Origin of the sequence: Thalassobaculum sp. (assembly GCF_040219615.1) — a bacterium.
GTDB lineage: Bacteria > Pseudomonadota > Alphaproteobacteria > Thalassobaculales > Thalassobaculaceae > Thalassobaculum_A.
Window position 1 is genome coordinate 332,551 of sequence record NZ_JAVJSE010000041.1, and the last position, 56,956, is coordinate 389,506.

Below are 56,956 nucleotides of genomic sequence, written 5' to 3' on the forward strand. Positions count from 1 at the left end.
CTTGCGCGACAGGGCGCCCCTCGGGGCGCCCTATTTCGTCTTGATGCTGGAACAGGCGGCCGCCAGCGCAGCCTGCTCGGGATCGGTCAGGTCCTGGCCGTTGTAGGTCAGCTTCCCGGAGGCGATGTCGTACTTGATCGTGCCGACCGAAGCCTCGCCGCTCGGCGACAGCAGCGAGTCGGCCGGCACGCCGTATTGCTGCAGCACGTCGATCGTCAGGTTGATGGTGATCTCGTCCGGGGCGGTGATTCGCGCGGAGCCCGGCAGGTCGGCCGGGGCGACCGGCCTGCCGCTCACGTCGACTCCGGGTTTGTACGCGACGTCGGCGCCCGGCCGATGCTGTACCAGCCGCCGGCAATCCTCCGGTTTGATCTTCACTTCGGAAACGGACCCGCTTTGCGCGAGTGCTCCCGTGGCAATTAGCGCCAACATTGAGGCCAAAGAGAGACAATTCCGGAGCATTGATGCCTCCCCATGCAGGATTTGGGTTACAATGATACCGATCAAGCGGGTCCATTGGACCAAAAATTGTTCGAGGACCGAAAAAGTGGTCGACGGCCTTCGAACGTTATCGTATTGTCGCCTCGAAATAAAAAAAGACCGCACCGGCAACGCCGGCACGGCCCGAGTTTAGGGAGGAAACGCCACCAGGCGTTTGTGATCGGTCACCCGATCAACATAAAGAACGTAGGCGTACAGTTTAGAGGTGGCAAGAGCAAATGCGCTTTTGCCGCTTTCTTTTTTGGCATAATGCCTTTTTACGATGAATCTTTAAGCTGATGCATTCCCCAGAGCAGCAACCTGCTCAAATTTGGAGCAGCAGCTTGCGGTCAACTACCAGTTCCTGATTGCATTCCTGAACGAGTAGAAATCACCCTCGACCAGCAGGAATACCCCGACCCAGAGAACGGCGGCGATTGCGGTGGCCGCGAGTGCCTTGCGTCCGAGATACGGACGCTTCGGCGCGCTGGTGGCGTGGCCCTTCCCGACCTCGGACTCGTCCGGGACCTGCACGCCGACCGGCAGCGCCATGAAGAACACCAGCCACCACAGCAGGATGTAGACGACCACAGCCGACGCGATGTCCATGTCCCCGCTCCTCAGGCCTGCTCGAGCTCGACCAGCGTGCCGCAGAAGTCGCGGGGATGGAGGAACAGCACCGGCTTGCCATGCGCGCCGATCCTCGGCTCCCCGTCGCCGAGCACGCGGGCGCCGGCTGCCACCAGCCGGTCGCGCGCCGCCGCGATGTCGTCGACCTCGTAGCACACGTGGTGGATGCCGCCGGACGGCGACTTCGCGAGGAATCCGGCGATCGGCGAGCCGTCGCCGAGCGGATGCAGAAGCTCGATCTTGGTATTGGGAAGCTCGACGAACACCACGGTCACGCCGTGTTCCGGCAGATCCTCGGCCGGCGACACCGCGGCACCGAGCGTGTCGCGGTAGGTGGCGGTGGCGGCCGCCAGGTCGGGAACCGCGATGGCCACGTGGTTGAGTCTGCCGATCATCGCCCTCTCCTCCTGCTGCCCGGTCCGTCCCTGACCGGTCTGACGTCGCCCGGAACGGTCAAAGGCGAACGACATGCACGTCGGTGACCGGGCGCTTGCCATGGTCCGCCCTGACGATCTTCCGCACCATGCGGCGCGCTGCCTCGCGCACCGCCTCGTCGTCGCGGCGGTCGGCGGCCGAGAGCTTGCCCAGGGCCTCGCGGAGGGCGTCGATCGCATCGTCCTCCAGGTCCTCCTCGTCGACACCCTCGGCGACGCCGTGAAAGCTGACCACCGGATCGGCGCGCAGCTTGCCGGCCTTGTCCAGCACCAGGGTCACCGAGGCCGCTCCGTTGTAGAGCATGTGCCGACGGGCCTGGATCTGCGGACTGCCGAGCGGCACCAGACGCCCGCCGTCGACGGTCAGGGCGCCGGTTTCGATATGGCCGACCACGGCCGCGGCCCCGGCGCGCAGCCGGATCATGCTGCCGTTGGACGGCACGACGGCCTCGGGGACCTGGCAGGTGCGGGCCAGCCGGGCATGCTCGCGCAGATGCCGGGCGTCGCCATGCACCGGCACCGCGATGCGCGGCCTGACCAGCTGGTACATGCGGGCGAGGTCGTCGCGCGCCGGGTGGCCGGAGACGTGGACGCCCGGATGGTCCTCGGTGGTGAAGATCTCGACGCCGCGCGCCGCCAGCTTGTTCTGCACCCGGGAGATCGCCCGCTCGTTGCCCGGGATCTGCCGCGACGAGTAGATGCAGACGTCGCCCTCGCCGAGGGTGATGTGCGGGTGGCTGCCGTCGGCGATGCGCGACAGCGCCGCCCGCGGCTCGCCCTGGCTGCCGGTGCAGATCAGGACGATCTTGTCCTCCGGGAAGAAGCCGGCGTCGGACTCCGAGACGAAGCGCGGCGCGTCGGCCAGGTAGCCGTTCTCGCGGGCGGCATCGTGCATGCGCCACAGCGAGCGCCCGATCAGCGCGGTCTGGCGGTCGTTGGCGGCCGCCGCCAGCGCGATGCTCTCCAGCCGGGCGACGTTCGACGCGAAGCAGCTCACCGCGATCCGGCCGTTGTACTGGTCGAAGATCTCGGTCAACGCCATCCGGACCTCGGCCTCGGAGCCGGTGCTGCCCGGCTCGAAGACGTTGGTGGAATCGCCGATCAGGGCCAGCACGCCCTCGTCGCCGACGGCCCGCAGGGCCTCGAAGTCGGTCGGCTCGCCGACGAACGGCGTCGGGTCGAACTTCCAGTCGCCGGTATGCACGACGGTGCCTGCCCCGCAGCGGAGCACGACGGCGCTGGGCTCCGGAATCGAGTGGGTCTGGTTGATCAGCTGGATCTCGAACGGCCCGACCACGAAGTTGGCGCCCAGCGGCACCTCGTGCAGGTCGACCTCGCCCAGCAGCCCGGCATCGTCGAGCTTGCGCCGCACCAGCGAAGCCGTGAACGGCGTGCAGTAGATCGGGCAGCGCAGCCGCGGCCACAGATGCGGGACCGCGCCGATGTGGTCCTCGTGGCCATGGGTCAGCAGCAGCCCGGCCAGACGGTCGCGGTGCTTCGCGATCGGCTCGATGTCCGGGACGATCACGTCCAGGCCCGGCATGCTGTCGTCGGCGAAGGTGATCCCGAGATCGACCATCAGCCACTGCCCGGCATAGCCGTACAGGTTGACGTTCATCCCGATCTCGTCGGACCCGCCGAGCGGCAGGAAGTAGAGGTCGTCGTCGCGCTCGTCGATCGCCAGCATGTCAACCCGAATTGCTTTTGTGAATCATGCGGAGCCCGGCGAGCGTGAGATCGTCGTCGACGATCTCCAGCGCCGGGGTCCACTCCGCGAACAGTGCCGACAGCCCGCCGGTGCCGACGACCCGCATGGGCCGTCCATACTCCGCCCGGATGCGCGCCACCAGCCCCTCGATCATCGCAACATAGCCCCAGAAGATGCCCGAGTGCATCGCCGCGCGCGTGTTCTTGCCGATCACCCGGACCGGATCGTTGTCGCCGGGCTGCCGCTCGGGCGGCCGGATCGCGATCTTCGGCAGCTGGGCCGCCGCCATGTACAGGGCGTCGAGGGAGAGGTTAATGCCCGGCGCGATGATGCCGCCGGCATAGCCGCCGTCCTCGTCGACCACGTCGAAGGTGGTGGCGGTCCCGAAGTCCACGACGATCAGCGGCCCGCCGTAGAGCCGGTGCGCGGCGACGGCGTTGACCACGCGGTCGGCGCCCACCTCTTCCGGCCGATCGATCCGCACCGCGATGCCGAGCTCGACGCCGGGCTCGCCGACCACCATCGGGTCGATCTTGAAGTGCTTGCGGCAAAGGGTGCGCAGGCTGAACAGGCTGGCCGGCACCACCGTCGCCAGGATCACCGCCTCGATACCCTTGGTGTCGAGCCCGTCGAGGGCCATCAGCTGGGTGAGCCAGACCGCGTATTCGTCGGCGGTCCGGGTCGGCACCGTCGAGGTCCGCCACGCGCCCAGAGGCGCCTCCTCGTCCCCGCGATACACCGCGAACACGGTGTTGGTGTTCCCGCAGTCGATGACCAGCAGCATCACCGCCTCCTCATTGCATCACCTCGCCCGAGGCGACCCGGCGGGTCGAGCCGTCGGCAAGGGCCAGCACCAGGGTTCCGTCGGGATCCAGCCCGGCGAACCGTCCGTCGAGACGGCCGGTCCCCGGAGCGCCGCTCCCCTGAGAGCCGCTCCCCTGAGAGATGGTGATCGGGGCGCCGATCGCAGGCCCCCGGGCCAGCCATGCCATGCGAATTCCGGCGAGGCATTCGCGCAGCCACTGCCGGTAGCGCCGGCCGAGTGCCTCGAGCAACGCCGCGAACACAGCTTCGGCATCCGCCGTCTCGATCCGCGCCGTCCGCCGATCCGGGAGATCGGGGCGGCTGGCGACGTTGACGCCGATGCCGATCAGCACCGCCGAAAGCCGGGTGCCCTCGGTGACCGCCTCCAGCAGGATGCCGGAGATCTTTCCCCCCTCCAGCAGCACGTCGTTCGGCCACTTCAGGGTCACCGTCCCGCCGAAACACGCGACCGCGTCGGCGGTCGCCACCGCGGCCACGATCGACAGCTCGGCCGCCCGGGCGGTTGCGACGTCCGGGCGCAGTATGACGGTCGTGTAGACGTTGCCGGGCGGCGAGCTCCAGGACCGGCCGAGGCGGCCGCGGCCGCCGGTCTGCCGGAGCGCCCGGACCACCGTCCCGTCCTCGGCTCCGGACTCCGCCAGCCGGCGCGCCTCGTCCATGGTGCTGGCGACGTCGCCCAGGGTCACGACCCGCCAGCCGCCCCCCGCGTCGCCGACCGGTCGGCCGGCCACGGGAGCGCGCCGCGCCGTCATGTCCGGGACCTCACGCGCCGAGCAGGCTCACGGCGGCCGCGCGCGCCTGGTCGTAGACCGGCGACAGGAACAGCAGGAACAGCAGGGTCACGGCGGCGGAGCCGAACACGATCGCCCGCAGGTCGCCGGCGACGGTGCCGTCCAGCGGCTGGGTGGCATCGTCGAAATACATGATCTTGACGATGCGCAGGTAGTAGAAGGCGCCCACAACGCTGGCCAGCACGCCGATCACCGCCAGCCCGAACAGCCCGGCATTGACCGCCGCCATGAACACGTACCACTTGCCGAAGAAGCCGGCGAGCGGCGGGATGCCGGCCATCGAGAACATGAACACCATGAGGGCGAGCGCCATCATCGGATGCGTCTTCGACAGTCCCGAGAGATCCGACAGGTTCTCGACCAGCCTGCCCTCGCGGCGCATCGACAGGATGATCGCGAAGGTCCCGACATTCATGAAGATGTAGGTGGCGAGGTAGATCATCACGCCGGTGATGCCGGCCTCGTTGCCTGCGGCCACCCCGACCAGGGCGTAGCCCATGTGGCCGATCGAGCTGTAGGCCATCAGCCGCTTGATGTTGGTCTGCACCATGGCGGCAAAGGCGCCGAGCACCATCGAGGCGATCGACACGAAGATCAGGATCTGCTGCCAGGACGCCAGCAGGTCGCCGAACGGCCCGGCCATGACCCGCACGAACAGCGCCAGGGCCGCGACCTTTGGCGCCACGGCGAACAGCGCGGTCACCGGGGTCGGTGCGCCCTCGTACACGTCGGGCGTCCACATGTGGAACGGCACCGCCGAGACCTTGAACGCCAGGCCGCAGATCAGGAACACCAGGCCGACCACCAGTCCGACCGACGAGCCGCCGTCCTTCTGGAACACCTCGGCGAGGCCGACGAAACTGGTGGTGCCGGCGAAGCCGTAGATCAGCGAGCAGCCGTACAGCAGCATGCCGGAGCTGAGCGCGCCCAGGACGAAGTACTTCAGGCCGGCCTCGGTCGAGCGCACGGAATCGCGGCGGATCGAGGCGATGACATAGAGCGCCAGGCTCTGCATCTCGAGCCCCATGTACAGCGCGATCAGGTCGTTCGCCGAGACCATCATCATCATGCCGAGCGTCGAGAACACGATCAGCACCGGGTATTCGAAGCGGCCGCCGCGCTCGCGGTCGAAATAGCCGAAGGACATGATCAGCGCGAACGCCGAGCCGAGCAGGATCAGCACCTTGGCGAAGCGTGCGAAGGCGTCGGTGATGAACAGGCCGTAGAACGCCTCGACCGTGCCGCCCCGCGCCAACACCAGGATGCCGGCGACCAGCAGCGCGACCACCGCCAGCCAGCCGGGCGTGCGCATGCCGCCGGAGCGCCGGAACGCGCCGAACATCAGCAGGGCGACACCGACCAGCGCGAGGAAGATCTCGGCCGTGGCCGGCGCCATGTCGGGAAGGCTCGTCACCGCAGTCATCACAGGTCTCCCGGCGCCGTCAACGAACGGCCACGGTGGTCCCGGCCTGGCCGAGCGCCACCTTGTAGTTGGTGATCAGGTTGTCGACCGAGACCGACATCATGTCGATGAAGGTGGACGGATAGATGCCCATCCAGAACACCAGGACGACCAGCGGGGCGAACACCGCGATCTCGCGCGGGCTGAGGTCGAGCAGCGCCTTCAGGCTGTCCTTGTCGAGCACTCCGAAGATCACCCGGCGGTACAGGTACAGCATGTAGGCGGCACCCAGGATCAGGCCGGTCGCGGTCAGCGCCGCCAGCCAGGTGTTGACCTTGAAGGCGCCGGCCAGGATCAGCAGCTCGCCGACGAAGCCGCTGGTGCCCGGCAGGCCGACCGAGGCCATCATGAAGATCATGAACACCAGGGCGTAGCGCGGCATGTTGTTGGCCAGCCCGCCATAGGCGGCTATCTCGCGGGTGTGCATGCGGTCGTAGACCACGCCGACGCACAGGAACAGCGCGCCCGACACGATGCCGTGCGACAGCATCTGGAAGATCGAGCCCTCGACGCCCTGGGTGGTCATGGTGAACATGCCGATGGTCACGAAGCCCATATGCGCCACCGAGGAGTAGGCGATCAGCTTCTTCATGTCCTCCTGCACCAGCGCCACCAGCGAGGTGTAGATCACCGCCACCACGCTGAGCGCGAACACCAGCGGCGCGAAGTCGGCCGATGCCTCGGGGAACATCGGGATCGAGAACCGCAGGAAGCCGTAGCCGCCCATCTTCAACAGCACCCCGGCCAGGATCACCGAGCCGGCGGTCGGCGCCTCCACATGGGCGTCGGGCAGCCAGGTGTGCACCGGCCACATCGGCACCTTGACCGCGAACGAGGCGAAGAACGCCAGCCACAGCCAGGTCTGCAGGTCCGGCGCGAACTTGAACGCCATCAGGGTCGGGATGTCGGTGGTGCCGGCCTGCCAGTACATCGCCAGGATGGCGATCAGCATCAGCACCGAGCCGAGCAGCGTGTACAGGAAGAACTTGAACGCCGCGTAGACCCGGCGGCCGCCACCCCACACCCCGATGATCAGGAACATCGGGATCAGCACGCCCTCGAAGAAGACGTAGAACACCAGGATGTCGAGGGCGCAGAACATGCCGACCATCAGGGTCTCGAGGACCAGGAAGGCGATCATGTACTCCTTGACCCGGGTCTGGATGGCCTCCCAGCTCGCCAGGATGCAGATCGGCGTCAGCAGGGTCGACAGCAGCACGAACCACATCGAGATGCCGTCGACGCCGACCCGATAGGCTATCGACGAGCCCGGGATCCAGGCGACCTCGTCGATCATCTGGAAGTCGGCGGTCGTCGGGTCGAAGTTCGCCCAGATCAGCAGCGAGATCAGGAATACCACGCCGGACGTCACCAGGGCCTGCCAGCGGCAGTTCGCCGCCACCTGCGCCGGGTCGCTGCCGCGGGTCACCAGGATGAACAGCACCCCGACCAGCGGCAGGAAGATGACGAGGGAGAGAAGCGGCCAGTCGCTCATCATGACGTCAGGCTCCGAAGGCCAGGTACCAGCTCACCAGGGCGACCACCCCGATCAGCATCGCGAATGCGTAGTGATAGACGTACCCGGTCTGCAGCCGTCCGGCCCGCGCCGCCACCAGCCGGGCCACGGCGGAGATGCCGTCGGGGCCGTAGGCGTCGATGATCCCCTGGTCGCCGCCCCGCCAGAACGCCAGGCCGGCCTGCCAGGAGCGCTTCACGAACAGCCAGTCGTAGAGCTCGTCGAAGTACCACTTGTTCAGCAGGAACAGGTAGACCGGCCGGAACCGGGCGGCGAGCATTCCCGGCAGCTCGGTCCGGAACATGTACATCAGGTAGGCGAGACCGATCCCGGCGACGCCGACGACCAGCGGGGCCAGCTTGACCCACAACGGGACGTGGTGCGCCGCCTCGATCGAGTTGTTGGCCTCGAGGATCTTGATCGAGGCGCCCCAGAACTCGGCCATGTGGTGGCCGACGAACAGGTCGTAGGCGACGCCGCCGGCGATCACCGCGCCGAGCGCCAGCACCCCGAGCGGGATGGTCATGACCAGCGGCGACTCGTGGACGTGGTGCAGCACCTCGTCCGACATCCGCGGCTTGCCGTGGAAGGTCATGATGATCAGCCGCCAGCTGTAGAACGCGGTCATGAAGGCGGCGGCGATGCCCATCCAGAAGGCGAACAGCCCGACACCGCTGTGGGCGCCGTAGGCGGCCTCCAGGATCATGTCCTTGGAGTAGTAGCCGGCGAACCACGGGATGCCGGCCAGCGCCAGGCTGCCGATCCACATCATCGCGTAGGTGAACGGGATCTTGCGCCAGATGCCGCCCATGTTGCGCATGTCCTGCTCGTCGGACAGGGCATGGATCACCGAGCCGGCCGACAGGAACAGCAGCGCCTTGAAGAAGGCGTGGGTCATCAGGTGGAAGATCGCCGCCGGATAGGCCGAGACCCCGAGCGCGAAGAACATGTAGCCGAGCTGGCTGCAGGTCGAATAGGCGATCACCCGCTTGATGTCGTTCTGGCACATGCCGACGGTGGCCGCGAAGAACGCGGTCGCCGCACCGACCACCGTCACCACCTGCAGGGCGATCGGCGCGTATTCGAACAGCGGCGACATCCGGGCCACCAGGAACACGCCGGCGGTCACCATGGTGGCGGCATGGATCAGCGCCGACACCGGGGTCGGGCCCTCCATGGCGTCCGGCAGCCAGGTGTGCAGGCCGAGCTGGGCCGATTTGCCCATGGCGCCGATGAACAGCAGGATCGCGATGATCGTCAGCGCGTCGCCCTGCATGCCGAGGAATTCGAGCGGCGTGCCGGCCTTGTCCGGGGCCGCCGCGAAGATCGCGTCGAAGCCGACCGAGTCGAACAGCAGGAAGCAGCCGAAGATCCCGAGCGCGAAGCCGAAGTCGCCGACCCGGTTGACGATGAACGCCTTGATCGCCGCCGCGTTGGCCGACGGCTTGTGGTGCCAGAAGCCGATCAGCAGGTAGGAGGCGACGCCGACCCCTTCCCAGCCGAAGAACAGCTGCACGAGGTTGTCGGAGGTCACCAGCATCAGCATGGCGAAGGTGAAGATCGACAGATACGCCATGAACCGCGGGATCGAGTGGTCGTGGCTCATGTAGCCGACCGAGTAGATGTGGACCATGGTCGACACCACGGTCACTACCAGCACCATGACCGCCGTCAGGGTGTCCCAGCGCAGCGCCCAGTTGGCCTCGAAGCTGCCGGACGCCACCCAGGTCAGCACGTCGACCGTGAAGGTCCGGCCGCCGATGGCGACCTCCCAGAACGCCAGGACGCCGAGCACGGCGGAGACGACCATGGCGCCGCAGGTGACGATCTGCGCGCCCCGGTCGCCGATGATCCGGCCGCCGAAGCCGGCGATGATGGCGCCGACCAGCGGCAGGAAGACGATCGCGGAGTACATCCCTCAGCCCTTCATCAGGTTGATGTCCTCGACCGCGATCGAACCGCGGTTGCGGAAGTAGACCACCAGGATGGCGAGGCCGATGGCCGCCTCGGCCGCAGCCACCGTCAGCACGAACAGCGCGAACACCTGCCCGACCAGGTCGCCGAGATGGGTGGAGAACGCAACGAGGTTGATGTTGACGGCGAGCAGCATCAGCTCGACCGACATCAGGATGATGATGACGTTCTTGCGGTTCAGGAAGATGCCGAAGATCCCGAGCGTGAACAGGATCGCCGCCACGGTCAGGTAATGGCCGAGACCGATATCCATGTCAGACCCCTCCCCCTCGGGTCACCTTCATGACTTCCACCACGTCCTCCGGCCGGCGCGCGTTCTGGACCTCGATCGACTGCCGCTTCACCCCTTCGCGGGTCCGCAGGGTCAGCACGATGGCGCCGATCATCGCGATCAGCAGGATCAGGCCGGCGGCCTGGAACAGGTAGACGTAGCGGGTGTACAGCAGCCCACCGAGCGCGTGGGTGTTGGTCGTCTCGCCGACCGGCGGGATCGGCGCGGAGAACCCGCTCGAGACGCTCGGGGCGAAGGTCCAGGCCCCGGTGATCAGCACCAGCTCCGCCAGCAGGACGAGGCCGATGGCGGCGCCGACCGGCAGGTAGCGGATGAAACCCTGGCGCAGCTCGACGAAGTTGATGTCGAGCATCATCACCACGAACAGGAACAGCACGGCGACCGCGCCGACATAGACGACGACCAGGATCATCGCCAGGAACTCGGCGCCCATGAGCACGAACAGCCCGGCGGCGTTGAAGAAGGCCAGGATCAGGAACAGGACGGAATGCACCGGGTTGCGCGACGATATCACCATCGCGCCCGACGCCACCGCGACCGCGGCGAACAGGTAGAAGACCAGGGCCTGAACGACCATCCCGTTTCCTTCCCCGGGCAGCGCCCGGTCTGTCTCGACACCGAATTAACCAGGTTCGGCAGCCGGTTACTCTTCTTACTTAATCCCTGACACGAACCGTCAGCGATACGGTGCGTCGGCCGTCAGGCTCTGCGCGATCTCGACTTCCCAGCGGTCGCCGTTCGCGAGCAGCTTCTCCTTGTTGTAGAAGAGCTCCTCGCGGGTCTCGGTCGCGAACTCGAAGTTCGGGCCCTCGACGATGGCGTCGACCGGGCAGGCCTCCTGGCAGAACCCGCAGTAGATGCACTTCGTCATGTCGATGTCGTAGCGCGTGGTCCGGCGCGACCCGTCGGTCCGCGGCTCGGCCTCGATGGTGATCGCCTGGGCCGGGCAGATCGCCTCGCACAGCTTGCAGGCGATGCAGCGCTCCTCGCCGTTCGGATACCGGCGCAGCGCGTGCTCGCCGCGGAAGCGCGGGCTGATCGGCCCCTTCTCGTAGGGGTAGTTGATCGTGACCTTGGGCCGGAAGAAGTACTTCAGCGTCAGGCTCATGCCCGACAGCAGCTCCGCCAGCAGAAGGCTCTTGGGTCGGAATCCCACGGAAGCCATGGTCGTTACCTCACTCCTCGGCCGCTCACGGCACCCAGTCGAAGGCCACCAGCACGCCGGCCGTCACCACCACCCACAGCAGCGACAGCGGCAGGAACACCTTCCAGCCGAGACGCATGAGCTGGTCGTAGCGGTAGCGCGGGAAGGTCGCCCGGACCCACAGGAAGAAGAACAGGACGAAGGCGATCTTCAGGGCGAACCAGATCGGGCCGGGAATCCAGTTGAACGGCGCGATGTCGAACGGCGGCAGCCATCCGCCCAGGAACAGGACGGCGGTCATGCCGCTCATCAGGATCATGTTCGCGTACTCGCCGAGGAAGAACAGCGCGAAGCTCATCGACGAGTATTCGACGAAATAGCCGGCCACCAGCTCCGACTCGCCTTCCGGCAGGTCGAACGGCGCCCGGTTGGTCTCGGCCAGGGCCGAGATGAAGAACACCACGAACATCGGCAGCAGCGGGATGGCGAACCAGACGGTGCGCTGCGCCTCGACGATGTCGCTGAGGTTGAGCGAACCGACGCACAGCAGGACCGTGATGATCACGAAGCCGATCGAGACCTCGTAGGACACCATCTGCGCGGCCGAGCGCAGCGCGCCCAGGAAGGCGTATTTCGAGTTCGAGGCCCAGCCGGCCATGATCACGCCGTACACCCCGAGCGACGAGATCGCGAACAGGTACAGCACGCCGACATTGATGTCGGCCAGCACCATGCCGGCGTCGAACGGGATCACCGCCCAGGCGATCAGGCTGAGGATGAAGGTCAGCATCGGCGCCGCCAGGAAGATCACCTTGTTGGCGCCGGACGGCAGGATGGTCTCCTTGGCCAGCAGCTTCACGCCGTCGGCGAACGGCTGCAGCAGGCCGAACGGGCCGACCACGTTCGGGCCCTTTCGCAGCTGCATGGCCGCGATGACCTTGCGCTCGAAGAAGGTGAGATACGCCACCGCCACCAGCAGCGGCACCACGATCGCGAGGATCTGCGCCACGATGATCGCGGTCGGGAGGACGTATGTGTCGAGGAAGATCATGCTTGCTTCGCCCCGCCGGTCCCTGCCGGATCAGCCGTGAGTGCCGGTTGCGGCCGGCTGGCGGCGGAGTACGAACACCTCCGTGCACTCGGCCATGGTCTTTGACGCCCGGCTGATCGGGTCGGTCATGTAGAAATTCTCGATCGGCGAGGCGAACGGCGCGTCGCCGAGCTTGCCGGCCCTGCCGAACTCGCCCCAGGCCGCCGGCTCGATGGTGTCGATCGCCGCGAAGGTCTCGTGGTCCGCCCGCAGCGCCTGGCGCAGCGTCTCCAGGTCGTCGAACGGCAGCTTGTGGCCGACCGCCTCGGACAGCGCCCGCAGGATCTTCCAGTCCTCGCGCGCCTCGCCGAGCGGAAAGCCGGCGGCATAGCCCTCCTGCACCCGGCCCTCGGTGTTGACGTACAGGCCGTCCTTCTCGGTGTAGGCGGCACCCGGCAGCACCACGTCGGCGCGATGCGCGCCCTTGTCGCCGTGATGGCCCTGGTACACGACGAAGGCGTCGCCCAGCCCGTCGGTGTCGATCTCGTCGGCGGCCAGCAGGTAGACCAGCTTGATCTTGCCGGCCTTGGCACCGGCCAGGATCCCGGCGACGTCGGCCCCGCCCTCGCCCGGCAGGAAGCCCATGTCGAGGCCGGCCACCCGGGCGGCGGCGGTGTGCAGCACGTTGAAGCCGTTCCAGCCCGGCACGGTCTCGCCGTCCTCGTCCTCGGTCGCCGGCTGGATCATGCCGTAGCTTTCGGCGATCGCTCGGGCAGCGGCCAGCACCGCGGCGCCGTCGCCGCCGGTCAGCGCGCCGGTCCCGACCACGATCATCGGCTTCCTGGCGGACTTGAGGACATCGGCGAACCGGTGGCTGCCGTCGGCGACCTCGGCCAGGGTCTGGCTGCCGGCGCCCAGGTGGTCGTAGTCGTAGGTAAGGTCGACCGGCTGGCCGATCAGCCCGACCGGGAAGTTGCCGCGCAGCCAGCGCTTGCGGATGCGGGCGTTGACCAGGGCGGCTTCCCAGCGCGGGTTGGTGCCGATCAGCAGCAGCGCGTCGGCTTCCTCGATCCCGGCGATCGTGGTGTTGAAGATCCAGCCGCCGCGCGGGCCGCCGCCGACCGCCGCACCGTCCTGCCGGCAGTCGATGTTCGGCGAGCCGAGGGCGGTCATCAGGCGCTTCAGCGCGTACATCGATTCGGCGTCGACGGTGTCGCCGGCGATCGCCGCCATCTCGGCGCCCTTCAGGTCCTTCATCCGCCCGGCCACCGCCGCGAACGCCTCCGGCCAGGACGCCGGCTGCAGCTTGCCGTCCCGGCGGACATACGGGCGGTCCAGGCGCTGGCGCTTCAGGCCGTCGCAGGCGTAGCGCGTCTTGTCGGAGATCCACTCTTCGTTGATGTCCTCGTGCAGCCGCGGCAGCACCCGCATCACCTCGCGGCCGCGGGCGTCGATCCGGATGTTCGATCCGACGGCGTCCATCACGTCGACCGATTCGGTCTTCTTCAGCTCCCATGGGCGCGACACGAAGGCGTAGGGCTTGGAGGTCAGCGCGCCGACCGGGCACAGGTCGATGACGTTGGCCGACAGCTCGGAATCCAGCGCCTTCTCGAGATAGGTGGTGATCTCGGCGCTCTCGCCGCGGTTCAGCATCCCCATGTCGGTGACGCCGGCGATCTCGGTCGAGAACCGGACGCAGCGCGTGCAGTGGATGCAGCGGGTCATGATGGTCTTGACCAGCGGGCCCATGTCCTTGTCGGTGACCGCGCGCTTGTTCTCCTCGTAGCGGCTGGAATGCCAGCCATAGGCCATCGCCTGGTCCTGCAGGTCGCACTCGCCGCCCTGGTCACAGATCGGGCAGTCGAGCGGATGGTTGATCAGCAGGAACTCCATCGTGCCCTTCTGGGCCTTGCGCGCGACCTCGGACTTGGTGTGGATCACCATGCCGTCGCCGGCCGGGAACGCGCAGGAAGCCACCGGCTTCGGCGCCTTCTCCATCTCGACCAAGCACATCCGGCAGTTGCCGGCCACCGACAGGCGGTCGTGGTAGCAGAATCGCGGCACCTCGGCGCCGGCGGCCTCGCAGGCCTGCAGCACCGTCGAGCCCGCGGGCACCTCCACCTCGATCCCGTCGACCGTCAGTTTCGGCATGCTGTCCTCTCTCCGTCCCTCTGCCCCGCTCGTCCGGCCGAGCCGGATGCGTCCGTCACTCGGCCGCCTGGGCGGTCGGCATCACCGGCTTGCCGGATTTGCGTGCATTGATCCGACGTTCCATCTCCGGCCGGAAGTGCCGGATCAGGCCCTGGACCGGCCAGGCCGCGGCGTCGCCGAGCGCGCAGATGGTGTGGCCCTCGATCTGCCGGGACACCTCCTCCAGCACGTCGATCTCGTCGACGTCGGCCTCGCCGCGCACCATGCGCTCCATGACCCGCCACATCCAGCCCGCACCCTCGCGGCACGGCGTGCACTGGCCGCAGCTTTCGTGCTTGTAGAAGTAGCTGAGGCGGGCGATCGCCTTCACGATGTCGGTCGACTTGTCCATGACGATCACCGCGGCGGTACCCAGGCCCGACCGCACCTCGCGGAGCGAATCGAAGTCCATCAGGACCTCGTCGCAGATCGCCTTGGGCAGCACCGGCACCGACGAGCCGCCGGGAATCACCGCCAGCAGGTTGTCCCAGCCCCCGATCACCCCGCCGGCATGCTTCTCGATGAGCTCGCGCAGCGGAATGCCGAGCTCCTCCTCGACGTTGCACGGGTTGTTCACGTGTCCGGAGATGCAGAACAGCTTGGTGCCGGAATTCTTCGGCCGCCCCAGGCCGGCGAACCATTCCGGCCCGCGCCGCAGGATGGTCGGGACCACCGCCACCGATTCCACGTTGTTCACGGTGGTCGGGCAGCCGTACAGGCCGACGCCGGCCGGGAACGGCGGCTTCAGGCGCGGCTGGCCCTTCTTGCCCTCCAGCGACTCCAGCAGCGCGGTTTCCTCGCCGCAGATATAGGCGCCGGCACCGCGGTGCAGGTAGACGTCGAAGTCGTAGCCGGATCCGCAGGCGTTCTTGCCGATCAGGCCGGCGTCGTAGGCCTCGTCGATCGCCTTCTGCAGCGCGACCGCCTCGTTGTAGAACTCGCCGCGGATGTAGATGTAGGCGGCCTTGGCGCGCATGGCGTAGCCGCCGATCAGGCAGCCCTCGACCAGCTTGTGCGGCTCATGGCGCAGGATGTCCCGGTCCTTGCAGGTGCCGGGCTCCGACTCGTCGGCGTTGACCACCAGATAGTGCGGCTTCTCCTTCACTTCCTTGGGCATGAAGGACCACTTCAGCCCGGTCGGGAAGCCGGCGCCGCCGCGGCCGCGCAGGCCGGAGGCCTTCACCGCCTCGACGATGTCCTCGGGCGTCCGGCCCAGCAGTTCCTTGGTGTTCGACCAGTCGCCCCGCTTGCGCGCGCCGGCCAGCCCGGCGTCGAACCAGCCGTAGACGTTGGTGAAGATGCGATCCTCGTCCTTCAGCATCAGTCGTCTCCACCCCCGGCGGCGGCCTTGTTCGCGGCGAACCACGACGGGACGCCTTCGGAGTCCTTGAGCGCGGTCAGCGAGGTCGGGCCGGCGATCGACTGCGAGGTCACCCGCCCCTTCATGGATCCGACCGGCGGCTGCTTGCCCCCCTTGAGCGAGTCCAGCAGGGCCGCCGTGGTCTCGTAGTCCATGTCCTCGTAGAAATCGTCGTTGACCTGCAGGATCGGCGCGTTGACGCAGGCCCCGAGGCACTCGACCTCCAGCAGCGAGAACTGTCCGTCCGCGGTCCGGCCGTGGTTGTCCAGCCCGAGCTTGTCCTTGATGCAGCGCATGACCTGATCGGAGCCGCGCAGCCAGCACGGCGTCGTCGTGCAGGCCTGCAGGAACCATTTCCCGACCGGGGCAAGGTTGTACATCGTGTAGAAGGTCGCGACCTCCAGCACCCGGATCCGCGCCATCCCGAGCCGCTCGGCGATCGCGTCGATCGCCGCCAGCGGGATCCAGTTGTCGTGCTGGCGCTGTGCCAGGTCCAGCAGCGGCAGGACCGCGCTGGCCTTCCGGTTTTCCGGATACTTGGCCAGGATCCTGGCGATCTGGGCCTCGCTGTCGGGCGTCCAGGCGAACGCCGCCGGCTGGTCCTTGGTCTCGGCGATATGCTTGCCGCTCAACGGTCGATCTCCCCGAACACGATGTCCAGCGAGCCGATGATCGCCACCGTGTCGGCGAGCATGTGGCCCTTCGTGAGGAAGTCCATGGCCGCCAGGAACGCGAATCCGGGCGCCCGGATCTTGCAGCGGTACGGCTTGTTGGTGCCGTCGGACACCAGGAACACCGCGAACTCGCCCTTCGGCGCCTCGACGGCGGCATAGGTCTCGCCGGCCGGCACGTGATAGCCCTCGGTATAGAGCTTGAAGTGATGGATCAGCGCTTCCATCGAGCGCTTCATCTCGCCCCGCTTCGGCGCGGTGACCTTGCGATCGGCGCTCTTCACCGGCCCGTCCGGCATCCGCTCGATGCACTGGTCGATGATCCGCAGCGACTGCCGCATCTCCTCGACCCGGACCAGGTAGCGGGCGTAGCAGTCGCCGGTCTTGCCGATCGGGACGTCGAACTCCATCTCGTCGTAGGCGTCGTAGGGCTGAGCCACGCGCAGGTCCCACGGCACGCCCGAGCCGCGCAGCACCGGGCCCGAGAAGCCGTGGTCCAGGGCCTCCTCGCGGGTGACCACGCCGATGTCGACGGTGCGCTGCTTGAAGATCCGGTTGCCGGTCAGCAGCGATTCCATGTCGTCGATGAACTTCGGGAACTGGTCGGCCCAGGCCTTGATGTCCTCGAGCAGGCCGGCCGGCAGGTCCTGGTGGACGCCGCCCGGGCGGAAGTACGCGGCATGCAGCCGCGCGCCCGATACCCGCTCGTAGAACGCCATCAGCTTCTCGCGCTCCTCGAAGCCCCAGAGCAGCGGCGTCATGGCGCCGACGTCGAGCGCGAAGGTCGTGAGGTTCAGCAGGTGGTTCAGGATCCGGCCGATCTCGGCGTACAGCACGCGGATGTACTGGCCGCGCTTCGGCACCTCGATCCCCAGCAGCTTCTCCACGCCGAGCGCGTAGGCATGCTCCTGGTTCATCGGCGCGACGTAGTCGAGCCGGTCGAAATACGGCACCGCCTGCAGGTAGGTCTTGTACTCGATCAGCTTTTCGGTGCCACGGTGCAGCAGTCCGATATGCGGGTCGGCACGCTCGACCACCTCGCCGTCCATCTCCAGCACGAGACGGAGCACCCCGTGGGCCGCAGGGTGCTGCGGCCCGAAGTTCATGGTGAGCGGCTTGATCTGGGTCTCGGCCATCAGCCCTGGCCCTCCGGCGCCTTGTCGGCCTTCTCGTCGCCCGGCAGCACCGCCTGGGCGCCCTCCCACGGACTCAGGAAATCGAAGTTGCGGAATTCCTGGGTCAGCTTGACCGGCTCGTACACCACCCGCTTCTGGGCGTCGTCGTAGCGGACCTCGACATAGCCGGTGAGCGGGAAATCCTTGCGCATCGGATGCCCTTCGAAACCGTAGTCCGTCAGCAGCCGCCGCAGGTCCGGGTGGTCGGAGAAGTAGATGCCGTACATGTCCCAGGTCTCGCGCTCGAGCCAGCCGGCCGAGCTGAACAGCACGGTCGCTGACGGCACCGGGGTGTTCTCGTCGGTCGGTACCTTGAGCCGGACGCGCAGGTTCTGGCGGATCGAGAGCAGATTGTAGACCACCTCGAAGCGCTGCTCGCGCTGCGGATAATCGACTCCGCACAGGTCCATCAGCCCCTTGAACAGGCACTGACTGTCGTCGCGCAGGAAGGACAGCACCTTCAGGACCGACGGCGGCCGGCAGCGCAGCGAAAGCTCGCCGCCGGACAGGACGACGTCGTACACGTCCTGCCCCAACTGGCTCTCGATGTAGAGTGCCAGGTCCTTCAGTGCGTTAACGGTATCGGCAGGCATGGCCGTCGCCATTGGGATCGCGTGCCTCCGTGTCAGTGCCCTGCCCGGTCGCGCATCAGCGCGCGATCGTGGCGGTTCGCTTGATCTTCCGCTGCAGCTGAAGCACGCCGTACAGCAGCGCCTCGGCCGTCGGTGGGCAGCCCGGAACGTAGATGTCGACCGGGACGATCCGGTCGCAGCCGCGCACCACCGAGTAGGAATAGTGATAGTAGCCCCCGCCGTTCGCGCAGGATCCCATGGAGATCACCCAGCGCGGCTCGGCCATCTGGTCGTACACTTTGCGCAGGGCCGGCGCCATCTTGTTGGTCAGCGTGCCGGCGACGATCATCACGTCGGACTGCCGCGGGCTCGGCCGGAATACCAGCCCGAACCGGTCGAGGTCGTAGCGGCTGGCCGCCGTGTGCATCATCTCGACCGCGCAGCAGGCCAGACCGAAGGTCATCGGCCACAGCGATCCGCAGCGCGCCCAGTTGAACAGCTTGTCGGCCTGGGCGATCACGAACCCCTTCTCGCGGATCTCGTCGCCGACGGCGCCGAGGATCGCGTCCTGGTCGGCCCCCGCGGGGGTCGGCCGACCGGCGTTCATCACTCCCATTCCAGGGCTCCCTTCTTCCACTCGTATACGAAGCCGATGGTCAGGATCCCGAGGAACACCACCATCGACCAGAATCCGAACAGGCCGATATCGCCCAGCGAGATCGCCCACGGAAACAGGAACGCGACCTCGAGGTCGAAGATGATGAACAGGATGGCCACCAGGTAGAACCGGACGTCGAACTGCCGGCGGGAGTCGTCGAACGCCTCGAAACCGCATTCGTAGGCCGAGAGCTTCTCTGAGTCCGGCCGCTGGGTGCCGACCACGAAGGACGCCACGACCATCGCCAGCGACAATCCGACGGCGATCGCCAGGAAGATCAGGATCGGCAGATACTCGGTCAGCAGTTCGTTCATCGGCGCTCTCCCCGGCGCTCAGGATTCGACGCGGCGCCGAGGCCCCGATCCCCGGCGTTCGCGGCGGCACTATAGTGCGCCGCACACCGGGAGAACAAGGCAAAGCCACAGCCCGGGAATATCCGGGAACCGCGTCGTGCCGCACCCCCGCGGCCCGCTGCGACCCTGCGTCGCGCGGCGTACGATATTCGGATTTTTCGAGAAATGGCGGGAGTGACGGGACTCGAACCCGCGGCCTCTGGCGTGACAGGCCAGCGCTCTAACCGACTGAGCTACACCCCCTCGATGTCGACCCCGGCGAGACCGCCGAGTGCGTCGAGGCGCGTGATGTACTCGCTCCCCAGGGGCCTGTCAAGCGCACCTTCTTCGCGTCGCACGATCCGTCCGCTACACTGGTCCATCACGGCCCGAGAGCCGAAAACGCCCGGAGGATCCGCTCCTTGGATCAGATGACCGCGCAGGACTACGAGCGCTTTCTGAAACTGATGGCGCTGCTGTCCAGCGACCGTGACGGCGAGGTCCTGAACGCCGTGTCGGCGGCCAGTCGCATCCTCAACAGCTACGGGATGGACTGGATCGACGTGGTCCTGCCGCGCAAACTCATGCGGGTGCGTGCCAGTGCCGCCGAGGACCTGGCGGCCGACCCCGACGAGGACGGAGATGGCGAACCGCCGCCGCTCGATCGGGCGAGCCCGGCGGTGATGTACCGGCTCCTGATGGCAAGTGCGAACGTGTCCACGGACATCAAGCGTGACATTCGGCGCCACGCCGAGGCGATTCGCGACGGGCGGGTGACCCCGGCGATCCGCGGTGAACTGCAGACCATGTACAACTACGCGGTACTGCGCGGCCGATCGATCTGACGGTGATTCGGTGCTGAGGGGACCGGGCCCGCAAGGCGGGCTGGTGGGCGGTGACGGGTTCGAACCGCCGACCTAGCGGGTGTAAACCGCTCGCTCTACCAACTGAGCTAACCGCCCGTGCCGGACCGGGGACGTATCGCCGCCGGCCACGGGTCTCTATCCACAGTCTGGGCCCAAAATGCAAGACGCCGGCACCCGAGAGTGCCGGCGTCTGCACAAAACCTTGGGAGAACTCAGTTGACGGAGTCCTTAAGCCCCTTGCCCGGCTTGAACTTCGGCTGCTTGGAGGCCGGAATCTTAATCTTGTCCCCAGTACGCGGGTTGCGACCCTCGCTGGCAGCGCGGGACGCGACGGAGAATGTCCCAAATCCAACGAGGCGAACCTCTCCCCCCTTCTTCAGCTGTCCGGTGATGACGTCGAACACGGCGTCGACGGCCTTACCGGAATCTGCCTTGGAAAGACCGGTCGAATCTGCGACCGCGGCAACGAGCTCGTTCTTGTTCACGTTAGCCCCCCAAATGTGGCGAGAGAGAATATCTGCGCGCATCGATCGAACGACGCAACGCGAAGGACTTTAAATCGCGGCTTTGTCGGCCGTCAATCGCTGACACCATGCTTTTGCGAGGTTTTCTGCGGTTTTCGGCTCATATTTGACGCCCGATACCGACTTAACGGTTGAAAAGCGACGGCCGCACCACAGGAATGGGGCGGCCGTCACACCGATTGATGGCAGTCAACTCGCCTAATGAGTGATGACGCCCTCGACAACCTCGCCCTTCGGGCTCGGCGTGATCGATTCGAGGTCCTTGGCCTTCTCCTCGAGGCTGGTCGGGTCGATCGGGACCGGCTGGCTCGTCAGGGCGTGACCGATCACCTCGTCGACCGTGGAGACCGGGATGATCTTCAGCCCCTTCTTCACGTTGTCCGGGATTTCCGTCAGGTCCTTCTCGTTGTCCTTCGGGATCAGGACCATCTTCAGCCCGCCCCGGAGGGCCGCCAGCAGCTTCTCCTTCAGCCCGCCGATCGGCAGCACCCGACCCCGCAGCGTGACCTCGCCGGTCATCGCGACGTCCCGGCGGACCGGGATACCGGTTAGCACCGAGACGATCGAGGTGACCATGGCCACGCCGGCCGACGGACCGTCCTTCGGCGTCGCGCCCTCCGGCACGTGCACATGGATGTCGCGCCGCTCGAACAGCTTCGGATCGATGCCGAAGGTATAGCAGCGAGACTTCACGAAGGACTCGGCGGCCTGCACCGATTCCCGCATCACGTCCCCGAGCTTGCCGGTGGTGATCACCTTGCCCTTGCCCGGCACGGTCACCGATTCGATCGACAGCAACTCGCCCCCGACCTCGGTCCAGGCCAGACCGGTGGTGACGCCGACCATGTCGATCTCCTCGGCCTCGCCGTAGCGGAACTTCCGCACGCCGGCATAGGTGTCGAGGTTCCGACGGGTGACGGCGACCTTGGTCTTGCCGGTGCTGAGGATCTCCTTGACCGCCTTGCGGGTCAGGTTCGCCAGCTCGCGCTCCAGGTTCCGGACGCCGGCCTCGCGCGTGTAGTACCGGATCAGGTCGCGCAGGGCCTCCTCGGAGATCGACCACTCGCCCGGCTTGAGGCCGTGCTCCTTGACCTGCTTGGGGGTCAGGTGGCGTTGGGCGATCTCGACCTTCTCGTCCTCGGTGTAGCCGGACAGCCGGATGATCTCCATGCGGTCGAGCAGCGGCTGCGGCATCCGCAGGGTGTTGGCCGTGGTCACGAACATCACGTCCGACAGGTCGTAGTCGACCTCCAGGTAGTGGTCCTGGAACGTGTTGTTCTGCTCCGGATCGAGCACCTCGAGCAGGGCCGACGACGGGTCGCCGCGGTAGTCCTGGCCGAGCTTGTCGATCTCGTCGAGCAGGAACAGCGGGTTCGACGTCTTGGCCTTCTTCATGCCCTGGATGACCTTGCCCGGCAGCGCGCCGATATAGGTCCGGCGATGGCCGCGGATCTCGGCCTCGTCCCGCACGCCGCCGAGCGACATCCGCACGAAGTTCCGGCCGGTCGCCCGCGCGATCGACTTGCCCAGCGAGGTCTTGCCGACGCCCGGCGGCCCGACCAGGCACAGGATCGGGCCCTTGAGCTTGCCGATCCGGGTCTGCACCGCGAGGTACTCGACGATCCGCTCCTTGACCTTCTCCAGACCGTAGTGGTCGGCGTTCAGGACCTGCTCGGCGTTGTTCAGGTCCTTCTTGATCTTCGAGCGCTTCTTCCAGGGAATCTGCAGCAGCCAGTCGAGGTAGTTGCGGACCACGGTCGCCTCGGCCGACATCGGGCTCATGTTGCGCAGCTTCTTGAGCTCCTGCTGCGCCTTGTCCCGCGCCTCCTTCGAGAGCTTGGTCTTGGCGATCAGGTCCTCGAGTTCCTGGATGTCGTCGCGGCCGTCCTCGCCCTCGCCCAGCTCCTTCTGGATCGCCTTCATCTGCTCGTTGAGATAGTACTCCCGCTGGGTCTTCTCCATCTGGCGCTTGACCCGGTTGCGGATGCGCTTCTCGACCTGCAGGACGCCGATCTCGCCTTCCATGAAGCCGTAGACCCGCTCCAGCCGGGCGACAACGCCGGCCGTCTCCAGCAGGTCCTGCTTGTCGGCGATCTTGAGTGCCAGATGCGAGGCGATGGTGTCGGCGAGCTTGGCCGGCTCCTCGATCTGGTTGACCGAGACCAGGACCTCCGGCGGGATCTTCTTGTTCAGCTTGATGTACTGCTCGAACTGCGCGATCACCGCACGCGACAGCGCCTCGACCTCCTGGCGGTCGCCCGCGTCCTCCTCGATCTCCTCGGCCTCGGCCTCGAAGAAATTGTCGGTCGCGGTATAGCGCAGGATGCGGGCCCGGCGGCCGCCCTCGACCAGCACCTTGACGGTGCCGTCGGGCAGCTTCAGCAGTTGCAGGACGGTTCCGACCGTGCCGACCTCGAAGATCTCCTCGGCGGCCGGGTCGTCGTCCGCGGCATTCTTCTGGGTGACCAGCAGGATCTGCTTGTCATCCTTCATCACGTCTTCCAGCGCCCGCACCGATTTGTCGCGCCCCACGAACAGGGGAACGATCATGTGCGGGAAGACGACGATATCCCGCAACGGCAGAACCGGAAAAACCTCGGTACCAACTGACACGTGCTTTGGCCTCAACTAAGCGCCTCCCCCGCGATCGAAGTCTCTCGCGTCACGCAGGGCGGGGGATGGGACCCTGCGCACGACCTGTTAGGTGGCGCCCGTCCCGTTGCCAATCAAGGCCGAAACGATCAAGCGCCCGTGCTGACGTCCTCTCGGCGCTCGGCATGGACCATGATGGGCTTGGCCCCCTGGCCGACGACATCCCCGTTGATGATGATCTCCTCGACGCCCTCGAGCGACGGAAGGTCGTACATCGGATCGAGCAGGATGCTTTCCATGATCGAGCGCAGGCCGCGCGCGCCGGTCTTCCGGTCGATCGCCTTGCGGGCGATCGCCCGCAGCGCGTCCTCGCGGAACTCCAGGCGGACATCCTCCATCTCGAACAGCCGCTGGTACTGCTTGACCAGGGCGTTCTTCGGCTTGGTGAGGATGTCGACCAGGGCCTCCTCCTCGAGGTCCTCGAGGGTGGCGAGCACCGGCAGGCGGCCGACGAACTCCGGGATCAGGCCGAATTTCAGCAGGTCCTCGGGCTCGACCTCGCGCAGGATCTCGCCGGTGCGGCGATCGTCCGGCGCCCGGACATCGGCGCCGAAGCCGATCGACGAGCCGCGCGAGCGGTTCGAGATGATCTTCTCGAGCCCGGCGAAGGCGCCGCCGCAGATGAACAGGATGTTGGTGGTGTCGACCTGCAGGAACTCCTGCTGCGGGTGCTTGCGGCCGCCCTGCGGCGGGACGCTGGCGACCGTGCCTTCCATGATCTTCAGCAGGGCCTGCTGGACACCCTCGCCCGACACGTCGCGGGTGATCGAGGGGTTGTCCGACTTGCGGCTGATCTTGTCGACCTCGTCGATGTAGACGATGCCGCGCTGCGCGCGCTCGACGTTGTAGTCGGCGGACTGCAGCAGCTTGAGGATGATGTTCTCGACGTCCTCGCCGACGTAGCCGGCCTCGGTCAGCGTCGTGGCGTCCGCCATCGTGAACGGCACGTCGATGATGCGGGCGAGCGTCTGCGCCAGCAGGGTCTTGCCGCAACCGGTCGGGCCGATCAGCAGGATGTTCGACTTGGCCAGTTCGACGTCGTTGTTCTTCTGGCCGTGCGCGAGCCGCTTGTAATGGTTGTGAACCGCCACCGACAGGATGCGCTTGGCCTTGTACTGGCCGATCACGTAGTCGTCCAGCACCTGGCAGATGTCGCCTGGCGTCGGGACCCCGTCGCGGGACTTCACGAGGGTGGTCTTGTGCTCTTCACGGATGATGTCCATGCAGAGTTCGACACACTCGTCGCAGATAAAGACAGTCGGGCCTGCGATGAGTTTGCGGACCTCGTGCTGGCTCTTCCCGCAGAACGAGCAGTAGAGGGTGTTCTTGGAATCGCCCCCGCTGCCGCTACCGGACTTGCTCATGGTTTCTCGGTCCTGGTCGTCTGATCCACCGGATTTATGTTAGCCGCCCGGTTTCCGGGGCGACAATGCGAAAAAGACCACAATGTCCGGTAAAATTTCCTTAACCGGACAATCGCGGTCGAACCGGCGTGCCGCAACGGCGCGCTCACCCGCCGGTCTTATCGGTCTCGACCGGGGCCGGCCGCTTGTCGATGACCTCGTCGATCAGGCCGAATCCCTTGGCCTCCTCGGCGGTCATGAAGTTGTCGCGGTCCATGCCGCGCTCGATGTCGTCCATCGAGCGGCCGGTATGCTTCACGTAGATCTGGTTGAGGCGTTCCCGCGTGCGGATGATCTCGCGGGCGTGGATCTCGATGTCGGAAGCCTGGCCCTGGAAGCCGCCGGACGGCTGGTGAATCATCACCTTGGAGTTCGGCAGGCAGAAGCGCTTGCCGGCGGCGCCGGCCGCCAACAGCAGCGAGCCCATGGACGCGGCGTGGCCGATGCACACCGTGGAGACCTCCGGACGGATGTACTCCATGGTGTCGTACATCGCCAGGCCGGACGTCACGATGCCGCCCGGCGAGTTGATGTACATCGCGATGTCCTTGGTCGGGTTCTCCGCCTCGAGGAACAGCAGCTGCGCACACACCACGCTGGAGACCGCGTCGTTGATCGGTCCCATCACGAAGATGATCCGCTCCTTCAGGAGGCGGGAGAAGATGTCGTACGCCCGCTCTCCCCGGTTGGTCTGCTCGACCACCATCGGCACGAGCGAGTTCATGGTGATCTCGAACGGGCTGGACATCGATGCCGTACCTTCGTGCTGGTGTCGCGGCCCGCGGACCGGGGCCGGAAGATCAGTTAGCGCAATATGGGGTGTGCCGGCCGTGACCGCCAGCCCATGCAGGTCGTGGCCGAGGATCACTCGGCCGCGCTCCCCTCGTCCTCGTCGGCCTTGGCCTTCGGCTTCTTGGCCTTGGTTGCCTTCGGCTTGCTGGCGGCCGCCTTCTTCGCGGGCTTCTTCTTCTCGCCCGCCTCGCTCTCCGCGCCGGTCTCGTCGTCGTCGTCGGCGAACAGCTGCTCCGGGGTCACCTGCTTCTCGGTCACGGTCGCCATCTCGAGAATGAAGTCGACGACCTTGTCCTCGAACAGCGGCGCACGGACCTGGGCCAGGGCCTCCGGGTTCTTCTGGTAGTACTCGAATACGAACCGCTCCTGGCCGGGGAAGCGGCCTGCCTGGGTCCGGATCGCGTTGGTCACCTCCTCGTCGGTGACCTGGATGTTGTTCATCCGGCCGACCTCGGAGAGCAGCAGCCCCAGGCGCACCCGGCGCTCGGCGATCTGCCGGTACTCGGCCCGCTCCTCCTCCGAGATCTTCTCGTCCTCGGACGGGTGGCCGGAGTGGTCGTGATGATCGTCGCCATGGGCGTGATGATCGTGGTCGTGGTCATGATCGTGGTCATGATCGTGATCGTGATCATGGTCGTGCCCATGATCGTGATCCTGCGCCTGCTCGCGGCCGGAATGCGCCACCACCTGGTGGACGATCCCGCGATACTCCTCCTCGACCATGCCCGGCGGCACGGTGAAGCTGTGCTTGTCGGCCAGCGCGTCGAGCAGCGACCGCTTGGTCTTGGCGCGGGCCGCCTCGGCGAACTCGCCCTGCATCTGCTCGCGGACCGCCTCGCGCAACGCGTCCAGGGTGTCGAGCCCGAAACGCTGGGCGAAGGCATCGTCGATGGTGACCGGCTTGGGGGCACGCAGTTCCTTCACCGTGACGCCGAACACCGCTTCCTTGCCGGCCAGGTGCGAGGCCTGGTAGTCGTCCGGGAAGTTCACGGTGACGTCGCGGCTCTCGCCGACCTTGGCCCCCACCAGCTGCGGCTCGAAGCCCGGAATGAAGGAGTTGGAGCCGAGCTCGAGGTGGTGGTCCTGAGCGGCCCCGCCGTCGAACGGCACGCCGTCGATCTTGCCCTCGAAGTCGATCACGACGACATCGCCCTCGGCGGCGCCGCGCTCCTCGGTGACCGGCTCGCTGTCCTTCTGCTGGCCGGCCATGCGATCGATGGCCTCGCCGACCGCCTTGTCGTCGACCGTCGCGACCGTGCGCTCGACCGACAGCGAGGCGAAGTCGACCGGCTCGATCTCCGGCATCAGCTCGACCGACACCTTGTATTCGAGATCCTTGCCCTTGTCGTAGGAGGTGATCTCGACGCGCGGCTGGACCGCCGGGCGCAGCCCGCGCTCGGTCAGCGCCATCTCGGTGTTGCTGTTGACCGCCTTCTCGAGGATCTCGCCGAGCAGGGAATCGCCGTAGCGGGCCTTCAGCAGGGTCGGCGGAACCTTGCCCGGGCGGAAGCCCGGCAGGCTCATCTGCGGGGCCAGCTCGGCGAGCCGCCCGTTCAGTTCCGCGTCGATCTCCGACGCCGGAACGACGATCGTAAATTCGCGCTTCAGTCCCTCGTTGAGGGTCTCGTTGACTTGCATGGAAAACACCCGGTCGATCAAGGGCCCGCGGTCGCGTTCCGACCGGCGCGAATGGTGCGGGTGGAGGGACTTGAACCCCCATGGCTTGCGCCACTGGAACCTAAATCCAGCGTGTCTACCAGTTCCACCACACCCGCGCCGAGCGTTGCGCGCCCTACGTCAGGAGGCGCACTGCTATATGACCTCGCATCCCGCGTCAACCGCGGCAGGCCCGCGGATCAGGAGCGTGCGAGCGCCCGCATGGCCGAGGACGTGGCGATCTTGGCGCCGTCCGAGTAGGCCTCGTGGTTCTCGTCGATCTCGCTGAGCTTGTAGAGATAGTTGATCATCATCCCGCAGGACTGCCGCAGCCCGTTGGGCGTCGGGTCGCCGAGCCAGTTCAGCCGCTCCATCCTGGCGCCGTTCGACAGGTGGAAATGCGCGACCGGGTCGCGCGCCGTGCCGTTGCTGCGCTTGGCGGAGGTCAGGTAGCGCGCCGCCATCCGCATCATCGGCGCTTTCAGGGCGTCCGTCAGGGCCTCGTCCGACGGCCAGCGGTCGCTGGCCAGGGCCTTGCCGACGAGTTCGGCATCGCCGCTCTCGTCGTCATCGAGACCGAGCGCCTGCAGCAGGCTTCGCCGCTCCGCCGTCGTCAGGGTCGGCCCGTCGCCGGCCGCGACGGTGTCGGCGAACCAGGCGCGGAAACCTGGAATCGGCGACAGCGTCGCGAAGTTCTTCAGGTTCGGGAAGTCGTGCTGCAGGAGGTCGACGACCCGCTTGATCAGGAAATTCCCGAAGCTGATACCCGCCAGGCCGCGCTGGGCGTTGGAGATCGAGTAGAAGATCGCCGAGTTCGCGGTCTTCGGGTCGGTTCGCGGGGCATCCTCGTCGAGCAGTGACAGCACGTCGCCGGAAATGCCGTCGACCAGCGCGACCTCCACGAAGATCAGCGGTTCGTGCGGCATGTTCGGATGGAAGTAGGCGAAGCAGCGGCGATCCGAGTCCAACCGGTTCTTCAGGTCCTCCCAGGAGCGGATCTTGTGGACCGCCTCGTAGGCGATCAGCTTCTCCAGCAAGGCGGCCGGCGCCTCCCAGGTGATCTGGCGAAGTTCCAGCAGCCCGACGTCGAACCAGGCGGCGAGCAGCTCGCGGAGATCGGCGTCGAGATCCGCCAGTTCCGGCGATTCCTTCGCCATCCCGAGCAGCTCGGCCCGCAGGTCGACCAGGAACTTCACACCTTCCGGCAGGGCGTTGAAGCGGGTCAGCAGTCGCCGCCAGCGCGGCACCAGGGCATCACGCAGACGCCGCTCCGCGCGACGGCGCCCCTCCTCGCCCTCGGCTGACTGCAGGGCCTCGACCGCCACGGCGACCTGGGCGCGATCGGGGCCGAATTCCTCGGCGAGCAGCGACAGGAAGCGGTTCCGGCCGGTGGCGTTGAGGGACAGGTAGGAGCGGCCGAGCTCGGCGGCGCGGGCGCGCGCGGAGACCTCCCCGCCCTTGGCCTCCAGGCAGTCCAGCATCTGCTGCCGCATCCTGCCCAGGTCGTCGCCCGACAGGTCCGGCCGCGGCGTGCCGGACAGGTAGTAGCGCGTCGAATCGGACAGGTCGCTCCAGGCGCTTCGAAGGTTCCGGAGCGTGCGGTCGAGCAGGCTCTCGGCGGTCGCTGTGTCGGTCATGGCCGAACTTTGCCGCGCGGCGGTGCCGGCGGCAATCGGGGATTCTGTGACGATCGTGCGACGGCCGGCCCGTCGGTCAGGTCAGCTGTTCCTTGGTCGCGAGAAACCGCAGCTTGGGCCAGGTCTCGGCGGTGTGCTTGAGGTGCCAGGCGTTGCGCGCCAGGAACACCGGGTCGCCGTCGTGGTCCTCCGCCAGGTCGCCCTGGTTGGCGTCGGTGTAGCGCTTCAGCTCGGCCGGGTCGTCGGCCGCAATCCAGCGGGCGGTATGCAGCCCGGCGGTCTCGAAGGTCACCGGCACGTCGTATTCCGTGCGGATGCGGTCGGCCAGCACCTCGAACTGCAGGGCGCCGACCACGCCGACGATCCACTGGCTGCCGAGCCGGGTCTTGAAGGCCTTGGCGGCTCCTTCCTCAGCCAGTTGCTCAACAGCACGCGACAAGTGTTTCATTTTCATAGGATCCGAAGGGCGAACCCGCTGCAGCAGCTCGGGCGCGAAGCTCGGGATGCCGGTGACGTGCAGCTCCTCGCCCTCGGTCAGGGTGTCGCCGATCCGCAGGTTGCCGTGGTTCGGGATGCCGATGATGTCGCCCGGCCAGGCTTCCTCGGCGGTCTCCCGGTCGCGCGCCAGGAACAGCACCGGGGTGTGCATGGTCATGAACTTGCCGCTGCGGATGTGCTTCAGCTTCATGCCGCGCTTGAAATGGCCGGAGCTCAGCCGCACGAAGGCGATGCGGTCGCGGTGCTTGGGATCCATGTTCGCCTGGATCTTGAACACGAAGGCCGAGACCTTGTCCTCGGTCGGAAAGATCTGCCGCTCGACCGCCGGCTGCGGGCGCGGCGGCGGCGAGAACTCGGCCACCCCCTCGAGCAGCTCGCGGACCCCGAAGTTGTTCAGCGCGCTGCCGAAGAACACCGGCGTCATGGTGCCGTGCCGGAACGCCTCCAGGTCGAATTCCGGGCACAGGCCGCGGGCCATCTCGACCTGCTCGCGCAGCTCGCGCACCAGCTCGGCCGGCAGCAGTTCATCGAGCTTGGGGTCGTCCAGCCCACGGCACTGGATGCCTTCGGCCGGGCGGTCGTGGCTGCCGCGCTCCACCAGGATCAGCTGGTCGCGCAGCAGGTCGTAGCAGCCCTTGAAGCGCGAGCCCATGCCGATCGGCCAGCTCGCTGGCGACACGTCGAGCGCCAGGGTCTGCTCGATCTCGTCGAGCAGCTCGAAGGGATCGCGGCTCTCGCGATCCAGCTTGTTCACGAAGGTGACGATCGGCACGTCGCGCAGCCGGCAGACCTCGAACAGCTTGCGGGTCTGCTCCTCGATACCCTTGGCGGCGTCGATTACCATGACCGCCGAGTCGACAGCCGTCAGGGTGCGGTAGGTGTCCTCCGAGAAATCCTCGTGGCCCGGGGTGTCGAGCAGGTTGAAGGTGCGGCCGGCGTAGTCGTAGGTCATGACCGACGACGCCACCGAGATGCCGCGCTCCTGCTCGACCTTCATCCAGTCCGAGCGCGCGCGCCGCGCCGCGCCGCGCGCCTTGACGGCGCCCGCGAGCTGGATGGCGCCGCCGAACAGCAGCAGCTTTTCGGTCAGCGTGGTCTTGCCGGCATCCGGGTGCGAGATGATCGCGAATGTCCGGCGCCGGGCAACCTCCTCGGCGAGCGCGCTCATGGTGTTCGTGTCCCAGGTCAGAGGGCCCGGCTAGATAACGACGCATGGCCACGACATCAAGGGCCGGTCGTCGGGCGTGCGCGGCGATTGTGCAGTGCGAGAGCTGTCGATAACCTTGTCGGATCGGTGTCGTCACCGGGTCACGGGGGAAAACGATGACGTCCTGGCGTTGGATCGGATCGCTTGCACTCGCCGGCCTCGCCGCCGCGCTCGCCGCCCTGCCGGCCGCCGCGCTGGACAAGGTCACCTTCGGAACCAACTGGAAGGCCCAGGCCGAACACGGCGGCTATTACCAGGCCGTGGTCGACGGCACCTACGAGAAATACGGCCTGGACGTCACGATCCGGCAGGGCGGCCCCAACATCAACCATCCGCAGCTGCTGGCCGCCGGCAAGATCGACTTCAACATGGGCGGCAACATGTTCGCCGCTTTCAACTACCTCACCAACGACGTGCCGATGGTGACCGTCGCGGCAGCGTTCCAGAAGGATCCGCAGATCCTGATGGTGCATCCCGACTCGCCCTACAAGTCGCTGGCCGACCTGAAGGGCGTCACCCTGCTGATCGGCAAGGGCGGCCAGATCACCTTCTGGCAGTGGCTGAAGAAGGCCTACGGCTTCAGCGACGAGCAGATCAGGCCCTACACCTTCAACCCGGCGCCGTTCATCGCCAACAAGGACTGGGGCCAGCAGGGCTACGTCACCTCCGAGCCGTTCGCGGTCGAGCGGGTCGGCGGCTTCGTGCCGCGGGTCTTTCTGCTGGCCGACAACGGCTACGCGAGCTACTCGACCACAGTCGAGACCTCGTGGAAGCTGGTCGACGAGAACCCGGACCTGGTGCAGCGCTTCGTCGACGCCACCGCGCTCGGCTGGGTGAACTACCTGTATGGCGACCACCGCGCCGCCGACGAACTGATCAAGCGCGACAACCCCGACATCTCCGACGACCAGCTCGCCTATTCGATCGCCAAGATGAAGCAGTACGGCATCGTCGACTCCGGCGACACAGAGACGCTGGGGATCAACGCCATGACCGACGCGCGATGGCAGTCCTTCTACCGGTTCGCGGTCGATGCCGGCCTGTATCGCGACGGCCTGCCGCTGGCGGAGCGGGGCTACACCCTGCGGTTCGTCAACAAGGGCGTCGGGCTGGACCGCAAGCGCGAGCTGCTCGGCAAGCAATGACCGGGACCGCCGCCCCGCCGGTCATCCGCCTCGGCGGCGTCCGCAAGGAGTTCTCCAACGGCGTGGTCGCGCTCGACGGCCTCGACCTGGAGGTGCGCGAGGGCGAGTTCCTGAGCCTGCTGGGCCCGTCGGGCTGCGGCAAGAGCACGGCGCTGCGGATCGTCGCCGGCCTGATGTCGGCGGACGCCGGCACCGTGCGGGTCTCGGCGTCCGCCGCGACCGGCGATCCCGCCCGGCACGACATCGCCCACCATGACATTGCCTATGTCTTCCAGGAACCGACGCTGATGCCCTGGGCGTCGGCCTTCGACAATGTCTGGCTGCCGCTCCGGCTGGCTGGGATCTCCCGGCGCGGCGCCGGCGACCGGGTCCGCGCGGCGCTGGCCGGGGTCGGGCTCGACGGCTTCGAGGCGGCCTACCCGCGCGAGCTGTCGGGCGGCATGAGGATGCGGGTGTCGATCGCCCGCGCCCTGGTCACCCGGCCGCGACTGCTGCTGATGGACGAGCCGTTCGCCGCCCTCGACGAGATCACCCGGTTCAAGCTGAACGACGACCTCCTGCGCCTGACCGAGGCCCAGGGCTGGACCGTGGTGTTCGTCACCCACAGCGTGTTCGAGAGCGCCTTCCTGGCCTCCCGGATCGCGGTCATGTCGGCCCGGCCCGGCCGGATCGCCGGCGAGATCGCGGTCGACGTCCCCTACCCGCGCAGCGCCGCGTTCCGCACCGACCCGCGCTTCGCCGAGATCTGCCGGGCGACCAGCACGGTGCTGCAGCGCGCCATGGGGGAAGCGGCGTGACCCCGCGCGAGGCGGCAACCGATCTGGCCGCCGAGGCGTCCGACGTCGGCCGGCGGCTGGCGGCCGCGCGGGAGGCCCGGCGGCGCGAGCGCCTGGCCCGGGTCCTGGCCCCCCTGGTGGTCGGCCTGGTCGTGCTGTCCGGCTGGGACATCTTCGTGCGGGTCAACGAGGTCCCGCCCTACATCCTGCCCGGGCCGCTGCTGGTCCTGCGGAGCCTGGTCGACGACTGGGGCACGCTGTGGCCGTCGCTGCTGATCACGGTCGAGATCACGGTGCTGGCGCTGGCGGTCGCGACCTTCGGCGGGCTGCTGCTGGCGGTGCTGTTCGCACAGTCGAAATGGATCGAGCTCAGCTTCTTCCCCTACGCGGTGGTCCTGCAGGTCACGCCGGTGATCGCGATCGCGCCGCTGATCCTGATCTATGTCGACAACGTGCACGCCGCGCTGCTGATCTGCGCCTGGATCGTGGCGTTCTTCCCGATCCTGTCGAACACCACCCTCGGGCTGAACTCGGCCGACCACAACCTGCTGGCGCTGTTCCGGCTGTACGGCGCCACCCGCTGGCAGACCCTGCGCCATCTGCGCCTGCCGTCGGCGATGCCGTATTTCCTGGCCGGGCTGCGGATCGCCGGCGGCCTGTCGCTGATCGGCGCGATCGTCGCCGAGTTCGCCGCCGGCTCGGCCGGCACCGCCTCCGGCCTCGCCTACCGGATCCTGGAATCCGGGTACCGGCTCGAGATCCCGCGGATGTTCGCCGCCCTGCTGTTGATCTCGCTGACCGGCATCGTGATATTCCTCGCCTTCACCCTCCTGCAGCACCTTGTGCTCCGGCGCTGGCACGACAGCGCGATCCGAAGCGAGGAATGATGATCCCTGACGGTGGACGATGGGGCCTGGCCAACGCGGCGGTGCCGAGCGTGCTGCTGGATGCCCCCGATGGCCCCGTCGCCGGCCCCGACGGGATGACGGTCTGCGACCTGGTGGTCGATGCCGGCCGGATCGCAGCGATCGCGTCGCCCGGCACCGTGGCCGGCGACCTGCCGATCGTCGACCGTGAGCGCCGGCAGGTCTGGCCCGGCCTGGTCGACCTGCACACCCATCTCGACAAGGGCCACATCCTGCCGCGCTGCCCGAACCCGACGAACGACTTCGACGGCGCCCTGGCGGCGGTCCCGGTCGACCGCGAGAGCCGCTGGACGGCCGACGACATCAGCCGGCGCATGGATTTCGCCCTGCGCTGCGCCCATGCCCACGGCACGGTGGCGATCCGCACCCACCTGGACACCGCCCAGGACGATCCGGCGCGTTCCTGGCGGGCACTGGCCCCGGTCCGCGAGGCCTGGGCCGGCCGCATCGACCTGCAGCCATCGGCCCTGGTGCCGATCGGGTTCTACGCCGAGCAGGACTATGCCCGCAGGATCGCCGACCTGGTGGCCGAGAACCACGGCGTGCTGGGGGCCGTCACCTACCCGGGCCCGGACAACGACGCATTGCTCGACCGCGTGTTCACGCTCGCCGCCGAGCGCGGCCTGGCGGTCGACATGCATGTCGACGAGAGCCTCGACCCGACGGTCGCGGAGCTGGACCGGGTACTCGACGCGATCGAGCGCACCGGCTATGCGGGACCGGTCACCCTCGGGCACCTGTGCAGCCTGTCGACCCGGCCCGAGGCCGAGGCGGCGCGCAGCATCGCCCGGATGGCCGACCTCGGCGTCGCCGCGGTGTCGCTGCCGATGTGCAACGAGTTTCTGCAGGCCCGGGCGCCCGGCCGCAGCCCACGGCTGCGCGGCGTGGCGCCGATCCTCGACATGGCCGGGCACGGCGTCGCGGTGGCCGTCGCCAGCGACAACACCCGCGACCCGTTCCATGCCTATGGCGACCTGGACCTGCTGGAGGTGTTCCGCAGCGCCGTGCGCCTGGGCCATCTCGACCTTCCGGTCGGTGCCTGGCCGGCCGCGGTGGCATGCACACCGGCCGACGTGATGGGGATCGCCGCGGGCCGGATCGCGGTCGGCCGGCCGGCTGACCTGATCCTGTTCAGTGCGCGGCGCTGGGACGAACTGCTGGCCCGCCCGCAGAGCGACCGGGTCGTGGTCCGGGCCGGCCGTCGGCTCGACGCCGTGCCGCCGGACTTCGCCGAGCTGGACGACCTCGGCTAGTCAGAGGCCGCCGGCCCGCTCGCGCAGCACGAATTTCTGGATCTTGCCGGTCGAGGTCTTCGGCAGCTCGCCGAACACCACGGTCTTCGGGACCTTGAAGCGCGCCATGTTCTCGCGGCACCAGGCGATCACCGCTTCGGCGGTCAGTTCGGCGCCCGGCTTGACGGTCACGAAGGCGCAGGGCGTCTCGCCCCAGCGCTCGTCCGGCCGCGCCACCACCGCCGCCTCCATGATCGACGGGTGGCGGTACAGCACGTCCTCGAGCTCGAGCGACGAGATGTTCTCGCCGCCGGAGATGATGATGTCCTTGGAGCGGTCCTTGACCTCGATATAGCCGTCGCCGTGCATCACCGCGAGGTCGCCGGTATGGAACCAGCCCCCGGCCAGGGCCTCGGCGGTCGCCTTCGGATTCTTCAGATAGCCCTTCATGACGGTGTTGCCGCGCAGCCAGAGCTCGCCGATGGTCGCGCCGTCGGCCGGCACGTCGCGCCCGGCCTCGGTGTCGACCACCCGCATGCCCTCGATGGTCGGATACCACACGCCCTGGCGCGCCATCTTGCGGGCCTTGGCGTCTGGATCGAGGGCGTCCCATTCCGGCGGCCAGGCGCAGATCGTCGACGGACCGTAGGTCTCGGTCAGGCCGTACAGATGGGTGACCTTGAAGCCCATGCGCTCCATTCCGGCGATCACCGCGCTCGGCGGCGCCGCCCCGCCGGTGGCGATCGAGACGGTGTGGCCGAACCGCCGCTTCACCTGGTCCGGCGCGTGGATCAGCATGGTCAGCACGATCGGCGCGCCGCACATGTGCGACACCAGGTGGTCGGCGATCGCCGGGAAGATCAGCGCCGGATCCACCCGGCGCAGGCAGACATGGGTGCCGCAGACCGCCGTCACCGCCCAGGTGAAGGTCCAGCCGTTGCAGTGGAACATCGGCAGGGTCCAGAGGTACCGGGTATCGGCGTCCAGCCCGAAGGCGATGGCGTTGCCCATGGCGTTCAGGAACGCGCCGCGATGATGGAACACCACGCCCTTCGGGTTGCCGGTGGTGCCGCTGGTGTAGTTCAGCGCCAGCGCCGCCCACTCGTCGGCCGGCCGCGTCCAGGCGTGGTCCGGGTCGCCGGTCGCCAGCAGGTCCTCGTACTCCATCTCGCCCAGCGGCTCGCCCGATTCGGCGAGCAGATCGTCGATCCAGACCACCGGCGGCTTGCTGGCGCTGGCGGCCACGGCCTCTGCCATGACGCCGGTGAACTCGCGGTCCACCAGCACCAGCCGGGCCTCGCCGTGGTCCAGGATGAAGCCCATGGTCGCGGCGTCGAGCCGGTAGTTGATGGCGTTCAGCACCGCCCCCGCCATCGGCACCCCGTAATGCGCCTCCAGCATGGCCGGGGTGTTGGGCGCCAGGATCGCCACGGTGTCGCCGACGCCGATGCCGCGCGCCGCCAAAGCCGAGGCCAGCCGCCGGCAACGGGCATACATCTCGCCATAGGTCCAGGTCGCCTGGCCGTGCACGACCGCCACCTTGTCGGGATAGGTCGCGGCCGCCCGGTCGAGGTAGTCCAGCGGCGTCAGCGGCGCATGATTGGCCGGTCCGGACGGCAGGTCGCGGTCGAAGATCGAGGCGGTCATCGGTATCCCGTGCGTGTGTCGGCGCCGTCGTGGCGCGTGCTAGGGTTTCGCGGCCGCGCGACATCGTCAAGTCGAGCGGGTTGAGTGTCGACGCCTGTCCGCGTTACGGTCCCAACGATGCGCATCGATATCTTCTCCGACGTGATCTGCCCGTGGTGCTTCATCGGCAAGCGCCGGCTGGAGCGCGCGCTGCGCGAGCGGCCGCAGGGCGACGTCGAAACCTGCTGGCGCGCCTTTCAGCTGAATCCCGACATGCCGATCCAGGGCATGCCGAGGCATCTGTACCTGGAAGCCAAGTTCGGCGGTGCCGAGCGCGCCGGCCAGATCTACGAGACGATCCGGCAGAACGGCCAGCGCGAGGGCATCGACTTTCGCTTCGACCTGATCACCCAGACCCCCAACACGGTGCGGGCCCACCGGCTGATCCGGTTCGCCACCGCCCTGGGCCACGGCGACCCGCTGGTCGAGCGGCTGTTCGTGGCCTATTTCAGCGAGGGCGTGGATCTCGGCGACCTGGACCGGCTGGCCGACCTTGCCGAGGAGGTCGGGCTGTCGCGCGGCGAGGCCGCGACCTTTCTGGAAAGCAACGAGGGCCTGGCCGACGTGCTGGCCGAGACCCGCTTCGCCTACGAGAGCGGAATCAACGGCGTGCCCTGCTTCATCTTCGACCGGCACTACGCGCTCGCGGGCGCACAGGAGCCGGAGGCGTTCTACCCGCTGTTCGAGCTGGTGCGCAGCGAAGCCGCCAACCGCCCGCCGGCCGCCAACCTCGCCTGACCCTTCGCGGCCGCTCAGGCCGCGACCGCCACCAGTTCCTGCATCAACCGGGTCAGGCCGACGACCCGCTGCTCCGGCTTGTCCCAGGGCCGGCGGTAGACCAGCTTGTGGTCGGGCCGCAGCTGCACGGTGCCGGCCTGCTTCTGCATGAAGGACACCAGCCCGGCCGGGTTGCGGAAGTCGTTGTTGCGGAACGCCAAAATCGCGCCCTTCGGACCGGCGTCGACCTTCTCCACGCCGGCGGCCCGGCACAGCCGCTTGATCGCGACGATCTTCAGCAGGTTCTCGACCTCCGACGGCATGGCGCCGAAGCGGTCGACCAGCTCGGCCGCGAAGGCGTCGATCTCGTGCTCGTCCGACAGGGTGGCGATCCGGCGGTACAGGCTCATCCGAACCGACAGGTCGGGGACGTAGGCCTCGGGGATCATCACCGGCATGCCGATGGCGATCTGCGGCGTCCAGGCGCCCTCCTCGGCGTCCAGTCCCTCGCCCGACTTGGCGGCCTCGACCGCCTCGCGCAGCAGTTCCTGGTAGAGCTCGATGCCGACCTCCTTGACGTGTCCGGACTGCTCGTCGCCGAGCAGGTTGCCCGCACCCCGGATGTCCATGTCGTGGCTGGCCAGGGAGAAACCGGCACCCAGATTGTCGAGGGTCTGCATGACCTCGAGGCGGCGCTTGGCGGTCGGGTTCAGAACCTTGCTCGGATGCGTCGTCAGATAGCCGTAGGCCCGGGTCTTCGAGCGCCCGACCCGGCCGCGCAGCTGGTAGAGCTGGGCGAGGCCGAACATGTCGGCGCGGTGGATGACGATGGTGTTGGCGTTCGGGATGTCGAGGCCGGACTCGACGATGTTGGTCGACAGCAGCACGTCGAAGCCGCCGTCGGTGAAGGCGGTCATCACGTCCTCCAGCTCGGTCGGCGTCATGCGGCCGTGGGCGACCCCGACCTTGACCTCGGGGACCAGCTTGACCAGCCGCTCCTGGACCCGCGCCAGGTCCTCGACCCGCGGGCAGACGTAGAAGGTCTTGCCGCCGCGATAGCGCTCGCGAAGGATCGCCTCGCGGATGATCACCCCGTCATAGGGCATCACGAAGGTGCGCACCGCCAGCCGGTCGACCGGCGGGGTGGCGATCAGGCTGAGCTCGCGCACGCCCGACAGCGCCATCTGCAGGGTCCGCGGGATCGGCGTCGCGGTCATGGTCAGCACGTGGACCTCCTTGCGAAGGTCCTTGAGCCGCTCCTTCTGGGCGACGCCGAAATGCTGCTCCTCGTCGACGATCAGCAGGCCGAGATTGTCGAAGGCGATCTGCTTCGCGAGCACCGAGTGGGTGCCGACCACCAGGTTGACGTCGCCCGAGGCGATGCCCTTTCGGATCTCCGCGGCGTCCTTCGGCGTGACCAGCCGGGACAGCTGCTCGATCCGGATCGGCAGGCCCTGGAAACGGTCCCGGAACGCCCGGAAATGCTGGCGGCACAGCAAGGTGGTCGGCACCACCACCGCGACCTGGAAGCCCTGCATGGCAGCGACCAGAGCGGCCCTGAGCGCCACCTCGGTCTTGCCGAAGCCGACGTCGCCGCAGACCAGCCGGTCCATGGGCCGGCCCGACGCCATGTCGCCCAGCACTTCGTCGATCGCCTTGAGCTGGTCGTCGGTCTCGGTGTACGGGAACCGGGCGCAGAACTCGTCATAGGCCCCGGCCGGCGGATACAGCGGCTCGGTGCGCCGCAGCTCGCGCTCGGCGGCGATCGCGATCAGCCCCTCGGCCATGTCGCGGAGCCGCTTCTTGACCCGCGCCTTGCGGGCCTGCCAGGCGGCGCCGCCGAGCTTGTCGAGCTGGGCGTTGCTGTCCTCGGAGCCGTAGCGCGACAGCACGTCGATGTTCTCGACCGGCACGAACAGCTTGTCGCCGCCGGAATAGGCCAGCCGCAGGCAGTCGTGCGGCGCCCCGCCGATCTCCAGGGTCTCGAGGCCGAGATACTGGCCGATGCCGTGCTCGGCATGCACCACGTAGTCGCCGGCGTCGAGCGCGCCGACCTCCTGCAGGAACTCCTCGCCGCGCCGCTTCCGGCGGCTCGACGGCCGCGCCATGCGCTCGCCGACGACGTCGGGCTCGGCCACCAGGGTGATGCCGTCGTGCCGCCAGCCGCGCTCCAGCGGCAGCACCGCGGCCGCCACCGTGCCGGCCGGCAGGTCGCCGACCTCGGACAGGCTGTCGACCGGCTCGATCGGCTCCAGCCCGTGGTCGCGCAGCAGGCTGGCCAGGCGGTCGCGCGACCCGTCGCTGTAGCCCGCGACGATCACCCGGCGGCCGGCGACCAGCTCCGCCGCGATGGCGTCGCGGGTGGCGTCGTAGACCGCCGAGCCGCCGCGGGTCCGGGCCTCCGCCAGGTCGATCCCGCCGGTCGCTCCCAGGTCGATGACCGCCGCGCCCGGCGGCGACGCGAACGGGGTCATCGCGCCGACCGCCCGGTCGGCCAGCAGCGCCGTCCACTCGTCCGGCGCCAGGTACAGCGCGTCCACCGGCAACGGCCGGTAGATCCCGCCCGACTCGGCGCCGCCGGACCGCATCATCTGCCGCCGCGCGTCGTGATACTCGGCGATCTGCTCGAACCGCGTCGCCGCCGCCTCCTCGGCCTGGTAGTCGAGGGTGACGGCGACCTCGCCGACATAGTCGAGCAGGGTCTCCATGCGGTCGTGGAACAGCGGCAGCCAGTGCTCCATGCCGCCGTGGCGCTGGCCGGCCGAGACCGCGTCGTACACCGGGTCGGCAGCCACCTCGGCCCCGAACTGGTTGCGGTAGCCGGACCGGAAGCGCTGGATCGACGAGTCGTCGAGCAGGGTCTCGCCGACCGGGCGGAACACCACCCGGTCCAGGCTGCCGGTGGTCCGCTGGGTCATGGCGTCGAAGCGCCGCGCCGCCTCCAGCTCGTCGCCGAAGAAATCCAGGCGCACCGGCTCGTCCATGCCGGTCGGGAAGACGTCGACGATGCCGCCGCGGACCGCATACTCGCCCGGCTCGCGCACCGTGTCGGTCCGGCCGTAGCCGCTGCGGGTGAACATCGCCAGCAGGTCGCCGAGCGGCATCTCCTCGCCGACCTTGAGGGTCAGCGAGGCCCCGTCGAAATACCGCCGCGGCGGCACCCGCTGCAGCATGGCGTTGACGGTCGTCAGCACCACCAGCGGCCCGGCATCCGGCGCCGTGGCCGACAGCTCGGCCAGGGTCTCGACCCGCCGGCTGACGATCTCGCCGTTCGGCGACACCCGGTCGTAGGGCAGGCAGTCCCATGCCGGGAAGCTCAGCACCGGCAGCGCCGGGTCGACGAAGGCGATGGTCCGCGCCAGGGTGGCCAGGCGGGCGTCGTCGCGGGCCACGTGCAGCACCCGGCCGCGTTCCCGGCACAGGCGCACCACCGCGATCGCGTCGAGGCCTTCCGGCGCGGAGGCGATGGTCACCCGGCCGACGGCGGCGGGGAACGGCGACAGGTTCAGGGTCATGAGGGGCGGCGGGTGCGGGTCAATCGGTCAGCTCGAAGGCCTGGATCAGCCGCAGCACCGGCGTATCGTACTCGGCGGGCGGCGTCTCCTGGGAGGTGATCCACTTGTAGAGCCGCGGGTCGTCGATTTCGAGCAGCTTCTCGTAGTCGTCGAGCTGCTGCTCGTCGAGTTCCGCCAGATGGCGCTGGGCGAAGGCCCCCAGGAGCACGTCGGTCTCCTTGGTGCCGGTGTAGGCGCTGCGGTAGTAGAGGCGCTTGCGCCGGGCGTCGAGCACCACGGCCATGGCCGTCTCCTCTCTCCGGATCGATGAGGCGTAGGATATAAAGCCTGGGCCGGCCGGCGGCCAGTGTCGGCAACCCGCAATCAGCCGTGGACATCATCGACCGTGCGCCCCGAGCTTCTTTTCCCGCTGTTCGCCGAGGTCGGCAGCCTCAAGGGCGTGGGCCCGCGCTACGCCAAGCTGATCGAGAAGGCGGCCGGCGCCCAGGTTGTCGACCTGCTCTGGCACTTGCCCTCGGGCGTGGTCGACCGCCGGCCAGCGCCGCCGATTCCCGAGGCCCCGGACGGGCGGATCGCGACCCTGACCCTGACCGTGCTGCGCCACCAGCCGAATCCCAACCGGCGCGGGCCGTACCGGGTGGTCTGCACCGACGGTCACGGCGACATCGACCTGGTGTACTTCCACGCCAGGGGCGACTGGCTCGAGAAGCTGCTGCCGGTCGGCGAGCGGCGCGTCGTCAGCGGCCGGGTCGAGCGCTTCCAGGGCCGCGCCCAGATGCCGCATCCCGACCACGTGGTGCCGGAGGCCGAGGCCGACGAAATCCGCATCGTCGAGCCGTCCTATCCGAGCACCGAGGGCCTGCCGCCCCGGACCCTGCGGCGCGCCGTCGAGGCCGCGCTCGAACGCCTGCCGGAACTGCCCGAGTGGATCGCCCCGTCCCTGGTCGGCCAGCGCGGCTGGCCGGGCTGGCACGACTGCATCCGGCAAGCCCATGCCCCACAGGACGCGGCCGACCTGGAGCCGTCGACCCAGGCGCGGACCCGGCTCGCCTATGACGAGATCCTGTCCAACCAGCTGGCGCTCGCCCTGGTGCGGGCCCGCATGAAGCGCCAGAAGGGCCGGTCGGTCCGCGGCGACGGCCGGCTGCGCGACGCCGCGATCGCCGCCCTGCCCTTCGCGCTGACCGGCGCGCAGCGCTCGGCGCTGGCCGAGATCGAGGGCGACATGGCGGCCGACAGCCGAATGCTGCGGCTGCTGCAGGGCGACGTCGGCAGCGGCAAGACCGTGGTCGCCCTGCTGGCCATGCTGAACGCCGTGGAATGCGGCGCCCAGGCCGCCCTGATGGCGCCGACCGAGATCCTGGCCCGCCAGCACTTCGCGACCATCGAGCCGCTGGCCCGCAAGGCCGGCGTGCGGGTCGAGATCCTGACCGGCCGCGACAAGGGCAAGGCGCGGGCCGCCGTGGTCGGCCGGATCGCAGAGGGCAGCGCCGCCATCGCGGTCGGGACCCACGCATTGTTCCAGGAGGGCGTGGAGTTCCGCGACCTGGCCCTGGCGGTGATCGACGAGCAGCACCGATTCGGTGTGCACCAGCGCATGAGCCTCGGCGGCAAGGGCCAGGCCGTGGATACGCTGGTGATGACCGCCACGCCGATCCCGCGCACCCTGCTGATGACCGCCTATGGCGACCTGGACGTGTCGCGGCTGACCGAGAAGCCGCCCGGCCGCCGGCCGATCGACACCCGCACCCTGCCGCTGGACCGCCTGGGCGACGTGGTGGAGGGCGTCGCCCGCAAGCTCGACCAGGGTGCCAAGGTCTACTGGGTATGCCCGCTGGTCGAGGAGTCGGAGAAACTGGACGTGGCCGCCGCCGAGGAGCGCGCCTCGACCCTGAAGCGGCGGTTCGGCGACCGGGTCGGCGTGGTGCACGGGCGCATGAAGGGGGCCGAGAAGGACGCGGTCATGGACGCCTTCAAGAACGGCGCCGTCGACCTGCTGGTCGCGACCACGGTGATCGAGGTCGGCGTCGACGTGCCGGACGCCACGGTGATGGTGATCGAGCATGCCGAGCGATTCGGTCTCGCCCAGCTGCATCAGCTGCGCGGCCGGATCGGGCGCGGCGACAAGGACTCGACCTGCCTGCTGCTGTATGGCGGGCCGCTGTCGGAGGCCGGCCGGGCCAGGCTGGCGGTGATGCGCGAGAGCGAGGACGGGTTCCGGATCGCCGAGGAGGATCTGAGGCTGCGCGGTGCCGGCGAGGTTCTGGGGACCCGCCAGAGCGGCCTGCCGACCTTCCGGCTCGCCGATCCGGCCGCGCACGCGTCGCTGTTTCCGGTGGCCCGCGACGATGCCCGGCTGCTGCTGAACCAGGACCCCGAACTGGAGAGCCCGCGCGGTCAGGCCGCCCGCACCCTGCTCTATCTGTTCGAGCGCGACGCCGCCGTCCGGTACCTGCGCGGCGCCTGACCTCAGTCGGGTCCGACCGCCCGCTCGGCCGGCAACAGCACCCGGACCACGGTTCCCGAACCCAGGCTGCTGTCGATCTCCAGCCGGCCGCCGTGCAGCTCGGCCAGACGCTTGGACAACGGCAGGCCGAGGCCCGCGCCGCCGTGGTTGCGCCGGCCGTGGTGCGCGACCTGGATGAACGGCTCGAGCGCCCGCGGCACGTCCTCCGGCGCCAGGCCGATCCCGTTGTCCTCCACCCGTAGCTCGATCTGGCCGTCTTCGCGACGCTCCACGTTCACCGAGACCCGCCCGCCGGCGGGTGTGAACCGGACGGCGTTGGCCAGCAGGTTGATGACGATCTGGCGCATCTTGGTGGCATCCGCGGTCACCGGCAGGCCGTCTGTCGGAACCTCTGCCGTCAGGGTGACCCCACCGCTACGGGCCGTTCCGTCCAGCATCCCGGCGCAGGTCCGCGCCAGCGCCGCGAGGTCCAATCGATCCTCGTCGAGCTCGAGCATGCCGGCATCGTGGCGGGCAATGTCGAGGATCCCCTGAATGAGTTCGAAGAGATGCCGGCCGCTGTCGCCGATGGCCTGGGCGTACTCCCGGTAGCGCGGGCTGCCCAGCGGTCCCCACAGCTCGGCCTCGAGCGACTGTGCGAAGCCGATGATGGCGTTCAGCGGTGTCCGCAGCTCGTGCCCCAGATTGGCAAAGCTCTCCCGCTTCAGGATCTCGGCGGCCTCGGCCTGTTCCCGGGCCCGGCGGAGATCCTTGACCAGCGCCTCGTTCTCGAGCCGCAGGCGGATCCCGGTCGCGATCGCCCGTTCCGCGTCGCGACCCCACAGCAGCACCACGAGCAGGTAGACGACGCCCATGCCGGCGATCGCGACGTGGTCGCGGTCGGCGACCGCCAGGAAGCCGAGGATCGGCCCGACGGCCGAGGGAATCACATAGGTCCGGAACACGGCGGTACTGGCCGTCATCGAGAACACCGCCCCGGCGATCATGCCGCCGACCGAGATCGCGATGACCCCTTCGACCTGGATCGGCAGCTGCAAGGTGGCGACCGCGATCCCGGTGAGGCCCCACAGCAGGCTGGTGATGGCGACCCCGACCTGCAGCCGGCGCTCCCACCGGGGAGCGTCGCAGGCGGCCCCGGGCGAGCGCCGGAACCGACGCCAAAGCGCGAAACGGCCACCGGTCGCTACCGTCATGGCAAGCAGCCACGACGACAGGATTCCGGTCGGAACGGAACCCCAGGCGACCAACGCCAGCAGGCAGGCGACCGCCAGGTTCGCCAGAGCGGGGAACGGCGAGCGGAACAGCAGGCGGACCGCTTCCGACCGGACCTCACCGTCGGCCACGCGCTCGTCCACCGGACGTCGTTCAACGGACGTCGGCTCGGTCGTTTCGATCAGGCGACCGCTCGGCGACTTGGCGGGCATTCATTTCACGCGCAGGCTTCGACTGACGCCGCACGCAGCGCACGGCGTTCGTCTTCAATAGCGCAGGATGGTTAACGCTCCATTGATGCCGCGCGAATGAATTTCAGGCGACCGGTGTCCGCTCCCGGTCCTGCCCGGCCGCAGTCGCCGAAGGGATCTTCGGCTGCTCCTGCAGGGCCGCCGGCCGGCGGTCCGGCGGGGTCACCAATCCCCCGGACACCACCATCTTGATGCCCTCCTCTACGGTCATGCTGAGCACGAAGACCTCGGATCGCGGTACGAACAACAGGAACCCGGAGGTCGGGTTCGGGGTGGTCGGCAGGAACACGTTGACCACATCGTCCTCGGTCAGGTGCTGGACCTCGCCGACGGTGTCGCCGGTGATGAAACCGAGCGCCCACATTCCCCGGCGCGGGTACTCGATCAGCACGACCTGGCGGAACGCCTTGGACTGCTGTGCCAGGACGGTCTCGAGGATCTGCTTGAGCGCGCTGTGGATGTTGCGGACTACCGGCATGCGCTGCATCAGCCGGTCGAACAGCCGGATCAGCCAGCGTCCGACCAGGCCGGCGGTCAGGGCGCCGACCAGGGTCAGGAATATCACCGCGACGATCAATCCGAGCCCGGGCACGCCGAACGGAAGATAGGTCTCGGGATTGTAGCGGGCCGGGATCAACGGGGTGACCTGACCGTCGATGAAATCGATGATCAGCCAGGTCAGGTACAGGGTGATCCCGATCGGCGCAGTGACCAGGATCCCGGCGAAGAAATAGGCGCGCAGGCGTGAGAACAAGGGCATGGCGCTCGGTTAGCCTTCCAAAAACGGCAACAGTGCGGCCAGGGTCTCGGCCGGGGCTTCTTCGGGCAGGTAGTGTCCGCAGGGCAGTGCCGCCGCTCTCACGGGAGCCGACGTGTAGCCTTGCCAGACCGCCTGCACGTCGTAGGTGCGCCCGACCAGGCCGTCGGCGCCCCAGAGCGCCAGGATCGGGACGGTCAGCAGGCGGTCGCGATCGGCGCGGTCGTGCTCGAGGTCGACGCCCGCCGAGGCCCGATAGTCCTCGCAGATCGCATGGATCGTCTCCGGCCGGGCGAAGTGCCGCAGGTACTCGGCGGTCACCTCGACCGGAAAGATCCCGCCCTCGGCCCGACCCAGCATCCGGCCCAGGTAGTAGGCCGGGTCGGCGCCGATCATCCGTTCCGGCAGGTCGTAGGGCTGGATCAGGAAGAACCAGTGATAGTAGGCCCGCGCGAACGCCATGTCGGCCCGCTCGTACATGTCGAGCGTCGGGCAGATGTCCAGCACCGCCAGGCGCGTCACCCGGTCGCGATGGTCGCGCGCCAGCCGATGGGCGACCCGGCCGCCGCGGTCGTGGCCGACCACCGCGAACCGGTCATGGCCCCAGGCCGCCATGACCTCGGCCATGTCGAGGGCCATCGCGCGCTTGGCGTAGGGCGCATGATCGGGATCGGTCGGCGGCTTGCCGGACGAGCCGTAGCCGCGCAGGTCGGCGACCACGACGGTGAAACGCTCGGCCAGCCGGGGCGCCACATGACGCCACATGAGGTGGGTCTCGGGATGACCGTGCAACATCAGCACCGGCGGGCCGGAGCCGCCGCATCGGGTGTGGATCAACGTTCCGGACGTCGCGACGTCACGGGTCTCGAAACCCTCGAACCAGCCCAACGGGCACTCCTTGCCGGCCTTGCCGTCACCCTAGCAGAGCGCCTCGCCACTGCGCATCTTTCACGTGACGGTCGCCGCCGCGGAGAACTCTGCGGGATCTGGCGCGCGTTCCGAATTCGCGCCACCATCGCGCCATGTCCGACGCTCCCGCTTTCGGTGCGCCTGCCCGCCGGCTGTTCCAGCTCGAGGACGGCGCCGTCTACCTCAACCACGGCTCCTACGGGGCCACACCGAAACTGGTGACGGCAGCGCAGCGCCGCTGGCAGGATCGGCTGGAGGCCGAACCCAGTCGGTTCATGGAGCGCGAGTTCCGACCGGGACTGCGAGTCGCCGCCGAGCGACTGTCGGTGCATCTGGGCGTGCCGGGCCGGAGCATCGCGATGGTCGAGAACGCGACCCAGGCGGTGAACGCGATCCTGCGGTCGCTGACGCTGAAGCGTGGCGACGAGATCCTGATCACCGACCAGACCTACAACGCGGTGAAGAATACGGTCCGCTGGGTGGCGTCGCGCAGCGGCGCCAAGGTGACAGAGATCCAGCTTCCGTTCCCGGCCTATGCGGACGACTCGATCCTGCGGGCCTTCAGCGCCGGTCTGACCGATCGTACCCGGGTGGCGATCATCGATCACGTGACGTCGCCGACCGCCCTTGTCCTGCCGGTAGCCGCCATGGTGGCGGCGGCCAAGCAGGCCGGCGCCGCGGCCCTGGTCGACGGTGCCCACGCCCCGGGGATGCTGCCGATCGATCTGCCGGCCATCGGGGCCGACTGGTATACCGGCAACTGCCACAAATGGCTGTTCGCCCCGAAGGGCTGCGCGTTCCTGTGGGCGGCCGACGCCGTCAGGGAGGCCCTGCACCCGACGGTGATCAGCCACGGCTACGGCCAGGGCTTCGTGGCCGAGTTCGACTGGGTCGGCACGCGCGACGCATCGCCGCAACTGGCCCTGCCGGATGCCCTCGCCTTCCTCGAACGGCTGGGGGTCGACCGGGTGCGCCAGCACAACCACAACCTTGCCGTCGAATCCGGCCGTCGGCTGGCCGAGGCATGGGGGACCGAGGTCGGCGCGCCGCCCGGCCTGACCGGCTCGATGATCACCGTCCGGCTGCCCGACGGCCTCGGCACGACCCAGGCCCAGGGGCTCGAGATGCGGCGGCGACTGCTCGACGAGCGCCGCATCCAGGTCCCGATCAATGCCCTGGCCGGCGGCCTGTGGGCCCGGGTTTCGGCGCAGGTCTACAACCACGCGGCGGAGATCGACGCCTTGGCGGAAGCGGTGCTGGTGGAGCAGCGGAACGCCGCCTGAGCGATGCCGACGGGCACCGGAGCGGCCAAGGCCGGAACGTTCGATGTCAGTTGAGCTTGTGCCGGAATTTCCGCTCGAGGTGCTGCAGAACCTCGACGCGACGGGCGCCGCCGTTGGCGAGCGCGAGCTTGAACAGCCGGGACGCTTCATTCTCCGGCTCGGCCGCCGGCGCCTGCCCGATCTGGATCAGGGCCGCCTGCTGGGCCCGGGCCAGGACATCCGGGCTCACCCGCTTTCGCAGGGCTCGCAGCAGCTTCAGGGCCTTCTCGCGCTCGGTCATGGGTGAAGTATGTCGGAAACCCGGCGACCGAACAACTCGACGCTCAGAAGAACTTGGTCAGGAAAGCGGCAGCCAGGGCGCCGTTGGCGATCTTGGTCACGATACCCTCGGCCCGCCCCTTGTAGATGTCCTCGCCGTCCATGGCATTGATCTCGAAGCGGAACCGTTGTCCGGTAATAATGATGTCCTTGTCGTAGGGATCGAGAATGAAGCCCTTGTGGTTCAACTCCCGGATGTTGAAGACGTACTTGTCGATCTTCACCGTTCCCTTGGACACCGGCGCCGCCGGCCTGCCGCGCGGAGCGGCTGGCCGCTTGACGGGCTTCTTGCTGGATATCTTCAGGAAGTCGAACATGTCGACGACCATCCCCACCTGTGGGCCGATCTGTTCAGCGAAGTATAGTTCGCGCACCTTGGCAACTCAATTGTTGCGCAAGATCAATTGCATTTTCAGTTAATTCTCACTAAACGTGCATTGGACTGCATGGTCGATTGCCGTTCTCGCCGAAGCTGGCCGATCGGCGCGGTTGTTCCACCACGGCGACTGCGGTACCAAACCCCGTCGAACCTTGCGAACCGGTATCCCAAAGGAGTGGCGACCCGCGTGCCCCGATTGACCGACAACGCCGAGCCCCAACCTCCGGACGGCGTCCGCCGCGGGCACCGTGGAGCACCATGATCGTATCGGTGCACATCCCCAAGGCCGCCGGCACCAGCCTGCGGATCGCCCTCGAGCGTCGTCTCGGCCGCCGGCTTCTGCTCGACTACAACGACCGGCCGCTGCGCAGGACTCCGAAGTTCGAGGCACGGCGCGCCCGCCGGGCTGCGGCCGTCCGGGCCAAGGCCGATCGACTGCTTCGCAGGTATCGCGCGGTGCATGGGCATTTTGCCGCATCGAAGTACCTGCCGCTCGGACCGCAGGCGCGGTTCGCGGTGTTTCTGCGCGAGCCGGTCGCACGGACGCTGTCGCACTATCGCCACTGGCGCCGGATGCCGGATGCCCCGAACCCGATCGCGCGCCGGATCTTCAAGCAGAAGCTCGGCCCCGGCGACCTCGCCGAGATGCCCGAGTACAGGTGGATCTACGCCGATTTCCTCGGAGGGATGACTCTCGACGACTTCGCGTTCGTCGGGATCGCCGAGGAGTACGAGACCAGCCTCGAGCTGTTCCGGGCGGTCCTGGGCGTCGACCTGCCGGTCCTGCGGGAGAACACGGCGGACGCCTCCGAAGACACCGAGTTCCCGCCGGACGAGATCGCCCGGGTGAAAGCCGCACAGGCCGGCAATTCGGTGTTGTACGATCACGCCCGTCGCCGATTCGACGACCTCTGTTCGAAATTTCTCTAGGCGACGAGGACTCTGGAACCGTGTGTGGAATCTGCGGCATCGTCGGTGGAAGTAGCGACGGGAACGCCATCGACCGCATGGTCGCGGCAATGCACCACCGTGGCCCGGACGACCGCGGCACCTACCGCCGGGGACGTCTCGCGCTGGGAATGACCCGGCTCGCCATCCAGGACCTGAGCCCGGGCGGACACCAGCCGATGGCGTCGCCCGAGGGCGACGTCTGGATCGTCTACAATGGCGAGATGTACAACGCACCCGAGGAACGACGACAGCTGGAGGCCCTGGGCTACCGGTTCCGGTCGAGTTCGGACACCGAGGTGATCCTGACGATGTACCGGCACTACGGGCCGGCTTGCCTGCCGCGGATCCGCGGCATCTTTGCGCTGGCCTTCGTCGACCTGCGCGAGGACCCGGACGATCCGACGGTCTTTCTGGCGCGCGATCCGCTCGGTGTGAAGCCGCTGTTGTTCGCCCGGGGCGCCGACGGCAGCTTCGTTTTCGCCTCGGAGATGAAGGCGATACTCGCCAGCGGCGCGATCGCTCCGACGATCGAACCGCGCGCGTTGCGGTGCCTGCTCGAGCACGGCTCTGTGTTCCAGCCGGACACCATGATCCGCGGCGTGTCCATGGTCAGGCCGGCGCATTGCGTGACGATCCGAGGCGGCACGTCACGTGTCGAACGGTATTGGCGACTGGGGGTCGACCGCCACCCGGAGCTTCGCAGCGCCGACTACCGGGAACAGGTCGAGGTCATGGCCGACACCCTGCGCGAGACCGTCAAGGCGCAGCTGATCGGTGACGTCCCGATCGCGGCTCTCCTCTCGGGCGGCGTCGACAGCGCGACCCTCACCGCCCTGATGGCGGCCGAGATCGGAAGCAAGGTGAGGACCTTCTCGGTCGGCTTCGGACAGGAGCTCGCCATCTTCGACGAGACCGACGTCGCCGCCCGGTTCGCCGACCATCTCGGGACCGACCATACCCGGATCGAAGTCGGCCACGAGATGATCCGGGCGGAACTCGACCGGATCGTCGACAGCATCGACCAGCCGTCGATCGACGGCGTCAACACCTACTTCGTCTCGAAGGCCGCGGCCGAGCACGTCAAGGTGGCGATCTCCGGCACCGGCGGGGACGACCTGTTCATCGGGTATCCCTGGCACGCGCAGATGCTGCAGCAGGCCGACGGTGGGGATTTCCTCACCGACTATGCCGAGGCGGCAGGACGGTTCCACCAGACCCTCAGCGTCCGGGACGTGGAGATGATCATGGCCCCGACCTTGCTTGCGCGGAGCGGCCGCGACGTGCGTGCCGACTACCAGGCGCTCGACGAGTTGTCGAACTTCGACACGGTCGACCGGATCACCGCCCTCACCCTGCGCGGGTACACCAACAACCAGTTGCTGCGAGATATCGACGCGATGTCCATGGCGCATTCCCTCGAGGTGCGGGTCCCGTATCTGGACACCCATGTGATCGACCTGGCGCTGTCGCTGCCGATCGACGCCAAGCTCGCGCGCGGCATCCCGGATGCGCCGATGCGGGACAGCTACCGCGCCAGCGGCATCAAGCGGATCCTGATCGACGTCGCGATGCCGCTGCTGCCCGCCGGCTTCGATCAGGTTCCGAAGCGTGGCTTCGGCCTCCCGTTCGAGCACTGGCTCAACGGCCCGCTCCTGGACATCGTGAAGTCCGTGCTGCAGCCGGAGCGCGTCGCCCGGACAGGCGTGCTGAACGCGCGGAGCATGGCGCGTATTCAGGCGATCCTCGCGGACGGCAAGGTGATCTCCGGGTGGCGGCTCTGGCTCCTGATGATCTGCCAGCTCTGGGCCGAGCGCATGGGCGTCGAGCCGGCCCGATGAGCGTCCTGTCGAGCTTCATCGCGACTCCGGCCGCGATCGTCCGGTCGATGCTCACGAACCGCACGATCCTGCGCCAGCTCGTCCGCAAGGACATCTATTCGCGCTACCGCAAGTCCGCGCTCGGCATGGTCTGGGCGCTGCTGACGCCGCTGCTGACTTTCGCGGTCTACGCCTATGTCTTCAGCGCCGTGCTGCAGATCCGGTTTCCGTCGCGGGTCGCCGACGTCGAGCACAACTACGGCATCGTGCTGTTCTCGGGACTGATGCTGCACTTCTTCGTGACCGAGGTGCTCACCCGCTCTCCCACCCTGATCCTCGAGAACGTCAACTTCGTGAAGAAGGTCGTGTTCCCGCTGGAGACGCTCTCGGTGGTCGCGACCGGGTCGGCCTTCGTCACCCTGCTGTTCAATTTCGCCGTGCTGCTCCTGGCCCTGCTGTTCTTCGAGGCGCGGATCCCGCTGACCACCCTCCTGGTTCCGTTGGTCTGGCTGCCCTATGTGGCGATCGTGCTCGGCATCTCCTGGTTCCTGTCGTCGATCGGGGTCTATCTGCGCGACGTCGGCCACCTGGTCGGCATCATCTCCACGATCATGCTGTTCGGCAGCCCGATCCTGTTCCCGATCGAGACCCTGCCGGAATCGCTGCAGACGCTGGTCTGGCTGAATCCGCTCTCGGTTCCGGTGGACGCGACCCGCGACCTGGTGCTGTGGGGAACCCTTCCCTCGCTGCGGGCGCTGGCGATCTACTCGGGGGTCGCGGTCGCCGTCGTCTGGCTCGGCGCCTTCTGGTTCCAGTGCACCAAGCGGGGCTTCGCCGATGTCCTCTGAGGCTCAACCGACTCCCGGCGAGCCGGCGATCGTCATCGAGGACGTGACCAAGATCTTCTCGATCTTCAAGCGTCCGACCGACCGGCTCCTGCAGATGCTGTCGATGGGGCGCAGGCGCTACTACGAGACCTTCGTGGCGCTGAACCGGGTCACGGTCACCATCCATCGCGGCGAGACCGTCGGGATCGTCGGCCCGAACGGATCCGGCAAGTCGACCCTGCTGCAGATCATCGCGGGGCTGCTGCAGCCCAGCGGCGGGCGGGTCTCGGTGACCGGCCGGGCCGCCGCCCTGCTCGAGCTCGGCGCCGGCTTCAACCCGGAGTTCACCGGGCGCGAGAACATCTACCTGAACGCCTCGATCCTGGGCCTGTCCCAGGCCGAGATCGACGCGCGCTACGACGACATCGTCGCGTTCTCGGGCCTCGGCGATTTCATCGACCGGCCGGTCGTCACCTATTCCAGCGGCATGTATGTCCGGCTGGCGTTTTCGATCGCGGCCAGCGTCGACCCCGACATCCTGATCGTCGACGAGGCGCTCGCCGTCGGCGACGAGGGCTTCCAGCGCAAGTGCCTGGCGCGGATCGAGGCGCTGCGCGACAAGGGCACGACGATCCTGTTCGTCAGCCACGCCATGGGGATGATCACCCAGCTCTGCGACCGCGCGGTGCTGATGGACCGCGGCGAGGTCCTGCTGATCGGCGAACCGAAGCTGGTGGCCTCGAACTACTACCGCCTGACCCACGCCCCGGCGACCGACCGGGAGCGGATCCGCACCGAGATCAGGAGCGCGGTCGCCGAGGAGGAAGCCGAGATCCACGCCGGACTCGACGAGACGCTCCAGAACCAGAGCCGGGTCGAATACGAGAGCCAGGGCGCGCGGATCCTCGACCCGCGCATCGAGACCATGAACGGCATGCGGGTCAACCAGCTGTCCCGCGGCCGCATGTACAAGGTCTGCTACGACGTTGCCTTCGACAGCGACTGCGAGCAGGTCCGCTACGCGACCCTGTTCAAGACCATGACCGGCGTCGAGCTGTCCGGTCGGGCGAGCCACCGCCTGCACGACACCATGCCGAACCCGAGGACAGGCGAACGCGCGGTCCTGACCTTCGAGTTCCCCTGCAGCTTCCTGCCGGGCACCTACTTCATCAATGTCGGGGTCAACGGGCTGGTGGCCGGCGAACGGCAGTCCCTGCACCGGATCATGGACGCCGTGATGTTCCAGGTCCTGCCGGACACCGACGACAGCCTGGTCGGCATCCTCGACATCGGCATCATCCCCTCGGTCGACCACGACCTGGTGGCCGGCATCGCCCCGTCGGACGACGACTGAGGCCGCCGGCCCGGCGGGGGCTCAGCCCGGGCCCGGCTGCGGATCCGGCAGATCGACCTCGGACAGCGGCGGCGTCTTCCAGTCGAGCAGCCCGACCTTGCACATCCAGACCAGATGGCGGGCCAGGAAGTCGTGCGGGGTGTTGGTGCAGGCCTTCGCGATGTCGACGGCGCGCATCGAGCCGCGCTCGGCGACCAATGCGCAGATCCGGGTCGTCAGCCCAGGCGACAGCCGCCAGACCGCGGTCACGTTGTTCAGGGCCAAGGCATGGTGTCTTGCGACGTCCTGATCCACGGGGCTCGCGGCCGGGCGAAACTCGGTGTCGGCCCGCAGGGTTCCGCTGGCGAACCCGGCGAACGCCCCGAACGGGTCCTTGCGCACCGGGTTCCGGCGCGTGGTCCCGGCTGCCTCGTAGGCGGCGGCCGACCGCCGGATCGCTTCGAGTTCGTCGAACAGCCGGGCGTAGCCTGCGACCACCACCGGCCAGTCGAAGGTCTCCCGGGCGTGCCGGTGGGCCGCCTCCCCCATGCGGCGCGCCAGGCCCTCGTCCTCGGCGAGTGCGACCAGGGCGTCGGCGGTCGTGCGGATGTTCACCGCCACATGCGCCGCCACCTGGGCGACATAGTTCTGATAGGTGTCCATGCCGAGCGCGTGGCGGCCGGCGATCAGCCCGCCGGTGCCGTCGGGCGCGATCAGGGTCGGCACCCGAAATCCGGTGACGCCGTGGCGCACGGTGTAGCGGTAGCCGTCCCAGTCGCTGACCACCACCGGCAGCCCGGCGGCCATCGCCTCGATCGGCGTGATTCCGAAGGTCTCCTGGATGTTGTCGACCAGCGAGACGAACACGTCCGAGGCCGGCCAGATCCGCTCCAGCACCGCCGGGTCGTTGCCGTCGAGGAAGCGGACGGTCACGCTCGGGGCGTACAGCGCGGCCGCCTCCCGCCACATCCGGGAATCCCGCTCGGGGTTCGGGAACCAGCCGGCCATCAGGAACTCAACCGGCCGGCCGGTCCGCCGGGCAGTCTCCTCGGCGGCGGCGAACATTGCCTGCGGATAGGCCTTCTCGAAGAAGGACAGACGGCCGAGCCACAGCAGCGCGAAGGCGTCCTCGGCAACTCCGAGCGCCAACCGCGCCTCGCCGCGGCGGCTCCGGTCGTTGCGGGCCGCAAAGGACGCGACGTCGACGCCGAGCGGGATCATCGGGAGCTGCGGCAGCGGCCGGCGATGGCCGGTGCCGGGGATCACGAAGCGCGAGGCCAGGTAGTCGCTGGTCTCCTCCAGCAGGGTGCGCAGGTGCCGCTGCACCGCTGGCGAGGTGCAGATGATGGCATCCCAGGGCTCGACCGGGCTGGCCACGACCTCGGCGGTGTAGGCCCGCATCGCCTGCGGGCCGAGCGAGTGCAGCAACCCGACCAGGCTGTACGCGCGCTCGTCGTCGCCGCGGCGCAACCAGCCGAGCTCGGCGAGCCGGGACTGGCCGCGGAACAGCACGCCGCAGTCGGCGATCGCGCGATGGTTCAGGATCGAGGTGGCGCGCACCGGCTTGGGCGCCGCGCCGCCGAACAGGTTGCCGGCCAGCTCGGCGTCGTCGACCTTGTTGTGCACCAGGAACAGCTGGTCGTCCCAGGGCCCGTGCTCGATCAGCGCCCGGAACAGCCCGCGGTTGGCGATGTCCTTGCCGAACGGATTGGTCCGCTGCTGCATCGGGTTGTCGCCGATGTAGATGGCGCAGCCGCCTGCCATGTACGGGGTCCTTCCTGGATGACGGTCCGTGGACGGGAAATCGCCTGTCCAGGACCTGCAGCGCCGCACGAGAAGGCTGCGGTGGGGCAATCCGTCGTTCCCCGAATCGACTGCGGGAGAATCGGCGGCGGGAATGGTGAGCGCGACAGGACTCGAACCTGTGACCCGCTGATTAAAAGTCAGCTGCTCTACCAACTGAGCTACGCGCCCGCCCCGACCCCGCCCGGATGCTGCCGCCCGGGGGTCGTCACGACGGCGGGAACCTAGGCAGGCGGCCGTCCCAGGTCAACTCAATTGCCGCCCGGCCCGGCTCCCGGGTCAGTCCCCGAACGGACCGGTCTGCTTGGCCTGGCTTGCCTGCGACGGATCGCTGTTGAAGCGGTTCATCACCCGCTCGGCGACCCGCGGGGTGACGAACTCGGTGATCGGCCCGCCGAGCCGGGCGATCTCCTTCACGAATCGCGACGAGATGAACTGGTGGCGGTCCGACGCCATCAGGAACATGGTCTCGATCCGCGGGTTCAGGCGGGCGTTCATCCCGGCCATCTGGAATTCGTACTCGAAGTCCGAGACCGCCCGCAGCCCGCGGATGATCACCGAGGCCCCCTGGGACTCGGCGAAATGCATCAGCAGCGAGCCGAACGGCTTGACGTCGATCGCGCCCTTGAAGCCGTCCTCGGCGTTCTTGGCGAGGATCTCTGCGATCTCGTCCTGGACCATCTCGACCCGCTCGTCGAGGCTGAACAGCGGTCCCTTCCCGGCATTCCGGGCGACCGCGACGACCAGGCGGTCGACGGTCTTACTGGCGCGCCGGATGATGTCGATATGGCCCCTGGTGATCGGGTCGAACGTTCCCGGATACACCCCGACGCGTTCGGGGCGTGTCACCTTGCTGGTCATTCCGTCGTGTCCCCCTGATCCGGGCCGGCCCCATCGTCGCGGGCTCCGTCATCGCCGGCCCCGCTGCCCTCGGGACCGCTGCCCTCGGGACCGCTGCCGCCGGCACCGTCCGTGCCGACGGCGTCGCCGTTCTCGTCGTCGCTGCTCTCGCTGTCGCCGTTCTCGCCGACCAGGGACACCGAGACAACCTTCTCCTCGTCGTCGCCGCCGACCCGGAACAGCAGCACGCCCTGGGTCTTGCGCGCCGCCACCCGGATATCGTCGACCGGGCAGCGGATGACCTGACCGCCGTTGGTCACCAGCATGATCTGGTCGCTCGGCGTCACCGGGAAGGCGGTGACCACCGGCCCGTTCTTGCGGGTGACGTCCATCGACGCGATGCCCTGGCCGCCGCGCCCGGTGACCCGGTATTCGTGCGCCGAGGTGCGCTTGCCGTATCCCTTCTCGGTGACCGACAGCACGAACTCCTCGCCGGCCCCGAGAATCGCGAACCGCTCCTCACTCAGCATCACCTCGGGAGCCGTTGCGTCCTCGTCGCCCTCGCCGCTGCCGCGCCGGATCCAGGCGGCCTGGCGCAGGTATACCTCGCGCTCACTCTGCTCGCCCCCCGCGACGTCCTGGTAGTCGACATGCCGCAGGATCGACATCGACACCACCGCGTCGCCCGAGGCCAGCCGGATGCCCCGGACCCCCAGGGAATCGCGGCCGCGGAACAGCCGGACATCCGCCACCGGGAACCGGATCGCCTTGCCGAGCCGGGTCGCCAGCAGCACGTCGTCGCCCTCGTTGCATGGCATGACCGCGATCAGCCGGTCGTCGTCCTCCAGCTTCATCGCCCGCTTGCCGGCGCGGTTGATGTTCGTGAAGTCGCTGAGCGCGTTGCGCCGGACGGTGCCGGCGGCGGTCGCGAACATCACGTGCAGCCCGTCCCAGCTCGCCTCGTCCGCCGGCATCGGCATGACGGTCTGGATCCACTCGCCCTCTTCGAGCGGCAGCAGGTTCACCATCGGCCGGCCGCGTGACTGCGGCGTGCCTTCCGGCAGGCGGTAGGTCTTGAGCTGGTAGACCTGACCGCGCGAGGTGAAGAACAGGATCGGGGCGTGGCTGTTCGCCACGAACAGCCGGTGCACCCAGTCCTCGTCGCGGGTCGCCATGCCGGCCCGGCCCTTGCCGCCGCGCTTCTGCGACCGGTAGGTGGTCAGCGGCACCCGCTTGATGTAGCCCGAGTAGCTGACGGTGACGACCATGTCCTCGCGGGCGATCAGGTCCTCGATGTCGTGCTCGAACTCGCTTTCCTGGATCTCGGTCCGGC

General features: G+C 68.2%; 50 protein-coding genes and 4 tRNA genes (1 of these 54 cut by a window edge). 12 read left to right on the forward strand and 42 right to left on the reverse strand.

Annotation, left to right across the window (positions count from 1 at the left end; genetic code table 11):
* Positions 1-30: 30 nt before the first annotated feature.
* The 21 genes from RIC31_RS24535 to RIC31_RS24635 form a co-directional block, all read right to left on the reverse strand.
* Complete coding sequence (locus tag RIC31_RS24535) at positions 31-297, reverse strand: hypothetical protein (RefSeq protein ID WP_350114424.1); 267 nt, start codon at positions 295-297, stop codon at positions 31-33.
* Between the two features lie 537 nt (positions 298-834).
* Positions 835-1,089, reverse strand: coding sequence for a DUF1467 family protein (locus RIC31_RS24540; RefSeq protein ID WP_350114426.1), 255 nt, complete (start codon positions 1,087-1,089; stop codon positions 835-837).
* 11 nt (positions 1,090-1,100) lie between these two features.
* A complete protein-coding gene (gene mce / locus RIC31_RS24545; RefSeq protein ID WP_350114429.1) occupies positions 1,101-1,505 on the reverse strand; it encodes a methylmalonyl-CoA epimerase in 405 nt (134 codons plus the stop codon).
* Positions 1,506-1,563: 58 nt separating this feature from the next.
* Entirely contained in the window at positions 1,564-3,231 is a 1,668-nt protein-coding gene (locus RIC31_RS24550; protein ID WP_350114432.1) for a ribonuclease J, read from the reverse strand.
* A gap of 1 nt (position 3,232) precedes the next feature.
* The gene (locus RIC31_RS24555; RefSeq protein ID WP_350114435.1) at positions 3,233-4,036 is read right to left on the reverse strand and encodes a type III pantothenate kinase; all 804 of its coding nucleotides are present in this window, start codon (positions 4,034-4,036) and stop codon (positions 3,233-3,235) included.
* Positions 4,037-4,046: 10 nt separating this feature from the next.
* Complete coding sequence (locus RIC31_RS24560; RefSeq protein ID WP_350114438.1) at positions 4,047-4,808, reverse strand: biotin--[acetyl-CoA-carboxylase] ligase; 762 nt, start codon at positions 4,806-4,808, stop codon at positions 4,047-4,049.
* Positions 4,809-4,839: 31 nt separating this feature from the next.
* Positions 4,840-6,291, reverse strand: coding sequence for an NADH-quinone oxidoreductase subunit NuoN (gene nuoN / locus RIC31_RS24565; protein ID WP_350114441.1), 1,452 nt, complete (start codon positions 6,289-6,291; stop codon positions 4,840-4,842).
* 19 nt (positions 6,292-6,310) lie between these two features.
* Positions 6,311-7,825: an NADH-quinone oxidoreductase subunit M gene (locus RIC31_RS24570; RefSeq protein WP_350115222.1), complete on the reverse strand. Its 1,515-nt coding sequence runs from the start codon at positions 7,823-7,825 to the stop codon at positions 6,311-6,313.
* 7 nt (positions 7,826-7,832) lie between these two features.
* Complete coding sequence (nuoL, locus tag RIC31_RS24575) at positions 7,833-9,761, reverse strand: NADH-quinone oxidoreductase subunit L (RefSeq protein ID WP_350114444.1); 1,929 nt, start codon at positions 9,759-9,761, stop codon at positions 7,833-7,835.
* A 3-nt stretch (positions 9,762-9,764) separates the two neighbouring features.
* A complete protein-coding gene (gene nuoK, locus RIC31_RS24580) occupies positions 9,765-10,073 on the reverse strand; it encodes an NADH-quinone oxidoreductase subunit NuoK (protein ID WP_350114447.1) in 309 nt (102 codons plus the stop codon).
* Position 10,074: 1 nt separating this feature from the next.
* Entirely contained in the window at positions 10,075-10,689 is a 615-nt protein-coding gene (locus RIC31_RS24585) for an NADH-quinone oxidoreductase subunit J (protein ID WP_350114450.1), read from the reverse strand.
* A gap of 99 nt (positions 10,690-10,788) precedes the next feature.
* Positions 10,789-11,277, reverse strand: a complete 489-nt coding sequence (gene nuoI / locus RIC31_RS24590) for an NADH-quinone oxidoreductase subunit NuoI (RefSeq protein WP_350114452.1) — start codon at positions 11,275-11,277, stop codon at positions 10,789-10,791.
* A 25-nt stretch (positions 11,278-11,302) separates the two neighbouring features.
* On the reverse strand, positions 11,303-12,307 hold the full coding sequence (gene nuoH / locus RIC31_RS24595) for an NADH-quinone oxidoreductase subunit NuoH (protein WP_350114454.1): 1,005 nt from the start codon (positions 12,305-12,307) through the stop codon (positions 11,303-11,305).
* Positions 12,308-12,337: 30 nt separating this feature from the next.
* Positions 12,338-14,437 carry an NADH-quinone oxidoreductase subunit NuoG gene (gene nuoG, locus RIC31_RS24600; RefSeq protein WP_350114456.1) on the reverse strand — a complete coding sequence of 700 codons (2,100 nt, stop codon included), beginning with the start codon at positions 14,435-14,437 and terminating at the stop codon, positions 12,338-12,340.
* Positions 14,438-14,492: 55 nt separating this feature from the next.
* Positions 14,493-15,797: an NADH-quinone oxidoreductase subunit NuoF gene (nuoF, locus tag RIC31_RS24605; RefSeq protein WP_350114458.1), complete on the reverse strand. Its 1,305-nt coding sequence runs from the start codon at positions 15,795-15,797 to the stop codon at positions 14,493-14,495.
* Positions 15,797-16,468: an NADH-quinone oxidoreductase subunit NuoE gene (gene nuoE, locus RIC31_RS24610; RefSeq protein ID WP_350114460.1), complete on the reverse strand. Its 672-nt coding sequence runs from the start codon at positions 16,466-16,468 to the stop codon at positions 15,797-15,799. The genes nuoF and nuoE overlap by 1 nt, the downstream gene beginning before the upstream one ends.
* The gene (locus RIC31_RS24615) at positions 16,465-17,643 is read right to left on the reverse strand and encodes an NADH-quinone oxidoreductase subunit D (RefSeq protein WP_350114463.1); all 1,179 of its coding nucleotides are present in this window, start codon (positions 17,641-17,643) and stop codon (positions 16,465-16,467) included. The genes nuoE and RIC31_RS24615 overlap by 4 nt, the downstream gene beginning before the upstream one ends.
* Positions 17,643-18,287 (reverse strand): NADH-quinone oxidoreductase subunit C, encoded by a 645-nt coding sequence (locus RIC31_RS24620; RefSeq protein ID WP_350114466.1) that lies wholly within the window; start codon positions 18,285-18,287, stop codon positions 17,643-17,645. Before RIC31_RS24620 ends, RIC31_RS24615 begins: the two co-directional genes overlap by 1 nt.
* A 43-nt stretch (positions 18,288-18,330) precedes the next feature.
* Positions 18,331-18,870 (reverse strand): NuoB/complex I 20 kDa subunit family protein, encoded by a 540-nt coding sequence (locus RIC31_RS24625; protein ID WP_350114469.1) that lies wholly within the window; start codon positions 18,868-18,870, stop codon positions 18,331-18,333.
* The gene (locus tag RIC31_RS24630; protein ID WP_350114473.1) at positions 18,861-19,226 is read right to left on the reverse strand and encodes an NADH-quinone oxidoreductase subunit A; all 366 of its coding nucleotides are present in this window, start codon (positions 19,224-19,226) and stop codon (positions 18,861-18,863) included. The genes RIC31_RS24625 and RIC31_RS24630 overlap by 10 nt, the downstream gene beginning before the upstream one ends.
* Before the next feature lie 205 nt (positions 19,227-19,431).
* Positions 19,432-19,508 (reverse strand) — tRNA-Asp (locus tag RIC31_RS24635).
* A 158-nt stretch (positions 19,509-19,666) separates the two neighbouring features.
* Here RIC31_RS24635 and RIC31_RS24640 point away from each other — a divergent pair.
* Entirely contained in the window at positions 19,667-20,089 is a 423-nt protein-coding gene (locus RIC31_RS24640; protein WP_350114476.1) for a hypothetical protein, read from the forward strand.
* A gap of 41 nt (positions 20,090-20,130) precedes the next feature.
* Here the strand turns inward: RIC31_RS24640 and RIC31_RS24645 are convergent.
* The 9 genes from RIC31_RS24645 to RIC31_RS24685 all read right to left on the reverse strand — a co-directional run bounded on the left by RIC31_RS24645 (position 20,131) and on the right by RIC31_RS24685 (position 30,440).
* Positions 20,131-20,206, reverse strand: a tRNA-Val gene (locus RIC31_RS24645).
* Between the two features lie 116 nt (positions 20,207-20,322).
* Entirely contained in the window at positions 20,323-20,595 is a 273-nt protein-coding gene (locus RIC31_RS24650; protein WP_350114479.1) for an HU family DNA-binding protein, read from the reverse strand.
* A gap of 237 nt (positions 20,596-20,832) precedes the next feature.
* A complete protein-coding gene (gene lon, locus RIC31_RS24655; RefSeq protein WP_350114482.1) occupies positions 20,833-23,247 on the reverse strand; it encodes an endopeptidase La in 2,415 nt (804 codons plus the stop codon).
* 128 nt (positions 23,248-23,375) lie between these two features.
* Positions 23,376-24,650, reverse strand: coding sequence for an ATP-dependent Clp protease ATP-binding subunit ClpX (clpX, locus tag RIC31_RS24660; protein ID WP_350114485.1), 1,275 nt, complete (start codon positions 24,648-24,650; stop codon positions 23,376-23,378).
* Positions 24,651-24,795: 145 nt separating this feature from the next.
* A complete protein-coding gene (gene clpP / locus RIC31_RS24665) occupies positions 24,796-25,437 on the reverse strand; it encodes an ATP-dependent Clp endopeptidase proteolytic subunit ClpP (RefSeq protein WP_350114488.1) in 642 nt (213 codons plus the stop codon).
* Positions 25,438-25,553: 116 nt separating this feature from the next.
* Positions 25,554-27,119, reverse strand: a complete 1,566-nt coding sequence (gene tig, locus RIC31_RS24670) for a trigger factor (RefSeq protein WP_350114491.1) — start codon at positions 27,117-27,119, stop codon at positions 25,554-25,556.
* 52 nt (positions 27,120-27,171) lie between these two features.
* A tRNA-Leu gene (locus tag RIC31_RS24675) sits at positions 27,172-27,256 on the reverse strand.
* 81 nt (positions 27,257-27,337) lie between these two features.
* Positions 27,338-28,774, reverse strand: a complete 1,437-nt coding sequence (locus RIC31_RS24680; RefSeq protein WP_350114494.1) for a malonyl-CoA decarboxylase — start codon at positions 28,772-28,774, stop codon at positions 27,338-27,340.
* Positions 28,775-28,850: 76 nt separating this feature from the next.
* Positions 28,851-30,440, reverse strand: a complete 1,590-nt coding sequence (locus RIC31_RS24685; RefSeq protein ID WP_350114497.1) for a peptide chain release factor 3 — start codon at positions 30,438-30,440, stop codon at positions 28,851-28,853.
* Between the two features lie 155 nt (positions 30,441-30,595).
* On the opposite strand from RIC31_RS24685, the gene RIC31_RS24690 reads away from it, so the two are divergent.
* The 4 genes from RIC31_RS24690 to RIC31_RS24705 are packed head-to-tail and all read left to right on the forward strand — an operon-like array spanning position 30,596 to position 34,579.
* On the forward strand, positions 30,596-31,624 hold the full coding sequence (locus RIC31_RS24690) for an ABC transporter substrate-binding protein (protein WP_350114500.1): 1,029 nt from the start codon (positions 30,596-30,598) through the stop codon (positions 31,622-31,624).
* Positions 31,621-32,421 carry an ABC transporter ATP-binding protein gene (locus RIC31_RS24695; RefSeq protein ID WP_350114503.1) on the forward strand — a complete coding sequence of 267 codons (801 nt, stop codon included), beginning with the start codon at positions 31,621-31,623 and terminating at the stop codon, positions 32,419-32,421. Before RIC31_RS24690 ends, RIC31_RS24695 begins: the two co-directional genes overlap by 4 nt.
* Positions 32,418-33,287: an ABC transporter permease gene (locus RIC31_RS24700; RefSeq protein WP_350114506.1), complete on the forward strand. Its 870-nt coding sequence runs from the start codon at positions 32,418-32,420 to the stop codon at positions 33,285-33,287. Before RIC31_RS24695 ends, RIC31_RS24700 begins: the two co-directional genes overlap by 4 nt.
* Positions 33,284-34,579, forward strand: a complete 1,296-nt coding sequence (locus RIC31_RS24705; RefSeq protein WP_350114509.1) for a cytosine deaminase — start codon at positions 33,284-33,286, stop codon at positions 34,577-34,579. Before RIC31_RS24700 ends, RIC31_RS24705 begins: the two co-directional genes overlap by 4 nt.
* Here the strand turns inward: RIC31_RS24705 and RIC31_RS24710 are convergent, their stop codons facing one another.
* On the reverse strand, positions 34,580-36,205 hold the full coding sequence (locus tag RIC31_RS24710) for an acyl-CoA synthetase (protein WP_350114512.1): 1,626 nt from the start codon (positions 36,203-36,205) through the stop codon (positions 34,580-34,582).
* A gap of 117 nt (positions 36,206-36,322) precedes the next feature.
* Between RIC31_RS24710 and RIC31_RS24715 the strand changes: the two genes are divergently transcribed.
* A complete protein-coding gene (locus RIC31_RS24715) occupies positions 36,323-36,982 on the forward strand; it encodes a DsbA family oxidoreductase (protein ID WP_350114515.1) in 660 nt (219 codons plus the stop codon).
* A 14-nt stretch (positions 36,983-36,996) separates the two neighbouring features.
* Here the strand turns inward: RIC31_RS24715 and mfd are convergent, their stop codons facing one another.
* Together mfd and RIC31_RS24725 are read right to left on the reverse strand one after the other, a co-directional pair.
* Complete coding sequence (gene mfd, locus RIC31_RS24720) at positions 36,997-40,476, reverse strand: transcription-repair coupling factor (RefSeq protein WP_350114518.1); 3,480 nt, start codon at positions 40,474-40,476, stop codon at positions 36,997-36,999.
* Positions 40,477-40,495: 19 nt separating this feature from the next.
* Positions 40,496-40,759, reverse strand: coding sequence for an FAD assembly factor SdhE (locus RIC31_RS24725; RefSeq protein WP_350114521.1), 264 nt, complete (start codon positions 40,757-40,759; stop codon positions 40,496-40,498).
* Positions 40,760-40,861: 102 nt separating this feature from the next.
* Between RIC31_RS24725 and recG the strand changes: the two genes are divergently transcribed.
* On the forward strand, positions 40,862-42,943 hold the full coding sequence (gene recG / locus RIC31_RS24730; protein ID WP_350114524.1) for an ATP-dependent DNA helicase RecG: 2,082 nt from the start codon (positions 40,862-40,864) through the stop codon (positions 42,941-42,943).
* A gap of 2 nt (positions 42,944-42,945) precedes the next feature.
* Here the strand turns inward: recG and RIC31_RS24735 are convergent, their stop codons facing one another.
* From RIC31_RS24735 to RIC31_RS24745, 3 genes are all read right to left on the reverse strand, one after another.
* Positions 42,946-44,286, reverse strand: coding sequence for a sensor histidine kinase (locus RIC31_RS24735; protein WP_350114527.1), 1,341 nt, complete (start codon positions 44,284-44,286; stop codon positions 42,946-42,948).
* 184 nt (positions 44,287-44,470) lie between these two features.
* Positions 44,471-45,166 (reverse strand): DUF502 domain-containing protein, encoded by a 696-nt coding sequence (locus RIC31_RS24740; protein ID WP_350114530.1) that lies wholly within the window; start codon positions 45,164-45,166, stop codon positions 44,471-44,473.
* Positions 45,167-45,175: 9 nt separating this feature from the next.
* Positions 45,176-46,051, reverse strand: coding sequence for an alpha/beta fold hydrolase (locus RIC31_RS24745; RefSeq protein WP_350114533.1), 876 nt, complete (start codon positions 46,049-46,051; stop codon positions 45,176-45,178).
* A gap of 134 nt (positions 46,052-46,185) precedes the next feature.
* Here RIC31_RS24745 and RIC31_RS24750 point away from each other — a divergent pair, with 134 nt between their 5' ends.
* Entirely contained in the window at positions 46,186-47,355 is a 1,170-nt protein-coding gene (locus tag RIC31_RS24750; protein WP_350114536.1) for an aminotransferase class V-fold PLP-dependent enzyme, read from the forward strand.
* A 46-nt stretch (positions 47,356-47,401) separates the two neighbouring features.
* Here RIC31_RS24750 and RIC31_RS24755 read toward each other — a convergent pair whose 3' ends face one another.
* Positions 47,402-47,635 (reverse strand): hypothetical protein, encoded by a 234-nt coding sequence (locus RIC31_RS24755; protein WP_350114539.1) that lies wholly within the window; start codon positions 47,633-47,635, stop codon positions 47,402-47,404.
* Positions 47,636-47,678: 43 nt separating this feature from the next.
* Positions 47,679-48,047: a hypothetical protein gene (locus tag RIC31_RS24760; RefSeq protein ID WP_350114541.1), complete on the reverse strand. Its 369-nt coding sequence runs from the start codon at positions 48,045-48,047 to the stop codon at positions 47,679-47,681.
* Positions 48,048-48,310: 263 nt separating this feature from the next.
* Here RIC31_RS24760 and RIC31_RS24765 point away from each other — a divergent pair, with 263 nt between their 5' ends.
* From RIC31_RS24765 to RIC31_RS24780, 4 genes are read left to right on the forward strand one after another with little or no spacing between them, the layout of a single operon-like run.
* Complete coding sequence (locus RIC31_RS24765; protein ID WP_350114544.1) at positions 48,311-48,982, forward strand: hypothetical protein; 672 nt, start codon at positions 48,311-48,313, stop codon at positions 48,980-48,982.
* 20 nt (positions 48,983-49,002) lie between these two features.
* A complete protein-coding gene (gene asnB / locus RIC31_RS24770; RefSeq protein WP_350114547.1) occupies positions 49,003-50,841 on the forward strand; it encodes an asparagine synthase (glutamine-hydrolyzing) in 1,839 nt (612 codons plus the stop codon).
* Positions 50,838-51,668 (forward strand): ABC transporter permease, encoded by an 831-nt coding sequence (locus RIC31_RS24775; RefSeq protein ID WP_350114549.1) that lies wholly within the window; start codon positions 50,838-50,840, stop codon positions 51,666-51,668. Before asnB ends, RIC31_RS24775 begins: the two co-directional genes overlap by 4 nt.
* A complete protein-coding gene (locus RIC31_RS24780; RefSeq protein ID WP_350114552.1) occupies positions 51,658-53,001 on the forward strand; it encodes an ABC transporter ATP-binding protein in 1,344 nt (447 codons plus the stop codon). The genes RIC31_RS24775 and RIC31_RS24780 overlap by 11 nt, the downstream gene beginning before the upstream one ends.
* A gap of 21 nt (positions 53,002-53,022) precedes the next feature.
* Here RIC31_RS24780 and RIC31_RS24785 read toward each other — a convergent pair whose 3' ends face one another.
* The 4 genes from RIC31_RS24785 to gyrA all read right to left on the reverse strand — a co-directional run.
* Positions 53,023-54,744, reverse strand: coding sequence for a glycosyltransferase family 4 protein (locus tag RIC31_RS24785; RefSeq protein WP_350114555.1), 1,722 nt, complete (start codon positions 54,742-54,744; stop codon positions 53,023-53,025).
* Positions 54,745-54,878: 134 nt separating this feature from the next.
* Positions 54,879-54,954: transfer RNA gene (locus tag RIC31_RS24790), tRNA-Lys, on the reverse strand.
* A 108-nt stretch (positions 54,955-55,062) separates the two neighbouring features.
* Positions 55,063-55,644, reverse strand: a complete 582-nt coding sequence (coaD, locus tag RIC31_RS24795; protein WP_350114557.1) for a pantetheine-phosphate adenylyltransferase — start codon at positions 55,642-55,644, stop codon at positions 55,063-55,065.
* Positions 55,641-56,956, reverse strand: the 3' portion of a protein-coding gene (gene gyrA, locus RIC31_RS24800; protein ID WP_502990150.1) for a DNA gyrase subunit A. It continues 1,474 nt past the right edge of the window; only the last 1,316 of its 2,790 coding nucleotides appear in the window; its start codon lies beyond the right edge, outside the window; it ends in the stop codon at positions 55,641-55,643. The genes coaD and gyrA overlap by 4 nt, the downstream gene beginning before the upstream one ends.

What these genes read in the sequence shown, in the direction of transcription:
- RIC31_RS24710 (WP_350114512.1), bottom strand. Translation starts at nt 36,205, where the DNA reads ATGACCGCCTCGATCTTCGACCGCGACCTGCCGTCCGGACCGGCCAAT.
- RIC31_RS24685 (WP_350114497.1), bottom strand. Translation starts at nt 30,440, where the DNA reads ATGAGCGCGCTCGCCGAGGAGGTTGCCCGGCGCCGGACATTCGCGATC.
- RIC31_RS24705 (WP_350114509.1), top strand. Translation starts at nt 33,284, where the DNA reads ATGATGATCCCTGACGGTGGACGATGGGGCCTGGCCAACGCGGCGGTG.
- RIC31_RS24765 (WP_350114544.1), top strand. Translation starts at nt 48,311, where the DNA reads ATGATCGTATCGGTGCACATCCCCAAGGCCGCCGGCACCAGCCTGCGG.
- RIC31_RS24785 (WP_350114555.1), bottom strand. Translation starts at nt 54,744, where the DNA reads ATGGCAGGCGGCTGCGCCATCTACATCGGCGACAACCCGATGCAGCAG.
- RIC31_RS24750 (WP_350114536.1), top strand. Translation starts at nt 46,186, where the DNA reads ATGTCCGACGCTCCCGCTTTCGGTGCGCCTGCCCGCCGGCTGTTCCAG.
- mfd (WP_350114518.1), bottom strand. Translation starts at nt 40,476, where the DNA reads ATGACCCTGAACCTGTCGCCGTTCCCCGCCGCCGTCGGCCGGGTGACC.
- RIC31_RS24775 (WP_350114549.1), top strand. Translation starts at nt 50,838, where the DNA reads ATGAGCGTCCTGTCGAGCTTCATCGCGACTCCGGCCGCGATCGTCCGG.
- clpX (WP_350114485.1), bottom strand. Translation starts at nt 24,650, where the DNA reads ATGAGCAAGTCCGGTAGCGGCAGCGGGGGCGATTCCAAGAACACCCTC.
- RIC31_RS24555 (WP_350114435.1), bottom strand. Translation starts at nt 4,036, where the DNA reads ATGCTGCTGGTCATCGACTGCGGGAACACCAACACCGTGTTCGCGGTG.
- RIC31_RS24585 (WP_350114450.1), bottom strand. Translation starts at nt 10,689, where the DNA reads ATGGTCGTTCAGGCCCTGGTCTTCTACCTGTTCGCCGCGGTCGCGGTG.
- RIC31_RS24625 (WP_350114469.1), bottom strand. Translation starts at nt 18,870, where the DNA reads ATGGGAGTGATGAACGCCGGTCGGCCGACCCCCGCGGGGGCCGACCAG.
- RIC31_RS24690 (WP_350114500.1), top strand. Translation starts at nt 30,596, where the DNA reads ATGACGTCCTGGCGTTGGATCGGATCGCTTGCACTCGCCGGCCTCGCC.
- RIC31_RS24715 (WP_350114515.1), top strand. Translation starts at nt 36,323, where the DNA reads ATGCGCATCGATATCTTCTCCGACGTGATCTGCCCGTGGTGCTTCATC.
- RIC31_RS24695 (WP_350114503.1), top strand. Translation starts at nt 31,621, where the DNA reads ATGACCGGGACCGCCGCCCCGCCGGTCATCCGCCTCGGCGGCGTCCGC.
- RIC31_RS24725 (WP_350114521.1), bottom strand. Translation starts at nt 40,759, where the DNA reads ATGGCCGTGGTGCTCGACGCCCGGCGCAAGCGCCTCTACTACCGCAGC.
- nuoG (WP_350114456.1), bottom strand. Translation starts at nt 14,437, where the DNA reads ATGCCGAAACTGACGGTCGACGGGATCGAGGTGGAGGTGCCCGCGGGC.
- nuoH (WP_350114454.1), bottom strand. Translation starts at nt 12,307, where the DNA reads ATGATCTTCCTCGACACATACGTCCTCCCGACCGCGATCATCGTGGCG.
- RIC31_RS24550 (WP_350114432.1), bottom strand. Translation starts at nt 3,231, where the DNA reads ATGCTGGCGATCGACGAGCGCGACGACGACCTCTACTTCCTGCCGCTC.
- nuoI (WP_350114452.1), bottom strand. Translation starts at nt 11,277, where the DNA reads ATGGCTTCCGTGGGATTCCGACCCAAGAGCCTTCTGCTGGCGGAGCTG.
- RIC31_RS24755 (WP_350114539.1), bottom strand. Translation starts at nt 47,635, where the DNA reads ATGACCGAGCGCGAGAAGGCCCTGAAGCTGCTGCGAGCCCTGCGAAAG.
- clpP (WP_350114488.1), bottom strand. Translation starts at nt 25,437, where the DNA reads ATGTCCAGCCCGTTCGAGATCACCATGAACTCGCTCGTGCCGATGGTG.
- RIC31_RS24570 (WP_350115222.1), bottom strand. Translation starts at nt 7,825, where the DNA reads ATGAGCGACTGGCCGCTTCTCTCCCTCGTCATCTTCCTGCCGCTGGTC.
- RIC31_RS24630 (WP_350114473.1), bottom strand. Translation starts at nt 19,226, where the DNA reads ATGAACGAACTGCTGACCGAGTATCTGCCGATCCTGATCTTCCTGGCG.
- RIC31_RS24740 (WP_350114530.1), bottom strand. Translation starts at nt 45,166, where the DNA reads ATGCCCTTGTTCTCACGCCTGCGCGCCTATTTCTTCGCCGGGATCCTG.
- nuoF (WP_350114458.1), bottom strand. Translation starts at nt 15,797, where the DNA reads ATGCTGAAGGACGAGGATCGCATCTTCACCAACGTCTACGGCTGGTTC.
- RIC31_RS24540 (WP_350114426.1), bottom strand. Translation starts at nt 1,089, where the DNA reads ATGGACATCGCGTCGGCTGTGGTCGTCTACATCCTGCTGTGGTGGCTG.
- nuoN (WP_350114441.1), bottom strand. Translation starts at nt 6,291, where the DNA reads ATGACTGCGGTGACGAGCCTTCCCGACATGGCGCCGGCCACGGCCGAG.
- RIC31_RS24620 (WP_350114466.1), bottom strand. Translation starts at nt 18,287, where the DNA reads ATGGCGACGGCCATGCCTGCCGATACCGTTAACGCACTGAAGGACCTG.
- RIC31_RS24780 (WP_350114552.1), top strand. Translation starts at nt 51,658, where the DNA reads ATGTCCTCTGAGGCTCAACCGACTCCCGGCGAGCCGGCGATCGTCATC.
- nuoL (WP_350114444.1), bottom strand. Translation starts at nt 9,761, where the DNA reads ATGTACTCCGCGATCGTCTTCCTGCCGCTGGTCGGCGCCATCATCGCC.
- tig (WP_350114491.1), bottom strand. Translation starts at nt 27,119, where the DNA reads ATGCAAGTCAACGAGACCCTCAACGAGGGACTGAAGCGCGAATTTACG.
- mce (WP_350114429.1), bottom strand. Translation starts at nt 1,505, where the DNA reads ATGATCGGCAGACTCAACCACGTGGCCATCGCGGTTCCCGACCTGGCG.
- RIC31_RS24680 (WP_350114494.1), bottom strand. Translation starts at nt 28,774, where the DNA reads ATGACCGACACAGCGACCGCCGAGAGCCTGCTCGACCGCACGCTCCGG.
- coaD (WP_350114557.1), bottom strand. Translation starts at nt 55,644, where the DNA reads ATGACCAGCAAGGTGACACGCCCCGAACGCGTCGGGGTGTATCCGGGA.
- nuoK (WP_350114447.1), bottom strand. Translation starts at nt 10,073, where the DNA reads ATGGATATCGGTCTCGGCCATTACCTGACCGTGGCGGCGATCCTGTTC.
- RIC31_RS24615 (WP_350114463.1), bottom strand. Translation starts at nt 17,643, where the DNA reads ATGGCCGAGACCCAGATCAAGCCGCTCACCATGAACTTCGGGCCGCAG.